Source organism: Colwellia sp. MB02u-6 (assembly GCF_014077095.1).
GTDB lineage: Bacteria > Pseudomonadota > Gammaproteobacteria > Enterobacterales > Alteromonadaceae > Cognaticolwellia.
The window spans coordinates 173,014-230,684 of record NZ_JACGVG010000037.1 but is presented as its reverse complement, the minus strand read 5'-3'; the positions used below and the strand labels follow the sequence as shown (position 1 = coordinate 230,684).

Below are 57,671 nucleotides of genomic sequence, written 5' to 3'. Positions count from 1 at the left end.
AAAGCCAATGTGACCAAACCGCCATTGATGATTTAGAGTGGGTGAAACAGTTTGTGGTTGCCATTCGTAATATTCGTGGTGAAATGGATATCACACCAAGTAAACCATTACCGGTACTACTCAAACATGTTAATGCTGATGACCAACGTCGCCTAAATGAAAATGAACAGTTTATCAGTGCCTTAGCAAAATTAGAGCGTATTACGTTATTGTCTGACGACGATAAAGGTCCCGCGTCTGCCACCGCCGTTGTTGGTGACTTATCAATATTAATACCTATGGCAGGGTTAATCGATAAAGACGCTGAATTAGCTCGCTTAGACAAAGCCATTGATAAATTATCAAAAGATGCAGACCGTGTTCGTGCTAAGTTAAACAATGAAAGTTTTGTTAGCAAAGCACCCGAAGCTGTGATCAATAAAGAAAAAGCAAAGTTAGCTGATGCTGAGTCTACTCTAGCCAAAATGGTGGACCAAAAAGCCCAAATAGCAGAAATTTAATCGCTGATTCAAAATAAAGCATAAAAGCCAGCCTCTTAGCTGGCTTTTTTTTATGCTAAAAAAGTAAAATAATCTTGGTTTTATTTAGAGATTCCTTAATTCTTATGTGTTAATATGTGCTCGCGTTGAGTTTTTGCGTTTCGGGATAAGGAGAGATCCATTGGTCAAAAGACCTATGATCGGCCTAGACGCTTTAATATGTGTTACTGGAAACCTTTCTCTATCTATATTTTAGATAGAGGGCATTTACTCCGTATATGGCCATTTTGGCTAAACTTTAATTTTTGACCTGCGAGAAATGTTGGTATGTCTGATACAGTAACTGGTAAAGTAAAATTTTTTAACGAATCTAAAGGATTTGGTTTCATCGAGCAAGAAAACGGCGCTGACGTTTTTGTTCATTTTAGTGCAATCTCTGGCGACGGTTTCCGTACATTGACTGATGGTCAATCGGTAACTTTCAGCGTAAAACAAGGCCAAAAAGGTCCTGAAGCTGAAAACGTAGTTGCATCTTAGTCTACAGTGCATAATAAGCTTTAGTATTAACTAGCGCTTAAATAAAAAACGAAACCTATGTTTCGTTTTTTTGTTTTTATCGTTTGAAAAACTTGATTAATACGACTTATAATCTGACGACCTCTAGCCCTTGAAATAAGTAAATGAACACTTATAAATGAGCATAGATAATCAATAGCAGATGGTTATTGTTCCAACCTAAACATAAGTCCCTACAGTTATGTAAGCAAGATACACGATTAATTCTTACATGGCCGTTACTCACTATCCATGACCTCAAAGATCACTTCACATCATAAGTAAACCCTTTCAGATGGATTTATCAGTAGCTAACCTGTGTTACTGAGAGCACAGCAACCCTAGTGTAGTTTAAGTAGTACAGCTGAGTAATACATCATGAAATGGGTGTAGCCAGTAGAAAAATGAAACCCATATTGACGAGGGAAAATTAATTGTTGGGATTGAGGATAACGCGAGAATGGACTACTTAAGCCACCTCAGAATAATCGATTATTTATTTCAATGGTGACTTAACCCTGAACTTAAATAAATGCCAAGAAGTAAATGACAACTACTTAAGTTCAATAGTTAAGTTCAATAGTTAAGTTAAACAGATAAAGCTACTTAAGCACAGATACCTAGCTCAGTAATAAATCACCCATATGATTCTAGCAAGATAAGACTTGTTATCTATATGCTTTAAAGCAGAGTATTTAATTAATATGTGGTTCTATTAATTCGAGCATAACGTCAATGTGTGCATCATCATCATTTAGTGCTGGAATATAATGATATTTTTCACCACCGGCATCAATAAATACGTCTTTGTTTTCGTGTACTAACTCTTCTAAAGTTTCTAAACAGTCTGCACTAAATGCTGGGCTAATAATCGCTACATGCTTATTTCCATCTTCAGCAAGTTTTGCCAAAGTTACATCTGTATAAGGTTTAAGCCACTCGGCTTTACCAAAACGCGATTGAAAGGTCATGACATAATCATCTTTACTTAAGCCCAGTTCTTCAACCACTAAACGGGTGGTTTTGTGGCTAAAACAATAATATGGGTCGCCTTGCTCTAAAAAATACTTTGGCATACCATGATAAGAGAAAACCAACTTATCAGGTTTACCATGTTCAGCTATATAATTATTTATACTAGCCGCTAATGCCTTAATGTATAAAGGTTTGTCATGGTAGCCACTTTGAAAATGGATACTGGGAATCCAGCGCCATTTTTTAATTTTATTGAACACCGCATCAAAAGTTGCCCCTATGGTTGGGCCCGCATATTGTGGATACAAAGGTAGGACAATAATATTGTTAACACCGTTTTTTTGAAAGTTTTCTAAAGCGTCACCAATAGATGGATTACCATAACGCATAGCAACATCAACCATTACATTATCACCATACTTTGCTGTTAGTACTTTCTCAACTTTAGCTTTTTGTTGCTTACCAATAACTAACAAAGGCGAACCTTCCTCAGTCCAAACTGTTTCATATAACTTAGCTGATTTTTTTGGCCGCACTCGAAGAATAATACCATGTAAAATCACAAACCAAATCAAGCGAGGAATTTCCACTACTCGTGGATCAGATAAAAATTCGCCCAAGTAACGCCTAAGTGCTCTTGGTGTTGGGCTATCAGGTGTGCCTAGATTAGTTAATAATACGCCCGTTTTTGTCGTGCAATCATGAATCTTTTTACTTTGGCCTGCATATCTTGACATAATTCTCTCTATAATATTTCGTTAATGGCGTTGAAAAAAGTGTCTGAATCAGGCTTTACACGGCTGTTAAAGTGCTTAATCGTTTTACCATCCGCGCTAACTAAATACTTATAAAAATTCCATTTAGGTGCAGTGGTTTTTTCCGCTAATTCCTTAAAAATAGGATGAGCATCACTACCATATACATGCACGGGCGATAGCATAGTAAAAGTTACGCCATAATTTACAAAACAGATGTCAGCTGTATCTTTTTCGTCATCTTCTTCTTGAAAAAAGTCATCTGAAGGAAAACCAATAACCACTAGGCCTTGCTCTTTGTATTCTTTATGCAGAGCTTCGAGCGCTGTAAATTGTGGAGTAAAACCACAATGACTAGCCGTATTGACAATTAACATTGCCTTACCCGCCGTTAACTGACAAAGATCAAGCAGTTCTTTAGCATGCAATTTTTTTTCACTGTGTTGCATAAATGCTAAACATTGTGATGAAGGGTCGATGTTAATGTTTTCAGTGATATCGACTTCGGCCTGCGCTTTAACGGTAAAGGTCGTTAAAGCAATGATGCTAATCAACAATAAATTTTTCATGAGCTTCCTTTTTAAGGCTATTTCTGCCGACATATTATCGTAATTATCTCAGCAAAGGAATTATCCGTGCTGTGATAATGTACTATATATTGTATTCGCCTTTATACGAATTGAATCAATGAATTGATCACTTATTAAAAATTAAATAGCCTTATTAACAAAGCTGTGCGGAAAACCTGTTACTAAGCTTTATTGAACGATATAGTAGCCTGCGATGTGTTTGCAGCGATTCAAGTAAAACCTGAAACACGAATTACAACCTAGTGGCATAAATCACAAACTAGTCGGTTTATAAGGTTAATATCACCTCGATAGTGACATGAAGCCATAGCTACACGTAACAATTAAGTGAAAAAGTTTGTCCAGATTACACAGCGAAAACACAGTACTTACACCGAATACCAATAGCTTACTGAGCGCTAGTAACTTAGCTTGTATACGTGGAGATCGCCTGTTGTTTGAAGCGCTTGATGTTAACATTGCCGCAGGCGATATTGTCCAAGTTGAAGGGCCAAATGGTGCTGGAAAAACCAGTTTATTGCGCATTCTTTCCGGTCTTTCTCAGCCCTATGAAGGTACGGTTTATTTTCAAAATAAAAGTATTACGCAACACCGTGAAACATTCCATCAAGATTTACTTTATTTAGGTCACTTACCCGGTGTTAAAGACGAGATGACAGCACAAGAAAATCTCAAGTTTAATCTGGCTTTACATGGCCTAAATAGTGACACAGCCGAAACAACATTAGCTGAAGTTAACTTACTTGGCTTTGAGGATGCGCTTGCTGCTCACTTAAGTGCAGGACAGCACCGTCGAATAGCTTTAGCCCGTTTATGGCAAAGCCAAGCTAAAATTTGGATTTTAGATGAGCCTTTCACCGCTATTGATAAGTTAGGTGTGGAAAAATTAGAACAATTATTTTTACAACATGCTGACAACGGTGGCTGTGTGATATTGACCACTCATCAAGATCTCTCATTACTCGCCGAGCGAGTAAAGAAAGTTACTTTAGCTTATCGTTTTTATTAGGGTCAACAGTTATGACACAACTTTCTTACCGCACGGCTTTTGGCTTAATTGTTAAAAGAGATCTGATGATCGCTTTTCGTCATCGTGACGACATTATTAATCCTTTATTGTTCTTTGTTATTGTCGTCACACTATTTCCGTTAGGTGTTGGTCCAGAAAGTACGACGTTATCACGCATTGCCCCAGGCATTATTTGGGTTGCGGCTTTACTCGCCACTTTGTTATCACTGGACAGATTATTTAAGTCTGATTACGCAGACGGGTCACTAGAACAAATGTTACTAAGTCCACAGCCAATATTTATATTAGTGCTAGCTAAAATTGTTGCACATTGGTTGCTTACTGGCTTACCATTAATACTGATCGCGCCACTACTCGCGGTCTTACTGCATTTAAATGAGCACAGTTATGGTGCGCTAATGCTAACACTATTACTGGGCACACCAGTATTGAGCTTGCTTGGTGCCATTGGTGTTGCTTTAACTGTTGGCATTAAAAAAGGGGGGGTATTACTCAGCTTGTTGGTACTACCGCTGTACATTCCCGTACTTATCTTTGCCACTAGCGCAATCGATACTGCGGCAATGAACTTACCTTATAACGGACAACTTGCTATAATCGCGGCAATATTTTTTGCCTCGTTAACCTTGGCCCCATTTGCTGTAAGTGCAGCGCTGAAAGTGAGTACAAATTAATATGATGTGGAAGTGGCTTCACCCTTACGCAAATCCTGAGATTAGCTATCATTTTGCTGGTAAAATATTACCCTGGTGCGCGCGCCTAGCCTTTATTTTTTTAGCTATTGGTATGACCTGGGCCTTACTATTTGCCCCTGCTGATTATCAACAAGGTGATACATTTAGAATATTCTATTTACATGTACCTGCGGCGATGTTGTCTATGGGGATATACTTAGGCATGGCTATTGCCGCATTATCTAGCTTAGTGTGGCAATTAAGGCTTGCTGATGCCACAGCTGCTGCCATGGCACCTATCGGCGCGACTTTTACTTTTATCGCCCTCATTACCGGTGCAGCCTGGGGCAAACCTATGTGGGGTACGTGGTGGATTTGGGATGCTCGACTGACTTCTGAGCTGATATTATTATTTTTATACTTGGGTGTTATCGCTTTACATAATGCTTTTGAAGATAAAAATTTAGCAGGCAAAGCAGCCGGTATTCTTGCCTTAGTGGGAGTGATTAATTTACCAATTATTAAATATTCTGTCGAGTGGTGGAACACCCTGCATCAAGGGGCAACCGTGAGTAAGCTAGGCCAACCTTCGATGACTGCAGATATGTTTTGGCCATTTTTGGTTTGTTTTATTGGTTTTTCTTTTTTAGTCGCAGCATTAATTTGCTTGCGTTTTCGCAGCGAAATACTCAATCGCAACAGTATGCGCCCTTGGGTACGTGAATTAGTTGCTAATGAGGTGAAAGCGCATGCAGTTTGATAGTTTCAGTGCTTTTATCGCTATGGGCGGCTATGGCTTTTATGTCTGGTTATCCTATGGTGTTAGCATTTTGGCTTTGGCCCTTTTAGTTTTTTCGAGTATCAATAATCATAAAAAAATTAAGCAGCAAATAGCTCAGCGTCAAAAACGTGAAAAAAAATTACGTCAAGCAACAGATCTACAAAACGCACAAACCCGTGCTGACATCAGTCATAAAACTTAAGAGGTACAGTATGAATCCCCGTCGTAAGAAGCGATTAACGATAGTCACGTCAATAATCATCGGCTTAGGCACTGTTGCTGGGCTTGTTTTGTACGCGTTAAGTCAAAATATTGATTTATTCTATAAGCCTTCTGAAATATATAATGGCAAACAAGATACCGGTCTTAAAGCTATTAACGGCCAACGCCTACGTATTGGTGGTTTAGTGGTGCCGGGCAGTGTGCATCGTAATAGCGAGAGCTTAAAAGTAAGCTTTAAACTTGCTGATATGAGAATGCCTATTAGCTTCTCTGAGACTGATCCAACCGTTACCGTAAGCTATGACGGTATTTTGCCTGACTTGTTTCGTGAAGGACAAGGGATTGTCGCTAATGGTATTTTAGTTAATGGTAATGTTATTGAAGCGAGCGAAGTATTAGCAAAGCATGATGAAAATTATATGCCTAGAGAGCTGCTTGACGATGTGGATGAAAAGCCAGTTAACTCCAGTTATAGCAAGAATCTATTAGAAACAACTTACTAACACGAAAAAACGCACAACGACAAAGAAAGCGAACTCACTTGGGGTTCGTTTTCTATTTTGGTAAATACTCTATTTCCCCTTAGCTACTTTCGCTACTGGCTTTCACTACTTGCTTTGCCAAGCATATCAGCCGTGTATATACCTAAACGATAAATTAAGCATTAGTCCTTAAAAACTAAAGTGAGTAGCCCTTAGTGAACATGGCAATACTCGATTTTAAATAGCGATTAATTTCTGCCTCAGATAGTTGTTTTTTGGTATTAAATTCCACACGCATCCAACATTCTCCTTTCACCATATTTAAAAACTGTAGTGCAGCAAATTTAGCTGCTGGAATAGCTAATTGTTGCTTGGTGTCGAAATCCGCCATCAGTATTGCCACATCATTAACAATACGTTCTGGACCTTCTTGATAAAATAGCTCTGACAACTGTGGGTATGATTTTGACTCATAAGCACAAATTTTATGAATGGCCAGTGCTTCCTTTGAAGTCAGCATAGCCAAAAAACGCTTCGCCAAAACAAATAAAATCTCTGCCGGCTCATCAGCGGTATCTAGGCCAATTTCAGTCATATGATATGAATCACACTTTTGCTTTATTGACGCGGCAAACAATTCATCTTTATTACCAAAATGGCTATATACAGTTTGTTTTGAAACTCCAGCATGTTGGGCAATTTCAGCCATGCTAGTTGAGCTATAGCCATCCTCAGTGAACAACATCGTCGCGGCGTCAAGAATTTGTTTTCTTTTACTTTCACTTTTACTTCGAATATTTGCCATACACCCCTAACACCCATATTAACTTTATACGTTAACTTTATACTAAGTTCACTAGCTCACGACTCAGTAATAAAAATTACATAAAACGCACACAGTTCGATTCACTATTGTAACAGTTTCATTAAGCTTGTGATCTTGTTAGACGCAAACCATCTCAAGATATTCATATCCGTGGCCGTTAAAAGCTATTGCGATATGACATAACATACCTCAAATTAGACTAGACAGTCTAGTTTCACTAAACTAGACTGTCTAGTCTAATTTGAGGTATGTTATGGGTTTAAGGTGTATTTCGTGTTTATAGATCAGCGTACTACAAGATTTTTTCGTGTTTATGGTTTAGTTTTTTGCTTCGCCTTACTAAGTGCTTGCTCTGAGCCTAGTCAAGCACCTAGTCAAGCACCTAGTCAAGCAACTCAGTCAATAACGGCACAAACAAAAAAACAAAGTGCTAATTACCACCAAAGCGCCGATATTCGCACCATATCACCCAGTATGTCTTACCACATTGAACGAGCCTATGTTGGCAAGGTGGTCAGTAAACAGCTCACGTCATTAAGTTTTGAATATGCCGGTAAGGTTGCTAAAGTTTATGTTGATAGTGGTGACCTTGTTAGTAAAGGCCAATTGCTAGCAGAATTTGATACTGAACTGCTCACCATTAAACACCAAGCAATAGTGGCAACCATAGAGCAGTTTCGTGCACAAGCAGAATTAAATCGTCTGAACTTATCTCGTATCAATAGCTTAAGTACTAAAGGTTACAGTTCTAAACAAGCAGTAGATGAGCTAAAAGCTGAAAAAAAAATCATCAATGCTGATATTTCCCGTCAACAAGCCAATATAGCCAGTATTGAGTATCAAATATCACACGCGAAACTCCATGCTCCTTTCGCGGCAGTGATCAGTAGCCGTATCGTCGCTGAAGGAGAAAACTTCAGCCCCAATCAAAACGCATTTGACCTGATCCAACAGGCTGATCACGAAGTATCTGTTGGCGTACCTGTTAAGGTAGCCAGCCAATTAGTTATAGGGCAAACGCTCTCTGTTACCTTAAATAAACAAACGCTCACCGGACAAATATTAGCTATTGGTAAACAGGTGCATCAGGTTAGCCGCACCATTGAACTGCGCCTTGGCCTTAAGCAAACACTAACTTTTTATAATGGCCAGCTGGCACAAGTCAATATTGAACAACGTGTTGAACAAGCTGGTTTCTGGCTACCTTTGTCGGCTTTAACTGATGGTGTTCGTGGCCAATGGAATATTTATCAAGTCACGGCAACAGCCAATAATTTATTGACCATATCAGCGACTACCGTTGAGGTGAAATACACCACTATAGATGCCGCTTATATTACGGGTTTACCCTTAGTGATACACGAAGTCATTGCTAGCGGTGTGCATCGCTATGTGCCAAGACAAATAGTGAAGCGGGCCAGCGAAGCTATTAAGCAGGTGGCTAGTACAGGACAAATTTTATGATACCTTCATTTGTCAAAAATGGTCGTTTGATGTCGTTGATGATCACGCTGTTAGTAGTGGCGGGTTTAGGGGCCATAAGCAATTTACCACGTACCGAAGATCCAAGAATAACCAATAGAATCGCTAGCGTTATTACGCAATTACCCGGTGCTAGTGCTGAGCGAGTTGAAGTACTGATTAGCGAGAAAATAGAACAAAGCCTGAGAAAACTACCAGAAATAAATCTCCTCACGTCAAATTCTCGTGCGGGTATTTCAATTGTCCAAGTCCAATTACAAGATGAAATTACCAATCCCAAACCTATATGGTCACGGGTTAGAGATTTACTGAACGATCTCAGCCCGAGCTTGCCAAACGGCACACTAACGCCGGTACTAGAGGACGACAGAGGTTATGCTTACACGCAAATAATTGCCCTAAATTGGCAAGGTAGTGAGCCCCCCAATATTGCTATTTTAGGACGCTATGCTAATGAATTACAAAATCAGCTAAAACTGGTTCATGGTACAGATTTAGTCAGTATATTTGGCCAAGGTTCAGAGGAAGTACTGGTCGAGATAGACCCCGTTATTAGCAGCCAATTAAACCTTTCAATCAATGATATTTCAGAAAAAATTCTTAATGCCGATGCTAAAGTATCAGCAGGAAAACTCACCAACGCATTTAATCAGATGCAAATAGAGTTGGTTGGTGCATTACAAGATACCAACCGAATCAGTAATATCTCAATAAAAGCTGATGATAATGGCAACTTAGTACGCTTGGGAGACATTGCTGATATTCGAAAAACAGTCAATTACCCGCCAAGCGAAATAGCCATGGTGAATAATCAACAAGCGGTAGTTGTTGCTACCCGCATGTTGCCAAACTTGCGTATCGACCAATGGAGTGCATCGGTGCAAAAAGCGTTAACCACATTTACACAAACGCTACCTAATAATGTCACTTTGGAGGTGATATTTGATCAAAGTAGCTATACCGAAGCACGTTTAAGCGACTTAGTGGGCAATATCGCATTAGGATTTACCATTATTGCCGCAGTATTACTGATTACTTTAGGCTGGCAAGCCGCTTTGATTGTAACCTTATCGCTGCCATTAACCGTGTTGTTTACCTTATCCGTGATGAATTTTTATGGTCTCCCCATACACCAGATGTCGGTGACGGGTTTAGTCGTTGCTTTGGGTATTATGGTCGACAATGCCATTGTGATGGCTGATACAGTAAAAACCAATATCGAAAAGGGCCAACGTAGGCTTGACGCGATTGCCAATGCAGTCAATCACTTATGGTTACCTTTGCTGGGTTCAACGTTAACCACCATTTTAGCCTTTATGCCGATTGTACTTATGCCAGGTCCTGCCGGTGAGTTTGTAGGCGGTATTGCGCTCAGTGTTATATTTTCTTTAGTGGGCTCTTATATTATATCTCATACCATTGTTGCTGGCTTAGCAGGTCGTTTTATTAGCCGACACAGGCATAAAAACTCGACTCGTTGGTATCAAAGTGGGATTAGGTTACCGGCATTAAATCGTGGCTTTTTGCGCTTGCTTAACTGGTCACTACTACACAGAAAACTAGTAATCATCTTGGTAGTTTGTTTACCTTTATTAGGTTTTATTGCCGCTAAACAGCTGCAAGAGCAATTTTTCCCCTCCTCAGATCGTGATATGTTTCAGGTTGAACTTTTTTTACCCGCACAAAGCAGCATAATCAATACCGAGCGGGTTAGTAAGGTGCTCACTAACTACCTTGAAGCACTCGATGGTATTGAATCGGTGCGCTGGTTTATCGGTAAAAATGCGCCTTCTTTTTACTATAATTTAATACCAACCAAAGATGGTGCGCAGTATTACGGCCAAGGCATGGTAACCGCAACAAATTTTGCAGCGGCAAATCGTTTAATTCCCCAAATTCAACACACACTTGATGATATGTTGCCCGAGGCGCAAATATTAGTCAGAAAACTTGAACAAGGCCCGCCCTTTAACGCACCGGTAGAATTGCGTGTCTTTGGCCCAAATCTTGACCGCTTAAAAACAATTGGCGATGATATTCGCGCTTTTATGGCAGCGACCCAAGACATTACCCATAGCCGTTCAACACTACAACCTGGCACACCAAAAGTTTGGGTTAATATTGACGAAGCAAAAGCTAACTTAGCTGGTTTATCGTTAGTGCAGGTCGCCAAGCAACTTAATACCACACTGTCAGGCCAAACCAACGGATCTGTTATTGAGGCAACAGAATCAATTCCTGTCAGGGTTAGAATTGGTAACGAACAACGAGATGACTTAGCGGCATTAGCCAACATCAACATTATTAATCCAAACTCAAAGCAGTCAATTGCCTTAACTGCCATCGCAGATCTAGAGATTAAACCCAGTCGCGGCGCCATTCCGCATCGCAATGGCGTACGAGTGAATGTTATTGAGGGCTATATTCGTGCAGGCGTTTTACCGTCCATCGTACTTACCCGAATTAAAGAAAGTATGGCTAAGGCTGACTACAAATTGCCTAATGGTTATCAAATAGAATTTGGCGGTGAATCGGCAGAGCGCAATAAAGCGGTAGGTAAACTCATGGCCAGTGTTGGCTTGATATTAACCCTGCTACTCACGGTTGTGGTGCTGTCGTTTAATTCTTTTAGACTCAGTGCGATTATATTTTTATCCGCATTTCAATCCATTGGCTTAGGCTTACTGAGCGTGTATATTTTCGATTATCCCTTTGGCTTTACCGTCATCATTGCTTTATTAGGTTTAATGGGACTGGCTATTAATGCGGCTATTGTTATCATAGCTGAATTAAAAATGGATGAGAAAGCGATACAAGGTGACCGTAAAGCTATTATTCGCTGCGTACAAAGTTGCGCCCGTCATATTAGTTCAACGACCATTACTACTGTTGGTGGCTTTCTGCCGTTAATTCTTGCAGGTGGCGGCTTCTGGCCACCTTTTGCTGTCGCGGTTGCCGGTGGTACAGTGTTAACCACACTGTTATCCTTTATCTTTGTCCCAGCCGCGTTTTCACTATTAAGTCAACGTAATGCCTTTGAATTAACAAAACAAACTGTGTTAACTTAATGAGCTCTGATCAAATGCACTGTACAAAATGGCTCGCGCTATCGTTAATAAAGCCTTGTTGGCGATAAACATCAGTGATAAAAAAACGCAAAGTGTCACACTTTGCGTTTTTTGTTAATCAGGACTAAAATCGTTTTTAATATTCTTTATGCGCTCTTGATGCCGATGATTCGCCTTGTGTGTGGCAACTAAAAACACAGCAACAATCGCAATTAATAGTGCTAGAATTTCAGGCCGTAATAAAGCATTTAACCATTCCATTGGATAACCTTTTTGTCGTGAGTTACTTATTTCTACTTGTTGATCGTTCCTTGCTTATTCTTCGAAGTAGGTACCCCAACCATCATAGTCAACCTTACATTTTTTTGCTAATTCAAACATCGTTTTTGTTTCATCAAAAATAATATCAAAGTCTAAAGCTTGTTCGGTCACAATATCGAAAGCAAAAACTTTCTCTCCGTTTTCTAATTCGGCCTCTTCTGGCTCTTCAATTTCAAAGCCGCTTTTAAATGCAGTAATCGCCGCTTTTTCTAGAATATCAAAATCTCCACTGGAAAAATGATGTTCAATTGTATGGTGAACTTCTTCATTTGTACCATCTTCAACTAGTGTAGCGATCAATTGTTCGGTATGTTCTTGCCATTGTTGCAATGCTTCATCAATCATCATTTTATCTCACTTGTTTGCTTATCTGGCGAATTTTGCTCATCTACTTGTGGTAGTTTATGGCCTGTTTCAATATTCAATTGTTCGATTTTCACTAGCATATCGCTGCGGGTTTTATTAGTGATGTTGCGAATTTTATCTTTATCTTCACTAGACAAATATACCGGCGGTAAAAATTCAACAATCATTTTACCGTTATCCCAACGATTTAAGTCTATGGTTTTATGACTGTTGCTTGCACAAACAGGAATGATCGGTACATTAGCTTTTGCCGCCGTGCGAAATGCGCCTGATTTAAAAGGTAATAAACCACGGCCATAACTGCGTGTGCCTTCTGGAAATAACCAAACAGACAACTTTTTTTCACGAATTTTTCTAGCGGTAGTATCGATAGTATTCATGGCTTTATTTTTATTTTTTCTATCAATTAAAATATTACCCGTTAGCCAATACATTTGACCAAAAAAGGGGATCCATTTTAAACTTTTCTTGCCAACACTAACCGTTCCGGGTTGAACCGCACTACTGACGGTGAAAATATCATAGCTATTTTGATGATTACAAATATAGACCACAGGGCCGATATTTTTTGTCGACTCAGGTATTCTAACCTCAACCTCTAAACCTAAAATTTTTGCAACTTTGCCAAGATAATTAGCCGTATGATGAACATTGTCGCGATGAAATGGCCTAATCAAACAGAATAAAATTGAACAAACACAGATGATAACTAAAGCAAAAGTCATCAATATGACACGAATAACTGCTAACAAAAGACATTCCTATAAAATTTACCAGGCGTGATTATACCTGTAATTAATAAAATAGCTAAACCTACCACTAATTGTTATCGCTAAGCGACATTAAGATACTTAACACTGAACAGATTCAGTAGAATTTAGTCGCTGCAGTTTATGTAAACTGGATTAACGAGCAACCTGAATTTCACGATATTTCTTATAAAGTAATTTTAAGTAGTCATATTCAAATGCTGAACCCGAGCCGTAGTAGCGAAAAGGTAATCTGGCTCTAGCATCAATACTGTTCAGTAGTGAAAGATAAAGTTCCTCTTTAGATTTCATCCCCAGTTCATCCATAACTTCTTGATCTGCTAAGCCATCAAAGACAAGACCGCTGGCATCACGCAGTGACGAGGGTCCCAACAGAGGTAAAACGAGATATGGTCCGGCCTTCACGCCCCAAAACCCTAGTGTTTGACCAAAGTCTTCATCTTGCACGGCTAAACCCATGGGTGTTGCAACGTCGATTAACCCTACTAAACCTAAAGTTGTATTAACAGCGAAACGACCTAATGTTTCGCCAGCCACTGATAATTTAAACTGCAATAACGAATTGATAAACGTTGATATTTCAGCCAGGTTATTAAAAAAATTACTCAGCCCAGTTTCAACAACATCAGGGGTGATTTGCTTATAGCGCGTCACTATGGGTAATAAAACGTATTCATCGGCTTTAGCATTAAAATAATACATACGGCGATTAAACCCCTCCCAAGGGTCAGTATAAGCACTCATCACACCAAGTTCTGCCAGATTATCTGGTATCGCAATGATCGGTGTTATCGCCGTATTCTCTAATTTTGGCTGTGAAGAGCAGGCTAATAATAAAAAACACAAGGCAATAAGGAATAACCTAGAACACTTATTTGCAAGCATTGGCATTAATTTAGCCCTCATTGAAACGTAGTCTGTAGATGCTGAACAAAACTGAGTCTATCGAGGTTGCCACAGTGTCCACCACGAGGAAAAATTTTCGCCCTATCAGTAAAAATGCTCTGCAAATACTCCACCTCGCCGGCCTGTAAAATAATATCGTCTTGATTGGTGACCAAATAAATTTTATCTGATGCGGTTAAATAATCTTCAATGGCATGTAGGCTGTAACGTTCGATCAAATCAGCTTTGGTGATGCTGGCATCTTCACGCTGAGCTCTGGGTAACATGGCACGGTCAAAATAATTACCAAAGGTGATATCACTGGCACGTTGCATTGAATGCGTTAAACTCTCAAGTTTGCTTATCCTGTGGTTTTTATAGGTGATTGCGCCCGTATTAAAACTAACATCGATGGCAAATATCATATCTGATGACGATATTCTAAACGAGGCGCCAATTAATAATTTTAATTCGGCTTCAGTTAAGGCAACATTTTTAAATAAACTAAATATTGAGCCTTGATCAAATTTTGAAGACCGTTGTGCTGAGTAAGCAATGGAAAAGCGGGAAAAAATATCATCCAACATAGCAACCGCCGCTGGTCGATTGTCACCTAGATCAAAATAGTTGTCTAAAATACTGACTGAGTTATATAAACTAACCGGTGGATTGATCAGCAGCACTTTTTCAAAATTAAACGCCTGTTTCTCTTCATCAAGCAGCGCTATAAATGCTGAATGCGCACCACCTAAGCTGTAACCAGTAAGAGAAAATGACAATGCCTCTACTGCGTCTTGAGCTTGAACTTGTGCCCAAACTAAATTCATCACCTGATATAAATATTCTGCGTCATGCGCTAAATCACCCGGCATGTATTGGGTGTTAGGTGAGTTAACAATAAAATTAGCAAAGGTTGGCGATGACAATGAGATAACATGATAACCCTGCTGAAAAAAACTTTTTTGCAGACTGAGCATTTTCACACTATCGTAGCTCGCTCCCGTACCAGCAATAATAAAAATTAATGGTGCACTCACCTCTTGCTTTATTAACGAGTATTTCATTTTTTTGTTAAACCAAAATACCTCAGAAATTTCATTTAACGGTTTAATCGTTATACTTTTATTAATAATTTCTAATGACTCTGGTAGCTTAGCAGCCGCTTCTTGGCAGAAGCCGGTAACGGTTGCTTGATAGGACGAATAGGCTAAATCGCATACTGGTTTACTAACCACAACTTCATCTTGTTTACTGCTACATGCTGCTAGCATTATAATGAGTAGTACACTCAAAATACGCACTGGTTTCTCCCTAATCCTGTGTGTTTAAAAATTTGATACCTATAATAAACCTACTCATGCCAATCAGTTTCTAAGTGGCAGCTAACATAATGAATAGGCTATAAAGTCAAACATTCGCTGTGACGTGTTTTATAATTTTATCAATGAAATTTTCAGTGAAATTGTGCAGACTGATCAATAGTTAATTCTCTCACTAAATATCTTATATTATAAATATCACAACTAGTTGTAAAGTCGTTCATCGTCTCAAATTACTGATGCTAATTTGAACTACTGATGGTTCATCTCAGCCATCAAAAATAAAAAACCAATTCAAAGTTATTGAATTGGTTTTTTCATCAGGTATTTAATGGCTAGTAAAGCGGGTCTTTAAAAAAGTTCTTCAGCTATGTCAAACATCGCACTTTGGCCTGATTTTGCTGAGGCGATCAACGACTGAGTACGGGGTAATAATCGGGCAAAGTAGTAACGAGCAGTGCGTACTTTACTTTCATGAAAAGTTTTATCATCGCTAGCAGCCAGTGAAACTTCTGCCATTCTAGCCCAAACATAAGCCATCGCCGTATAACCAAAGACGTGTAAATAGTCATTGGCCGCACAACCCAGTTCTTCTGGCGAAGTCTGTGCTGCGGTTAACAAATATTGCGTTAATTCTTCAAGTTCATCTGTGGCCTTAGCCAAAGGTTGAGTAAACTCTTGCATAGCATCAACTTTATCCGCTTGCATATAGTCACGTACTTCTTCAAGAAAGACTGCCACAAATTTGCCTTTACTACCGGCCACTTTACGGGCTAACAAATCCATAGCTTGAATACCGTTAGTGCCTTCATAAATTTGTGCAATACGGGTATCTCGCACTAACTGCTCTTGTCCCCATTCTCTAACGTAACCATGACCTCCAAAAACTTGTTGACCAGCAACGGTATTTTCAAAGCCAAGATCAGTAAAAAACGCTTTAGCAATTGGGGTCATTATAGCAACAAGTTGATCCGCTTTAACTTGCGCTTCACCCGTACCATAAGTCGCAATGTCTAATTGCATAGCCGTATAAGTTGATAAGGCCCGTGAACCTTCATTTAACGCCTTCATGTTTAACAACATGCGACGAACATCACCATGTACTAATAACGAATCAGCTTGGGCATCAGGTGACTTAACACCAGATAAAGAACGCCCTTGAATTCTATCTTTGGCATATTCTAAAGCATTTTGATACGAGCGTTCTGCTGCACCTAAACCTTGGATACCTACACCAACTCGTTCAAAGTTCATCATAGTAAACATGCAGGCTAAGCCTTTATTGAGCTCACCAACTAAATAACCTTTAGCACCATCAAAATTCATCACACAAGTAGCTGAAGCATGAATACCCATTTTATGTTCGATAGAACCACAGCTTACATTGTTTTGTTCACCGATCGACTCATCATCATTAACATTGAATTTTGGTACCAAGAATAATGAAATTCCACGAGGTCCAGCGGGAGCATCCGGTAATTTAGCTAACACTAAATGGATAATATTCTCCGTCAGATCATGCTCACCGGCGGTAATAAATATTTTTGTCCCTGACACTAAATAACTGTCATCAGCTTGTGGCACAGCTTTCGTTCTGATCATACCTAGATCAGTACCGGCATGGGCTTCAGTTAAGCACATGCTTGCACACCAGTCGCCAGCATAAATGCGCGTTAAATAACGACTTTTTAATGCTTCACTACCGTGCTTTGCTAATGACAGGCCAGCGCCAGCGGTTAAACCTGGGTAAAGTGAAAATGAAATATCAGCCGAACATAACATTTCTTCATGAAATGCGGTCAACATTTTAGGCATGCCCATACCGCCAAAGTCAGGGTCTCCACCTAATGAGGTCCAGCCACCTTCAGCATAGGTTTTAAACGCTGCTTTATAGCCGGGTGCTGTGGTGACTTTACCCGCATCGAAACTAACCCCAACTTCATCACCATTACGCGACAAGGGTGCTATTTCTTGCTCTGCAATTTTGGCACAACCTTCCAAAATTGCTTCGGCGGTATCTCGGTCAACCCGATCAGCTAATGCCGGTAATGACTGCCACAATTTATCAGCATTAAATACGTCATATAACAAAAAATTCATATCTTTTAAAGGTACTTGATAGTCAGCCATCACATTCTCCAAACAGGTAATTTAAACGATTAATTAAAACACTCGTTTGAATATATAGCAAAGACAGTAAAAGTAAAAGTAAAATGATTAATTCGCCAGTCATTAAAAATTAACCTCAGACCGTTTTCATTGATTAGAGTAACGACTTTATAGCTAGTAAAAATAAATAAATACCAAGTATTTATTTAATAACCTCTTGTTATAATTATTAAATAAAAAACAAAACAGTGGCTTATTTTAACCAGCAAAAATGCTCACAAAGTTAATCAAATTGGTATAAGCTTGAGGTGGTGATATTTAACGATAAAGGTGAGTGGTGAGATTTTTTGGGGCAGTGGTTATTTTAATATTATGCTTTGCGACTATGACGTCGGCCAAGCAACTTGATTTTAATAAAACAACAACCGATGAGCATGTGCAATTTAACTACCAATGGCTAGACCAAGCTCGGCAACCACAATCGTTGAGTTTTGCTATTGATAAAATGGCTTTATTTGATCGCTTTAGAAACTTTAAAAGTTATAAAGCCAACCACGCTAGAAAATACGTTAATCAGCAGATGAAAAAACAACTAACACAACAGCCTATCACTGATGTCAAAGTTACATTTTTAGGTCGTGGTAATAATGTACAAATGGAACTAAAAAGTGAAAATAAAACAGCGCTTGACCAAGCGTATCTAAGCATAGCGCAACTTGAAAAAGACTTTATGAATGAGCATTTAACCCGTAACTATTATACTCAATTTGTTGCTTATGATAACAGCTTAGCCATTAAGCCCGATCATGTTCGCTTCGCACAAGAGTCATTTACTGATCTTTCCGTACTAAAAAGCCTTATTTTAGAACGTGTTGGTGAGGAAAATGTCAGAAAGGTTAGTAATTATGTGCTTGGATTTATCCAAAACATTCCTTATGCAACGTTAGAATCTAGGGTCACATCAACTGGCGCGGGATTTAATCCGCCGCTGCAAATACTTTGGCAAAACCAAGGTGATTGTGACAGTAAAGTAACCCTAACTGCTGCTATTTTTAGAGCGCTAATGCCACGTATAAAAATGATGTTGGTTTTTATCGATAATCATGCCCTAATCGCGATAAATATTCCAAGCGAAGGTGATGAGCTAACCATCACTATCGATGGCCTAGACTACATTTTAGCTGAGCCCACTGGCCCAGCAATGATGCGTATTGGAGAAGTATCAGCAAGTGCTGAGTTTGCCATACGCAATGGCCGCTATTATGCCGAAGCTTTTTTTGCCAACCCTAGTACTTAGTATAAACGCAATTAATTGGATGTTTTGACGAGTTGCGACAAAATACTATCGCGCAATCCCTTTAGGCTAATAGGCTTAGCAATATGCAAATTCATACCCACCGCTAAGCATTGCCGCTTGTCTTCTTCATGGGCATGAGCTGTCATGGCGATAATAGGTAAGCGGTTATATTGTGGTTTAGCGCGAATATGCTTAGTGGCGGTTAATCCGTCCATGATGGGCATTTGAATGTCCATCAAAACAATATCAATATTTTCCAGTGGTAATTTGTCTAACGCCTCTTGACCATTTTGTGCAACAGTCACTTGCGCCTGCATGGACTGCAATAATTTAACCGCCACCAATTGATTAACCAGATTGTCTTCAACCAACAATACTTTCAATCCAGCTAGACTGCCTGCTTTTGGTTGTAAAGCATCAAGATCATGACGGTTAGTCGTCATCTGATTATCCTTTATGGCGTCATTTGATGAGAGCCGACAAAGCTCCTTGGCCAACTTAGTAATAACGTTTCGGTATAATGGCATTTCAAGCAACAAGTAGTTAATACTATTGTGGTTTAATTGCTCAAGTAGCTTAGCTGAAATAACACTGGCTATTGGCTGACATAACGCCAGTACGGCGACCTCTTGTTTTATTATATCTAATTCACTTTTCAACAAATGTTGCGGATACTTGCTACTGTCGATAAGTAATATTTTATGGGTTTTAGTATTAGCTGTTTTTAGCGCTGAAAAACTTGAAATATCTACCACAGCTTGCCCAATATCAGTAAAATTTTCTCGTAATTTTTCAGGTATATTTACCGCTAAATTCAGCACAGTACTGGTCGAAAGTTGCGGTCGAAACTTAGTTAAGCAACGTTCAGAGTAACGGGTATCGCAAGCCAGCATATGGGGTGTATTCATAGGTAAAGCTAAGGTAAATTCAGCGCCTTGGCCTAAGGCACTGTCAATGGTGATTTTTCCACCCAGTAAATGCGCAATATGTTGGCATATTGATAACCCTAACCCTGTGCCACCATAAACTCGGGTCATCGACTCATCTGCTTGTTTAAATGCTTCAAATAAGCCAGTTTGTTTTGATTTCTCTATACCAATGCCGGTATCTTTCACCGTAAATAACACGGCGATATTTTTTGTTTCAGCCAGTGTGTTAATGGGAGAAGATAATGAGACGCTAAGAGCGACGTTGCCTCGCTCAGTAAATTTAATAGCATTATTAAGTAAATTACTCAGCACTTGCACTAAACGCATAGTGTCAGTATGAATGGCTAATGGCACTTGGCTATCAATGGAAACACTTAAACTTAAATCTTTGCCAACTAGTGCTCCAATATTAAGATTAAGTGCTTGCGATACAATACTTTCCAGCCCAGTCAGTTCTTTATGTACAGACATATTTCCTGACTCTACCTTGGCCAAATCAAGCAATTCGTTCACTAAATAAAGCAAAGTATTTGAAGCGGTTTGAGCATTACCTAAATATTGCTCCTGAGCCTTATTTAAACGCGTTTGCTGTAATAGAAAAAACATCCCTTGCATGGCATTTATTGGCGTACGAATTTCGTGACTCATATTCGCCAAAAATTGACTTTTAATTTGATTGGCTTCTTCAGCTTGATTTTTCGCACGCTGCAGGGCTTGGTTAATCTTAAATTGCTCACTCACATTACGAATTAAAATAATACTGCCAAGTAATTCATTAAACTCACCATAAAACGGCGCTTGATAAATTTCATAGGTATTATGCCCAGTCGACACAGTTTGATTATGCGCCAAAAATGCATGACCTCGCTGACTTTGACTAATACTCTGCGCCACTTTTTTGCTGATATCCGCCGCAATAAAATCAATCATTTGGCCACCTAAAATATCAACTTCTTTTCGTAAGACCCGTTGTTCAACTGCCTGATTACAACCAATTAAAACGCCTTGTTGATCGTTAAATAAAATATAGTCTGGAATCGCATCCATCACTGAGCGTAACAGCGCATAGTCACGCTGATGTTGCTCACTTTTATGTAATAACGCTTGAGTTTTTTCTTTTACCCTCAAATCTAGCTCAATGTTTTGATCCGTTAAACGCTGCATTAAACTGCGATTTTGGCCAAATAAATCTTCGACAATGTTAAACCAGTGGCGCCAACCAGCAGAGGGTTTTATTTTACCGGGATCGCCCGCTGAACAATATTCAACATGCCTGATGAATTTTTCAGCGGGCCCAATAAATAAGCGATAGGTAACGTAATAGAACACAACTAATAAACTTAAAAAACCAAAACAAAGACTGACTAGTATCGACAAAAAACGCTGATTAATCGTAGTATAAAAATTTCCTTTACGATGATACTCTAATAAAACCCAGTCATTAATAACCAACTTCTGCTGCTGAACAATCCAATCACCAACTTCAGCACTTGGCAAAATATTGAGTAACGATTGATAACTGAACTGGTCTAATGGCGACGGTGCAGTGCCACTAAAAGCGGTTTGTGCATTTAGCGGAATATTGCTGTTATTTTTATGCAACAAAACATGACTTTGCGTATTAACAATAATATAGCCGTGATCAACTTCGGTTACCTCGGGCAAATAGTTATATAAGCCCGAGGTATTCATATTAATGAGCACCGCCCCTTTCATCTCATGGTCTAAATATACCCCCATACCTAGCATGGTATTTAAACCTTTACCCGCCGAGTCAACATCAGGCCGCGCCCAAAGCTTTTCATCCTCGTGCTTTGAAGCTTTTATCTTCAGCATTAACTCATTACTTAAGCTTTGATTATTGTATTGCCAGATACTTCTAGGTAACCAAGGATATAAATTAACAAAGCCTTGCATTGAAATGTAATACAGCCAGTTAGCTTCTTTGATTGACTTTTTTGCAGTAAAAAATGCCGGCGTTAAAGCATTGGCCATAGTTAACTCATGCAGCAACGATTGATTAAAAGTGTCAATACGACCAACGCCGGTAATATTACCGCTCATAATATGATTATTAGTGCTTAAATTTTGTCGGTTTTTATCAAGGTAAAAGTAATCACCTTCTTGTCGCAAAGACGGCGTCTTACTGGATAATTCTGCCGGAAAACGTAAATAATATTCGGCTAAATCGCGTATACCCGTGAGGGTTTCTACTGTATCGGTCAGTTTATGATTAAGCTGCGCACTATATTCACTCAGTTTAGCTAATCTATAGTCTCGATAATCTTCGCGGGCAAGATTATAATTAAAAGAGATAATAATAAAAGTCAACAGCATAAGACTGGAAAAAATCACAATGACTAATGTATTGTAGTTGTGGAAAAGTTGCTCTTTTGAATTTTCTGCTAACACTAACAAGTCCTAATAATGATATAAAGGCAAGTGCGCTAAAATTTAGCTCATCAGAAGATTACCTTTAACCTAATAACCTAATAACCTAATAACCTAATATTAAATCAAACTACCGACTGAGGACAGCACTGAAAAGGTTAACCGTGATATTGTAAAAAATGGATAACATCACCGTAGCACTAAATCTTCATAGATTTTCTTCCGCAAATGACGCTAAACGACTACGAACAACGCCATTTAAATTGATGTTACTGCTACCTGGAAAGTTTTTAAAACGCTCAACAATGTAAGTCAAACCGGATGTTACTGCAGTTAAATAGTTACTATCTATTTGTGCTAAGTTGCCTGAACACACTATTTTTGTACCTTCACCACAACGGGTAATAATGGTTTTCAATTGTGAAGCTGTAAGGTTTTGACATTCATCAAGTAGCACCAGCGTATTTTGAATACTGCGACCACGCATAAAATTGACAGACTTAAACTGAATGTTCGCTTTATCAATAATATAGTTAAGACTAGCATTCATATTTTCATCTTGTTTGTGCAACACTTCTAACGAGTCGGTGATTGCTGCTAACCAAGGTGCCATTTTTTCTTCTTCAGTACCCGGTAAAAAACCAATTGATTCTGCGATTTCAGGGGTGCTACGGGTGACAATGATTTTATCATAAAGCCCGCGTTCAATCACTTGTTCTAGCGCGGTTGCCAAGGCAAGTAAAGTTTTACCACAGCCAGCTGGGCCAGTAAGAATGACTAGATCAATCGTTGGATCAAGCAAGGCATCCATTGCCATACCCTGATAGATATTTTTTGGATGAATACCCCACGCTTGTTTTGCCATTAAACGTTCACGACTCAAATCGGTTATCGCTAAGTTTTCATCGTCAAACCCGGTAACTTTGCCCGCAAAGTGATCGCCTTCGTCAATCAGGTATTCATTAATATAGCCATTAGGCAGTAAATCACGCTTGATATAGTGCGTGGTATTACGCCCCTCTGTTTCACTTTCACAGTCATGGACCTGTTGCCAGAAATCACCCGGAAATTGATGATAACCTTTGGTTAAAAACTTAATATCATCGATGAGTTGATCCGTACGGTAATCTTCAACAAAAGCAAGTCCAGCGCCTTTTGCCTTTAAGCGCATGTTAATATCTTTGGTGACTAGCACCACTTTATTATCTGGGTTTTTAGCTTGTAAATAAATCGCACTACTAATAATACGATTGTCATTTTCATTAAAAGACAATTTCACCTGACTCTCGTCTAAGGCATAATCGTTGAAAATAGATAAACAGCCACTGGGGTGTAGGTCATCGTTTTGCGGCAATTTAACGCCAGCTAGCACTTGTTCTGGTGTGGCATTAACCAAGGTATCTTCAAGCGCTCTGATCGCTACTCGCGCATCACGACTGACGTCTTTGTGGCGGTCTTTGATAGAATCTAACTCTTCTAGTACCGTCATCGGCACCAACACATCATGTTCTTTAAAAGAGAGGAAAGCGAAGGGTTCGTGTAATAAGATATTGGTGTCTAAGACATAAATAATTTTATTTGCTGTCATATGAAATTCCTCTCACAAGTTGAAGGCTGCACAGTATTGTTGCTTAAAACTGCTGCTAGAAACCACAAAAGTTGATAATTCATCTAACGAAAAAAATGTCATTACTTGTTCTTTTACCATAGCGTTACCATCATAAAAAGCTGTCATAAAAAGCCACTATAAAAATAATTCTATTCAAAGCTTTGCTCTTAAGCTTATAGCCACTTTGACAGCTTACTTCCCCGCAAGCAAGCGGCTTGTTGCGGGTTAAGTGCTAAGTCATAGTAATCATTATGGGAATAAAAAAGCTCTATTACTAAAACAAAACTCAATTCTATAAATTTAAAACAAAAAAAGTCTCCTTTTAAGGATTTATTTAATGATCACTTCTATGATTAACGGTACTATAGCGCCCTTTTTTTGGCGTGCATTTTTTGCGCGAGTTATTGAGTTGGAGTTTTTTTCTATGTCATTTTACCCTGGACAACGCTGGATTAGTGATAGTGAGTCAGATCAAGGACTAGGTACGGTTACCGCTGTCGAAGGTCGTTTTGTTACTATCGTGTTTACGGCGACAGGGGATGCAAGACAATACGCCATAGATAATGCCCCTCTAACGCGAGTAATTTTTAATACGGGCGATAGTATTCCAAGCCATGAAGGCTGGTCACTTAATGTCGAGTCTTCTCAAGAAGACAAAAACTTACTAACTTATTTTGGTACTCGACAAGACACAGGTGAAGCCTGCTCGTTAAAAGAAATGATGATTGATCATTTCATTAAATTCAATAAACCTCATGACCGTCTGCTGAACGGCCAAATTGATCGCCTAGATTGGTTTCGCTTACGCAAAGATTGCTTACAGCATCAATTTAGCCAACAACAATCTGATTTAACTGGCCTTAGCGGTGGCCGTGTGAGCCTCATCCCACACCAATTATATATTGCTGAAGAAGTCGGTAGTCGTTTTGCACCACGCGTTTTATTAGCCGATGAAGTAGGGTTAGGTAAAACCATCGAAGCGGGTTTAATTATTCATCAACAGTTGGTCACAGGGCGCGCTAAACGTGTGCTGATCATAGTACCAGAGTCATTGATGCATCAATGGTTGGTTGAAATGTTACGCCGATTTAATTTGTCATTTAGTATTTTTGATGAAAGTCGCTGTGAAGAAATCACCGCTAACAGCGAAGATGAAAATCCCTTCAGCTCTGAACAACTGGTGCTGGTCAACCTGGGTTTTATTACCAAAAACCCTCGTTGGTATGAAGCTATTATGGATGAAGAATGGGACTTGATGGTGGTTGATGAGGCTCACCATTTAAACTGGCAGCAAGATAATGTCAGCATTGAATACCAATGTATTGAACAGTTAGCGCAAACTATTCCTGGGGTTTTATTGTTAACAGCAACACCCGACCAATTAGGCCATGAAGGTCACTTTGCCCGTCTGCGTTTACTGGATCCTGATCGATTTTTCGACTATCAAACATTCACCGAAGAAGAGCTGCATTATACCGAAGTCGCCAATGCCGCCAACACTTTGGTTACCGATGAGCCATTAGCGACTGAACAAATAACCACCTTGACCAACTTATTGCACGAAGCTGACGTTAGCGCACATATTGCAGCGATAAATCACCAAGAAGAAGCCACTAAAAAAAATGCTCGCCAGCACATTCTTGACCAGCTTTTAGATCGTCATGGCACTGGCCGTATATTATTTCGTAATAGTCGCAACACCATTAAAGGTTTTCCAGGTCGTGAATTACATGCCACGCCACTGGTGATGCCAGAAGGCTATCAAGACTCGATCAATGAACTATTATTGTCGGGCACGACTGAAGATTTAAAGTCGCAAGCACAAGCAAAGCTATTATTTACTCCCGAAATATTGTTCAGCTTAGATAGTCATGAAGACTGGGTTGATATTGACCCACGCGTTGACTATTTAATCGCACTATTACAGTCATTGAAAAAAGAAAAGGTGGTGGTGATTTGTGCACATGCACAAACAGCAATCGACTTGGAAAACGCCTTACGGGTTAAAGAAGGTATGCGTGCGGCAGTATTTCATCAAGGCTTAAGTATTTTTGAACGCGATCGTGCGGCCGCTTATTTTGCTCAAGATGAAGATAGCGCCCAAGTGCTACTGTGTTCTGAAATTGGTAGTGAAGGACGTAACTTCCAATTTGCTCATCATTTAGTGTTATTTGATTTACCGCGTAACCCTGATTTACTTGAACAACGTATCGGGCGTTTAGACCGTATCGGTCAAACAGAAACTATTCGTATACATGTACCATATTTTGAAGAGTCAGCGCAGAGCTTACTGTTTAATTGGTATACACAAGCGTTGAACGCCTTTGAACATACCTGCATTACCGGTCACTCGGTGTTTAAAGCCTTTGGTGACAGCTTATTTGAGCTTGCGCTTAGTGCCAGCTGGGACTCTAGTGAAGCACAACGCTTGATTGAGCAAAGCCATGAACAGCATCTGACCATCAAACAAGATTTAGAAACCGGTCGTGATAAACTGCTTGAGTTACATTCTTCTGGCCAAGGTAAAGCGCATGCTTTAGTGAAGAAAATAGCACAACTAGATCAACAAATTCATTTGCCACAATTTATGTTTCAGCTCCTAGACGTTTTTGGTATTCAACAAGATGATAAAGCAGATAACGCCATTGCCCTGCAACCTTCTGAACATATGTTATGTGCCAACTTTCCGTGTTTACCTGAAGACGGCACCACCATTACCTTTAATCGTGACACCGCTTTAGCGGTTGAAAATTATCAGCTGATTACTTGGGATCATCCTATGGTGCGCGGCGCGATGGAACTTGTACTCTGTGATGAAATTGGTAACGCTAGTATTGGTGTATTGAAAAACCCAGCACTACCTACTGGCACATTTTTCTTAGAGTGCATATTTACCTTAGCAGCTATCGCACCGAGCAATTTACAACTAGGGCGTTATTTACCCACTACGCCTATTCGTATATTAGTTGACAAAAATGGCAATAACCTCGCTGATAAAGTTAGCGAAACCGTATTAGATCAACAATTATCGCCCGTTAAAAAGCAAGTGGCATTACAGTTAGTTAAGGCACTTAGAAGCCAAGTAACTCCGCTAGTCGCCAAAGCAGAAGACCATGCCGAGCAGCAAGTTGATTTGATTCAACAAAAAGCGCTGAAAACTATGCACGCAGCGATGGATGAAGAGCATCAACGCTTAACCGCGTTAAAAGCGATCAACCCAAGTGTGCGTCAGCAAGAAATTGACTTTATTCTTATGCAAAAAAAGGCCTTGGCTGAATATATTGAAAAAGCCAAAATTCAATTTGAAGCGGTGCGTTTAATTGTGGTCAGCAACTAAGTTATTACAGACTAGAAGTTAAACACTTAAAAGCTATTAAAAAAGACCATCAGGCTGTGCATATTGTGTCGCCTGATGGCTGGCTTACCACGGTTTAAAATACAATGTTCAAAAATACAAGCATTTAAAAGGAAAACAATAAAATGGCTGCTAACCCTGACTTTATTTATCAGCCTCAAATGCGCCCCTACCTTGATATTATTTATCACGACAATGATATTGTGGTCGTCAATAAATCCAGCGGTTTATTGACCGTATCTGGCCGTTTACCTGAGCATCAAGACTGTTTAGAAAGTAGAGTACACAAAGTATTGCCCACGGCGACCATTGTGCATCGATTAGACATGGCGACATCAGGCATTATGGTTATGGCACTTAATAAACCTGCGCATGTGGCTATTAGTCGCCAGTTTGAAAAACGCTTAACGCAAAAAAGCTATATCGCTCGGGTCTTTGGTAAGATTGAAAAAGCCCAAGGCTCTGTTGAGCACCCCCTAATGGGTGATTGGCCTAATAGACCAAAACAAAAAATAGATCATCAACAAGGTAAGGCGGCATTAACTCATTATAAGGTATTAAGTCATCGCCAAAATATTGATGGTCAAACTAGCACCTTAGTTGAGCTGACACCCATAACAGGACGCTCTCACCAGTTGCGCGTGCATATGCTGTCGCTTGGTCATCCAATACTCGGTGATCGACTTTATGCCCACGAGCAAGCATTGGCTATGAGTAGCCGTTTACAATTGCATGCCCAAATGCTACAAATAAGCCACCCAGTGACAGCGCAAACCTTAACATTTTCAAAAGCCTGTCCGTTTGATTAATACCAAGAGCGGCGATAGTAAATTAAAGAAAGCCCCACTAGTGTCGATAATATCACTAGAGCCGGTTTTGTCGCTCTTAATGATCAGTTATTGATGATCAGTTACTGATACTAAATGTGCAGTTATTGCTCAGTCACTCGTTTGAGGAAGTTTGCTTTTTATGCGCTTAAACATACGCCCATTATTTTTGTATATCGCGTTAACGGCCTTAAGTCTATTAGTTAACAGCGCGCACTCATTGGCAATGGAGACTGCTCCGCCTGCAAAGCAAACTGATAACACGAGCTCAGCGGCACCAAAAAGTACTGAAGCTGACATTAACAATGAAACTGAAGCTAGCACTGCGCCAACAAAGTCCAAAGAAAATAACCAGCCCAATAAAGTAATCATCAACGCACCTGTTGATGCTTTTGAACAGCAGCAGCAAGATATTAAACACTACTTAGCGCAAGAAAAAATAATGCCATTACTTGTTGGCCCTGACCGCTACCTTACAGTCATTAACGAACACACCACGGCAATTAATAAAGGCGTGATGGTGTTAATTCCTGATTGGCAACAAAGCATAGCAACACCTAATGCGCTCAATCAGCTAAGTAACAATATGCCACAACATGGCTGGACCACCATTACCTTGCATCCCCCGCATAAACCGCAAAGTTACCCTTCACAAGCCTTAACAGCGCAAGAGCGTAGCACTGAAGATATTGAGACCTTAACAAACTATGAGAAAAAATTTGCTGATGTTATGCAAGCAGTCATTACAAAAGCGAAAAGCTACCCAGGCGTCATTATTGTGGTAGTAGAAGGCAATCATAGCGCCGTATTACTGAATATCTATCAACAAGCATTGGTGGCCGCACCCAGTGCTTTAGTGATGCTCAGTAGTTATATGCCGACCTTGCCCGAAAACGATCAAATTGCTCAACAACTAGCGCTAACTGATTATCCTATACTCGATTTATATTTGCAGCGCGATCACCATTTAGTTCTGGCAAGCGCAAAAATGAGAAAAGATTTTGCCCAAAGAGCCATGAAAATATATTACCGACAAAGACAATTAAGTAATCAAGCTACGGGTTACTATCCAAAGCAAACCTTAACCAAAGCTATTATCAGTTGGCTTAGTGCGATGGGTTGGTAATTAGAAGAGGCTATCAGTTTGAAGTGATAAGCTGTCAGTAAAAATAAACGCCAACGGCATGTTGGTATTGTCTGACAGCTTTAAACTTAGAACTAAAAAACTCTTAACTCGGCGTTGTTTCACCCCCCCTTTCTGGCCATTTTCTAAAGAGATTAGCGATATCTTCTTTAATCAAATAAAGCGCTGGGATCAAAAACAGTGTGATCACAGTCGCAAAAACAATACCAAAACCTAATGAAATCGCCATCGGTATAATAAACTGGGCTTGTAAGCTTTGTTCAAAATATAACGGGAATACACCAAAAAACGTGGTCAGTGAAGTGAGTAATATCGCCCTAAAGCGTTGAGTACCCGCTTGACTAACAATGTCGAACATTCGCATACCCGAGCCTTTCGCTTTATTGATAAAGTCGACCATGATTAAACTGTCGTTAACAACAACGCCTGTTAAAGCAATAAAGCCAAACATCGACATCATGTTGATCGTACGACCCAGCAACCAATGGCCGATAATGGCACCGATAATACCAAAAGGGATCACCGACATAATCACCAAGGGTTGGCTATATGATTTAGTTGGAATAGCGATTAAACCATAAATCAAAAACATCGCACCAATGGCGGCAAAGCCGAGTTGAGATAAAAAATCAGCTTGATCTTTACTCGCCCCTTCAACACCATATTTCACACTGGGATAGTCCGCTAAAATTTCAGGAATAAAATCCTCATTCATTTCACTGACCACTTTTCTGGATTCAACCTTATCGCTGTCAATATCAGCTGAAATGGTGATTGAACGCTTCTGGTTAATCCGCGTAATAGTGGAAAAACCTTGGCCTATTTCAATATCAGCCACTTGATAAAATGGCACTTTTTCACCTTGAGGGGTTCTAATCCACATATCTTCTAGATCAGATACCGATAAACGGCTAGCTTCAGGATAACGCACCATGACTTTCAACTCATCACGGCCACGTTGAATACGCTGTGCTTCATCCCCGTAAAATGCTTGCCTGACTTGTTTGGCTAAATTCGATAAGGTTAAGCCCAGTACTTCTGCTTCTGACTTGATACTAAGTTTAATTTCTTGGCTGCCCCGGCTAAAAGAATGTCGTACATCGTAAACACCATCATAACTATTCAGTTGCGCCTGAATAGCCTCAGCTGCCGCTTCAAGTTCAGTGTCATTTTGACCGGTTAGCTGAAATTCAATCGCGGCACCGCCACCAGCATTAGTGCCAGCAAAAAAGCGTAACTCTTTAGCGCCTGGAATTTCACCAATTTCATCACGCCAAAGTTTCTCTATTTGATAAGCGTCGAGCTCACGTTGATCGGGTTTGACTAATTCTAACAATACATTGGCAGCGGTATTACCGTTAGTGAAGATCATTTTATGCTTAATAAAACTGACGCCATTATACTTATTTTGTTTCGCGATGGTCTTAACGGCTTTCTCTACTTGTGTTATCGCTTTATTACGTTGATGCGCAGGAGAGCCGTCCACCATAATAAGATTACCTTGAATAAAGTCGCTTGGAATATTAGGGAACACTTCTAATTTAACAAACGCTCCGGTAATAAGGCTAATTGACAAGATTAAAATCGCCACAAATATTGCCATGGTGTTGTAGCGGGCAATTAAGGCCTTTTCAAGAAAAGGCTGGTAAATAGTATGAATAAAACTTTCAAGCTTTTCCTTGAAACGCATTTGAAAACGCTCAAGAAAATTTGAATTTTCAGCGCTTAATGGGACATATTTCATGTGTGCTAAATGGGCTGGCAATATCCACTTTGATTCAATCAGTGAAAATATTAAGCAAAAACTCACCACAATAGAAATAGAACGGAAAAAGGCGGCGAAAGTGGCATCAATAAACAATAACGGTGTAAATGCCGCTATGGTGGTTAGCACACCGAAAGTTGCGGGCATGGCTACGCGCATGGTACCGCGAATAATATTATCCCGAGAATGGCCATATTTCTCAATTTCGGCATAAGCACTTTCACCAATCACAATGGCGTCATCTACCACAATACCCAGTACCATGATAAAGGCGAATAAGCTCAGCATGTTAATTGATACCGACCATTCACCTAATAATGGCATCATTAACAAGGCACCAAAAAAGCTAATGGGAATGCCTAACATCACCCAAAAAGCGATTTTTATTCTTAAAAACAGCGCTAACACAATAAAGACTAAAAATGCCCCAATCAACATGTTGTCAATCATCATGTCTAAGCGCTCAGACAGATAATATGAGCTATCTCCCCAAACGGTTAATCTCGCACCTTTAGGTAATTGCTGATTTTTTTCATCAACGTAGCCTCGCACCTGGGCAGCAATCTCTAAATCATTTTGGTCACCGGTTGACTGCACCATAATGCTTGAAGTGTTTTCATCATCAAAAGTGGCAAAGTCTGCTTGCTCAACAAAGCCATCGTTAATGTTAGCAATGTCTGAAAGTACTAATCGCGTACCATCAACATCGGTACGCAACACTAAGTCGCCATACTCATGTCCTGTGTAGGCTTGGCCTTCTGTGCGCAGCAAGATATCACCACCGCGCGCCTTAATCGTGCCACCGGGCATGTCTAACGATGAACGACGCACCGCCTGAGTAATGTCGTCAAAGGTCAGTTGGTACTGTTGTAGTTTTTCTTCAGACACTTCAATACTAATTTCATAGTCACGGTTACCAACAATTTCAGCGCTGTTCACACTGGGTAATGCCATGATTTCATCACGAATATTTTGCGCCGTTACTTGTCGCGCGCGTCGCTCCATTGAGCCACTAACCGACAACCACATCACCTGACCTTTAAACTCTCGTTTAGTGACTATCGGTTTTTCAGCTTGCTCGGGGAAGGTGGTAATGGCGTCAACTTGCATTTGCACTTCATCAAGCTTTTCTGACATGGAATAGCCAGATTGCAATTCAATAGTGACAATCCCCACACCTTCTCTAGCCGTCGCTGTAATACGCTTTATACCTTCAATATCTTCTAATGCTTCTTCAACTTTTAAAATGACTGATTGTTCAACTTCTTCTGGTGCTGCACCTAAATGAGGCACCATGACCTGAATACTATTAGCGTTAAACTCAGGAAACATTTTTTTATTAATACCCTGATAAGAAAAGTAGCCTGCCACTAGAATAAACACCATCAACAGATTAGCCGCGACACTATTGTGAGCAAACCAAGCAATAATACCTGTGTGTTTTTCGTCGTTGTGGGCTTGAGTCAACTCGCTCATTCGTCGTCACCTTGCACTTTGGTAACGCTATCTGCGCTTGTAGCTTTTGATGTACCTTTAAGCTCTCCTAAGACACGTAGCACCATGCCCTCGACAGGAGCTTGCATCTGAGTGGTGACCAATCGAAAGCCGATGCCAAAGGTATCATGGCTATAAACATAAGTAGCATCGTTGCGTAATATATTAATTTCTTGAATATGCAGTCTATTGTCTTTGTCTACTAAGTAAACTCGATTGGCGCCATGTAAGGCATCACGGGGAATAGTGACAATATCTTTAACTTCTTTGCCTGAAATGTTGGCATTAACAAAGCTACCAATCCGCAACTCTTGGTGTTTACTCGATGATAAAACACTATAGGGGTCATCAATTTGAGCAATCACATAATGCACCCGACTTCGACTATCCACTTCGCCTTCATAACGCGTTAAGTTTGACGCCCAACGATGCTCAATGCCATTGACTTTAGTGTAAATATCAACACTTGAGCGACTGCTTTGCTTGGCATTAATTTTTGGTAAGTTCAAAAAGCCGACATCACGCGGCTTGATAGGTAACCTAACTTCAGCATAATCAACCGCAAATATGGTTGTTAAGGCCGAGCCCATAGAGACATATTGACCTATATCTACTTGTTTTTCTTTTACTATGGCATCATAAGGTATGATTATTTTAGTACGCGCCAGCTTGACTTCTGCACCAATAACATTGGCTTTTGCTGCTTTGATATCAGCTTTCGCTTTTTGTAATTGCGGTAAGCGTAAAGCAAGTACTGGGGCTTCAGACAAAGCTCTTCCAGTTAACAACCATTGCTCTTCTGCCTGATCTTTTTTCGCTTGCTCTTCAATCAACATCGCTTTAGCGGCATCTAATTGCGACTGTGCTTGCAATAATGCCACTTGGTAATTAATGTCATCAATACTCAATAACACTTCACCTTGAGTAAAAAAGCCACCGATATTAAACTTCTCGTTGACGAAGGTTATTTGTCCAGAAACCTCTGAAATTAGCTGAGTTTGAGTACTAGGTAAAACACTACCTTGGCTGGCAATAACAAAACCAACATCTTGTCTGGCAATATTTTTAACTTCCACCAATGGCGCTTTGATAATGACAGGTTTTTTCGCCGGTTTAGGTGACAAGACGGTAAAAATAATTAAGCCGATAACAGCGACTAAAATGATAGTGATGGGGGTTAATACGAAGCGAAGTGGGATCATGCGTCGGTTTTTTTTGGGGTTATTTTCAAGCGCAGAGTTCATCATCAATTCTCAATTAAAGCTTAATAAAGACTATGCCAAGTTAGTTGATATCTTTATTATTACTATTTTAATAAGATAGTAATAATAATAACTTAGCCTGATAAGTCAACCAGGCTATAAGCGATAACTATTTATTAAGAAACTTTGCCCAAGACAATAATATTTCCCGAAAATCTTCACGGCCACAAGATGATGAGTCATGTTGATCAAAATCAATGTCTTCTTCCATCAGATCTTCTGGTAACACTTCGACCCCATCCATACTGGCATTGGTTTGCACTGTGACATCGCCGCGATTAAAAACCACGGTATATTCACTACCAGTTATAGTGATTTCTAATTTTTTCTCTTGTTCAATGTCGGCCATGGCAGATAATAAATTTGCCAACTTTACCGAGTCAGCACCCACTTCAACCTCTAACCAGGGTCCGATAACTTCATGCTCAAGTGAAAACTTAGCCATGGCGCCACCGGTTATTGGATCGTTTATAAATTGATATTCCATACATACCTCATTTTGAAAAATCTTTGGGCAAGCCCTATTTATACCAAACGGATTATATCACTGGCTACTTAGCAAGAATAATTAAAGCCAATCTAATATTAAGACGGATAATTGTTACTTTGCGCCAGCAGCAGTACTTTAAGTTAGGCTTAAAAACACTGTAGCTATTAGCGAAGTAGTCACTATATTTTATTAATAGCTACATCTTAACTTTACGATGTTTAGCGAATTACTGTCACAGCTTAATTGTAGCAAAATCATAGTTTTTAACACGAGATTACCCACACTTGTTTACTATTTTTTATCGTCACATTAAAAATGGCCATTCAACCAGTCTCACTGAGTATAATTAGTACAGATGAGTGCTATAGATGGCTATGTCTCGTTGGTAAAGCCACCATGAGCTAAAACCTATGTTCTAGCAATGGTATTTTTCTCATCTATGGTTCAATCTGATATACACCTAGCTACTATATTAGTAACCAGTAACTCGGGTAAATTACCATTGAACTTAAATTACGTTGCAACGTCTATAAATTACCAGTTTATTTATCTCATATTTATATTGTTGTGCAAAAAGGAACTTTCACTGCCGTTTTATTATCTCTAATTGTGCATAGCCTAATACTTTTTGTTATGTTTTTAACGCCGTCGGGCAAACAAAAAATAGTAAAATCACCATTGAAGAATGCGCCAATAAAAAGCTTTATCTATTATGCGCCCAAATTAGATAAAACCGAGCTAAAGGCCATTAAAAAAAGCACTAGAAAAAAAATACTCATTGAAGACCTTCCTGCGGCCAAAAAAGACCATAAAAGTGCGAAAAAGAAACATGTATCAAAACCTAAAAATACAGAAAAACTTATTGATACAACACTCGAAAAAACCTTTAAAGATATAATAAGCAAGGTAATCGAATTACCTAAAGTGCAACCTAAAACTTCACCAACAAAGCCTTTATCAGAGCCAACAAGAAGAAAGCTAGATAGTTTCATGCAATTACAAAGGCTGCACAATCAACTTAATCAAAATTCAGTATCCAATACCAACAATCCTTATCAAAGCTATCAACCACCTTCTATCTTTAATACCAACGTAAAGACGGTACCTCATTCAATACCGTTAAAAGATGAAGAACAAACACGTAAAAAAAACACTAAAAATATCGCTGCAGGTATAACAATTACCAAGGGTGACGACGGCAGATGCTCGATAACTCAGGATTTGAGCGCCTACGGCTTAAACGAAGGCTCATCAATACAATTTTTTAGCTGTGGGGAGTCAAAATTTGATAAAAGCTTTCTCGAGCATATGAAAAAAGTCAAAGTTAAACTAGATAAAAACTAGATAAACTAAGGGTTAAGCTAGATAGATAACAAGCTAGACAATTAGACTCTCTAATGAGTAATACAATTGCTGTGCTTTTTTATTCAGCTAACAACGAATAATAACTGATAATAACGCCAACATAACCAATATAACTATATCGTCTATTAACTATAGCCGTGGTGAATAATGCTTATTTAATCTAATGATTCGTAGTCAGCATAAAATCAGGTAAACTAGGGGGTATAATTTGTCCTGCTAATAACAATGATTAACAAATGTTATTAGCAATAATATCGCTAAAGAAGAGAGAATTTAATGAGCCTGTATCTAGAATATATAGCAGAGATTGAAAATCGTAAAAACGAATTAGCACTAGCACCTAAGCCAATTGATGGTGCTGAGTTATTAGCTGAAATTATCGAACAAATTAAAGATCAAGATAATGAGCACAGAGCTGATTCACTTAATTTCTTTATCTATAATACCTTGCCAGGTACCACAAGTGCTGCGGGTGAAAAAGCCAAGTTCTTAAAAGAAATCATTCTAGGTGAGTCTGTTGTTGCTGAAATCTCAGTACCCTTTGCTTTTGAATTACTTTCTCACATGAAAGGTGGTCCTTCAGTAGAAGTGCTACTTAGTTTAGCATTTTCTGACGACTTATCAGTGGCACAACCTGCAGCAGAAGTATTAAAAACCCAAGTGTTTTTATATGAAGCAGATACGGCTCGTCTTGAAGAAGCATTTAAAGCCAATAATGCCATTGCTAAAGACATTCTTGAAAGCTATGCACAAGCTGAGTTTTTTACAAAGTTACCAGAAATAGCAGAAAAAATTGACCTAGTGACTTATATCGCTGGTGAAGGTGATATTTCAACAGATTTATTATCTCCTGGCCATCAGGCTCACTCTCGTGCTGACCGTGAATTGCACGGCCAATGCATGAGCACTCCAGAAGCTCAAGAAGAAATCAAAGCATTACAAGTTAAGTATCCTAACGCGAAAGTGATGTTAATTGCTGAAAAAGGCACTATGGGTGTTGGTTCATCTCGTATGTCGGGTGTTAACAACGTGGCACTGTTGGCAGGTAAACAAGGCAGTCCATACGTACCTTTTATTAATATTGCCCCTGTGGTTGCTGGTACTAATGGTATTTCTCCCATTTTCTTAACGACAGTAGATGTTACTGGCGGCATTGGTCTTGATCTTAAAAACTGGGTTAAGAAAGTCGATGCAAGCGGCAAAGCGGTTGTTGACGAAAATGGCGATTCTGTACTAGAACAAGCTTACTCAGTAGCGACCGGAACGGTATTAACTATCGATACTAAAGCGATGAAGCTATACAACGGCGACAAAGAGCTTGTTGATGTATCTTCAGCTTTTACACCGCAGAAAGTAGAATTTATGAAAGCAGGCGGTTCTTACGCAGTTGTCTTTGGTAAAAAACTTCAAACTTTCGCCGCTGAAACCTTAGGTATTACAGCGCCAGCAGTTTTTGCACTTGCCAAAGAAATGTCAATCGAAGGTCAAGGCTTAACGGCAGTTGAAAAAATATTCAATAGAAACTCGGTCGGTGTAACCTCTAAAAATGCCTTACATGCAGGCTCTGATGTTCGTGTTAAAGTCAATATTGTGGGTTCTCAAGACACAACAGGCCCAATGACATGCCAAGAACTAGAAGCAATGGCAGCGTCAACTATTTCTCCAATCGTAGACGGTGCTTACCAATCAGGTTGTCACACGGCGTCTGTTTGGGATAGTAAAGCAAAAGCTAATATTCCTAAGCTGATGAGCTTTATGAATGCTTTTGGCCTTATCACTGCGCGTGACCCGAAAGGTCAATACCATGCAATGACTGACGTTATTCACAAAGTGTTAAATGATATCACGGTTGATGACCGCGCCATTATCATTGGCGGTGACTCACATACGCGTATGTCAAAAGGTGTAGCCTTCGGTGCCGACTCAGGTACTGTTGCACTGGCACTTGCTACAGGTGAAGCGTCTATGCCAATCCCTGAGTCAGTAAAAGTGACTTTTAAAGGTCACATGAAAAAATACATGGATTTCCGTGACGTTGTGCATTCAACGCAAGCGCAAATGCTTAAGCAATTTGGCGACAACGTTTTCCAAGGTCGTGTTATTGAAGTGCATATTGGTACTTTATTAGCTGACCAAGCTTTTACCTTTACCGATTGGACTGCAGAAATGAAAGCAAAAGCTTCAATCTGTATTTCTCAAGATGACACCTTAATTGGTTCACTTGAATTAGCGAAAAAACGCATCCAAATCATGATCGACAAAGGTATGGAAAATGCTGCGAAAACCCTTAACGGTTTAATCGCTTTAGCTGACCAACGTATTGCCGGCATTAAGTCAGGCGAAACACCGGCATTAACACCAGATGAAAATGCTAAATACTACGCCGAAGTAGTTGTTGATTTAGACCTGATTGACGAGCCTATGATTGCCGATCCAGATGTAAATAACGACGACGTGTCTAAGCGTTACACGCATGACGTTATTCGCCCTGTTTCATTCTACAAGGATAAAACGGTTGATTTAGCTTTTGTTGGTTCTTGTATGGTCCATAAAGGTGATATGCAAATTATCGCGCAAATGTTCCGTAATATTGAAAATCAAAATGGCAAAATTGAATTCAAAGTCCCCTTAGTTATCGCACCACCAACATACAACATTGTTGACGAGCTTAAAGCGGAAGGTGATTGGGAAATACTACAGAAGTATTCTGGCTTCGAATTTGACGATGCTGTGCCTAAAAATACCGCCCGTACTAAGTATGCAAATATTATGTACTTAGAACGTCCTGGTTGTAACTTATGTATGGGTAACCAAGAGAAAGCTGAACCTGGTGATACCGTTATTGCAACGTCAACACGTTTGTTCCAAGGTCGTGTTGTAGCCGATACCACTGAGAAGAAAGGTGAGTCATTATTAGGCTCTACGCCGTTAGTTGTACTTTCGTCTATGCTGGGTCGTTTCCCTACCTTGACAGAATACAAAAGCGCTGTAGACGGTATTAACCTAACAGACTTTGCTCCACCGCTTGAAGCATTAACAACGCCAGTACCCGTTGCCGTTAACATTGCTGATCCTAGCTAGGCTCATAACTTTTAAGAGCTGAAAGCAAATAGCTAAAAAAGATTAAGCAAAAGGGCTACTTTACCATGCGATAAAGTAGCCCTTTTTTATACCTATTAGGTAATTATTACTTGCTAATATCCATATCATTAATTATCTGCTCTACTTTATAGGACGCGAGAACAACCCAATATAAGCTATTTATTTACTAACAAGTTGCTTTAATTAGTAAATAAATAACGCAGTAGCCAGTTGTTTTAATCCGGTAAAATGATCCTAAAATTAGTGAGATTGGTAACACTATATTATAAAGCAGGACATTCAATATTGGCTGATAAAGACGGCATGATCATATTAGGAAATGACAATTTATCATCAAAGCGCTCAACACCTTCTAACACTTCAATTTTAAAACCATAACTTTTGCATAGTCGTAATGATTGTCGCATAAGAAAAGTGGCTAATTTACTAAATTCTGTACTTTGTTTTGTGATGACTTGTAGGTGGTATTTACCATTTTTTAAATCGGTTTGTTTAAATTGTACTTGATGGTCAAAGTCCCACTGAGAGGCGCCGTTAGGGGTACTAGTATTGTTCGCACATGCCGTTAACAAAAGAGCTAACAATAGGCACATTGAATTTTTTATCATCTAAATCTCCTTATAAATAAAAATTAATTTTGGCACCCGCCGTTATACCTGTTCTACTTAAAATGTAGGCTGTGTACTTTAAAGTGAAAACATTATAAGTATAATTACAGATAAAGCCTATGGCTATAGCCAAAATAAAAGCACAAAAAAGCCAGCAGTGTTGCTGGCTTTTCAATTAATGAACTTAACCGTTAAGTTAAAGCTTACATTAATTAATTATTTTTTCTTTTTCACTGCTTTCGCGTTTGGTAAATCAGTGATTGAACCTTCAAAAATCTCTGCCGCTAGGCCGATTGATTCATTTAAGGTTGGGTGAGCATGAATAGTTAAACCAACATCTTCAGCATCTGCGCCCATTTCAATCGCTAAACAAATTTCGCCTAGCATTTCACCGGCGTTGATACCGACAATAGCACCACCTAAAACACGGCCAGTTTCTTTGTCGAAAATCATCTTAGTTTTACCTTCAGTACGCGCAGAAGCAATAGCACGACCAGAAGCAGCCCAAGGGAAGTTAGACACTTCAACATTTAAACCTTGCTCTTTTGCTTCACGTTCTGTTACGCCAGCCCAAGCCATTTCTGGGTCGGTATAAGCTACTGATGGAATGCAACGCGGTTCAAAAGTATGTTTCTTACCTGAAATAACTTCAGCAGCGCAATGACCTTCATGGACCGCTTTATGCGCAAGCATAGGTTGGCCAATAACATCACCAATAGCGAAAATATGAGCAACGTTAGTACGTAACTCATTAGTTACGTCGATAAAGCCACGTTCATCAACATTAACACCCGCTTTATCTGCAGCAACTAAGTGACCGTTTGGCTTACGGCCAACAGCCATTAAAATTTTGTCATAACGTACTTGTTCTTTTGGAGCATTTTTACCTTCAAAAGTAACATACAAGCCGTCATCTTTCGCATCAACGGCAACCACTTTGGTTGACAACATGATGTTGAATTTTTTACTGTTAAACTTAGTGTAAGCTTGAACAATATCTTTATCAGCAGCTGGAACTAACTGGTCAGCAAACTCTACTACTGAAACATTTGAACCTAACGCTCTATAAACTGTACCCATTTCTAGGCCAATAATGCCACCACCAAGTACTAACATTTCGCCGGGTATTTCTTTCAGCTCTAAAGCACCAGTTGAGTCGATAACACGTGGGTCTTCAGTCGGTACGAAAGGTAAATTAACCACTGATGAACCGGCGGCAATAATCGCATTATCAAAAGTGATCGTCGTTTTACCATCAGCGCCTTCTACTTCAACGGTTTTATCTGAAGTAAATTTACCATAACCAAATACCGTTTTAACTTTACGTGCTTTAGCCATACCACCTAAACCACCGGTTAATTGACCAACAACACTTTCTTTCCAGCCACGAATTTTGTCTAAATCAATTTTAGGTGCACCAAAAGTAACGCCATGAGATGCCATTGCTGCTGCATCATCAATAACTTTAGCTACGTGTAAAAGTGCTTTTGATGGGATACAACCCACATTCAAACACACGCCACCAAGCGTTTCACGGTTTTCAACTATCACTACGTCTAAACCTAAATCTGCTGCACGAAATGCTGCTGAATAGCCGCCAGGACCTGCACCTAAAACTACTACTTGAGTTTTAATCTCGTTACTCATGCTAACCTCAAAAATTGTTGTGTTTATTGCTGGTGTTGCCAGCCTATATTCGTCGAGTTTTTATTAACAGTATTAGCCATCAATATTTTCAACATATCACTCTATTGTACTTGTTTGCGATCTTACTTAAAGCGCACAAAGATCGCCATCTTTAAATCAGTAAATATTAGCAAAAAGTGGCTAAAGTGAAAATTAATTACTTTAGCCACTTCATCTTATCCCACTGACTTATTCAGGCAACTTATAAAATAAGTTTTCTGATGTCACTCATTACGCCCGCTAGGTGTACAGTAAACCGCGCCGCTAACGCGCCGTCAATTACACGATGGTCGTAAGACATAGACAAGGGCAGCATTAACTTAGGCTCAAAGTCTTTACCATTCCACTTAGGTTTCATTTCTGATTTAGAAACACCTAAAATCGCTACTTCTGGCGCGTTAACAATTGGCGTAAATGCTGTACCACCAATTCCGCCAAGGCTTGAAATAGTAAAACAACCGCCCTGCATATCATTTGCTTTTAGCTTGCCGTCACGTGCTTTCATGCTGATTTCAAGTAACTCACGTGACAACTGGTGAATACCTTTCTGATCAACGTCACGTACAACGGGTACAACCAAGCCATTAGGTGTATCAACTGCCACACCAATGTGAATATACTTTTTAAGGATCAAACTTTCACCATCAGCACTCAAACTAGAGTTAAATACCGGGAAAGTACGCAATGCATCTGCCGCCGCTTTTAAAATAAACACCAGTGGCGTAATTTTAAAACCCAGCTTTTGCTTTTCACAAATAACATTTTGCTCTTTGCGGAACGCTTCAACATTCGTGATATCGGCTTCATCAAATTGGGTCACATGTGGAATAGTGACCCAGTTACGATGTAAAAATGGTCCAGATATTTTCTGAATACGTGTTAGTGCTTTCGTTTCAACTTCACCAAACTTCGAGAAATCAATTTGTTTCGCGCTAACAACTTGTAAACCACCTTCTCCAGCCGCGACTGAGCTACCCGCATTTGCTTTTGGACGAGACAATTCATACTTAACATATGACTGCACATCTTCTTTTAAAATACGGTTTTTACGGCCAGTACCTTTAACTAATGATAAATCGACACCAAATTCACGCCCTAAACGACGAATTGAAGGTGAAGTATAAATAGCACCCGCATTGGTTAGACCCACTTGTGGATGATGCGGCACTGGCGCTGGCTTTTTAGCCACCGGTGCTGCTACAGGTGCAGCCACTGGAGCTGCTACTGGCTCTGCTACAGGCTCATCAACGTCAACAGGTGCTCCCGATGCACCCGATGACGTTTCAAGTTTAATAACAATAGAGCCTTGCTTAACTTTATCACCGGTATTAATGAAGATTTCTTTTACCGTCCCGGCATGCGGTGACGGTACATCCATAGTCGCTTTATCAGTTTCTAAGGTGATCAAGCCATCTTCAGCTTCAATAACATCACCAACAGCCACCAAGACTTCAATAACGTCAACTTCACCATCTTCACCAATATCAGGTACTAGGATGTCAATCACTTCACTACTGGCAGACGCAACAGGCGTTTTTTCTGGTGTTGGTTCGGCTGCAGGTGCTGCTGCTTTTACTGCTTTAACTTCTGGTTCAGCTGCAACTTCTGCTGGCGCTGCAGTCGATTCTGCTGCAGTACCTTTCATCTCGCCAATAACATCGCCTTCTTTGATCTTATCGCCAACTTTAACTGAGAGGGCAACAAGCTCACCAGCAAACGGAGCTGGAATATCCATTGAGGCTTTATCTGTTTCAACCGTAATAATACCTTCGTCAGCCTCTAAACTATCGCCAACCGCAAAGCATATTTCGATAACTTCTACTTCATCGCCACCGACATCTGGGACTAGAATTTTTTCAATATCAGACATTTGTTAATTCCTTATCTAGTCTTAATTACGCGTAAAGCGGATTAAGTTTGTCAGCGTTAATATTAAAGCGTTTAATCGCTTCACTCACCACGGCGTGTTTAATATCACCACGGTTAGCCAGTTCATAAAGCGCAGCAACAACAATGTAGTTTTGATCCACTTCAAAATGTTGGCGCAAGTTAGCACGGCTGTCACTACGACCAAAACCGTCGGTACCTAGAACACGATACTCAGTATTGATATAAGCGCGGACTTGATCAGAATAGTTTTTAACATAATCTGTTGCAGCAATTGCTGGGCCTTTATCGCTAGTAATCACCTTAGAAATATAAGCTGTTTGTTGCTTACTTTCTGGGTGTAGCATATTCCAGCGCGTTACTTCTTGGCCTTCACGGGCTAATTCATTAAACGAAGTCACTGAATAAACGTCACTTGACACACCATAGTCTGCTGACAAAATTTGTGCGGCTTGACGCACTTTTTGTAAAATAGTACCTGAGCCCATCAATTGCACATTCGCTTTAGCTTTTTTAGCTTCAACGCGTTCAAGTTGGTAAATACCTTTAATGATTTCATCTTCAACCGTCTTGTTTTCTGGCATAGCCGGATGTTGATAGTTTTCATTCATCAGTGTTAAGTAGAAGAAAATATTTTCATTTTCTTCATACATACGACGTAAGCCTTCACGCACAATAACGGCAATTTCGTAACCGTAAGTTGGGTCGTAAGTCACACAGTTAGGAATTAAACCCGCTTGCACGTGTGAATGACCGTCTTGATGTTGTAAACCTTCGCCATTAAGCGTAGTTCTACCGGCAGTAGCACCTAATAAGAAACCACGCGTTTGGCTATCAGCTGCAGCCCATGCTAAGTCACCAACACGTTGGAAACCAAACATTGAGTAGTAAATGTAGAATGGAATAGTGGTCGCGTTACACGTTGAATAAGAAGTACCTGAAGCAACCCAAGACGCCATAGCACCTAGCTCGTTAATCCCTTCTTGTAACACTTGGCCTTTCTTGTCTTCACGGTAATAAGCGACTTGGTCAGCATCTTGTGGCACATATTTTTGACCTTCACTAGCATAAATACCCACTTGGCGGAATAAACCTTCCATACCAAAAGTACGCGCTTCGTCAGGAATAATAGGCACAATACGCTTACCGATTTTCTTGTCTTTTAATAAGCTGTTAAGTACCCGAACAAAAGTCATGGTTGAAGATACTTCACGTTCACCTGAGCCTTTTAAAATCGGCTCAAATATTTTTAATGCGGGAATATCAAGTGACTCTTCAGCTTGCTGACGACGTGCAGGTAATGAACCGCCTAAGGCTTCACGGCGTGCTTTCATGTACTGAAATTCTTCACTTTCTTCTGGGAACTTGAAGAAAGGTAAATCAGCAATATTTTCATCACTAACTGGAATATTGAAACGATTACGGTAATGCTTAAGCGAATCAACGTCCATTTTCTTCACGTTATGAGCAATATTTAAGGCTTCACCTGAAGCACCTAAACCAAAACCTTTCACCGTTTTAGCTAAAATAACAGTTGGGCGACCTTTAGTGTTTAGGGCTTTTTTATAAGCCGCATAAACTTTCACTGGATCATGACCACCGCGGTTTAAACGGTAAATATCTTCATCTGACATATTCGCCACTAGTGCAGCAGTTTCAGGGTACTTATTGAAGAAGTTTTCGCGGGTGTATTTACCCCCTTTGGCCTTACAGTTTTGGTATTCACCGTCAACAGTTTCACTCATTAACTGTAATAATTTACCTGAAGTGTCACGGGCAATTAACGCATCCCAGTAAGAACCCCAAATAACTTTTACCACTTCCCAGCCTGCGCCGCGAAATGTGCCTTCAAGCTCTTGAATAATTTTACCGTTACCACGAACAGGGCCATCTAAGCGCTGTAAGTTACAGTTAATAATAAAAGTTAAATTATCTAAACCTTCACGTGTCGCTAAACCGATAGCTCCTAGTGATTCAGGCTCATCTGTTTCGCCGTCACCTAGGAAACAATAAACGCGTTGGCCTGAACAGTCTTTAATACCGCGGTCAGTTAAATATTTAAGAAAGCGTGCGGTATAAATAGCTTGTAGTGGACCTAAGCCCATTGAAACCGTCGGAAACTGCCAAAAGTCTGGCATTAAATGCGGATGAGGATATGACGATAACCCTTTGCCATCACACTCTTGACGGAAATTATTCATTTGCTCTTCAGTTAGTCGTCCTTCCATAAAAGCACGAGCATAAATACCTGGAGAGATATGACCTTGGGCAAAAATAAAGTCGCCACCATCTTTTTCAGAAGCGGCTTTAAAGAAATGGTTAAAGCCAACATCATATAACATCGCAGAAGACGCAAAGCTGCCAATATGGCCACCCAGGTCTAAATCTTTTTTAGAAGCACGTAATACCAAGACTAACGCATTCCAACGAATAGCGGCACGAATACGTGACTCTATGGTTTGATCAGCCGGCATATGCGGCTCTAACCCTGGAGAAATGGTGTTTACATAAGCCGTTGTGGCGTCAAACGGTAAATGTGTACCGCTACGACGTGCTCTATCGATTAACTTTTCAAGTAGAAAATGAGCGCGTTCCGGCCCTTCATTTTCTAACACAGACTCCATTGATTCTAACCATTCTTGGGTTTCCATTGAATCAATATCTAGATTTGGGAGCTCAGACATAATTACTTAGTCTCCAGTTGTTGTTTGTTAAGTAAATTTAGTGGTTTAAAGATAGCTGTTATTAAACAGATAACTTTAATTCGTATTAATTTTTTATCACACCTGTACTGGTAAAGTAATGCATCATGCACTTGGCAAGCATTTATTTTTTAATTGCTGACAGCTTTCGGTCGTTTTATTCTGCGTATTGAGCGTTCCATACGACTATTTTCCTGCGACATTTTTAATAGCACCTCTTCAATGAAGGCTAAATGGCGATGGCTAGCTCCCCAAGCAATTTGGGGCTTGCCACTGACAATCGCACTCATTAAACGTGTACGATAATCAGATATTTGGCTAAACACGTCAGGTCGCTTAGCCAGTATAGTTAAATTCTTCTCAATGTTGTCAATCAACAATGGCGCCATACTCTGAGCTAAATGCAAAATAACCGCATTGTGGCTTGCGGCGCATATAGCGATGTAAAAACCAAAAACCGCTTCGGCTTCAAGCCGATAATTGTCATCCAATTGGGCGGTGCCAATACTGTCATGTTTGCGCTGAATTTCTTCAAAATCAGTTTGAGTACCACGCATCGCGGCATAATAGGCTGACATACCTTCAATACCATGGCGAAACTCTAATAAATCAAATTGCGACTCTTTATTGTTCGCCATAAGGGCAAATAATGGGTCTGACAGTCCACTCAAAATTTTATCACTAACATAAGTACCGCCACCTTGACGACGGGTGACTAAATTTTTTGCTTCTAACTTTTGCATGGCTTCACGTAACGAAGGGCGAGAAACATCAAACTGTTTAGCCAGTTCTCGCTCTGCCGGTAATTTTTCGCCCGGCTTCACACTACCTTCTAGGATCATAGTCTCAAGCTGAGCCAAAATAATATCTGACAACTTAGCTTGCTTTACCGGCTTTTTAATACTCGGAATCGACATGTAAAATCCTTAATTACTGCGCTATTACGTATCTAAATCCACTGGCTTTATTTTCAAATACCGTGGTCAATTGGTCTTACCAATTTGATAATTTCGAATATAATGTAACAAATACCTATAGCATTGTAAATACTATGGGTAATTTTTAATCAATCACCCTACTTAAGCATTTTCGTGATATCAGTGTAAAAGCGTGAGTAAACACTTTAGTGTCAATTAATTAAACTCAATTGACACTAAGTCAGGTTATTCACCATAACTCTATACAAACAAACCACAAACACAGTAAATAGGTTATCTTTTATACTGAACTACTATTGAGCTACGGCTAAAGTAACAAATGCTTTATAGATAAAATAAGTGATTTCGATTTCACTTCGTAAAAATGAAAATTATAAATATAATAGGTAGTTTTAAGCGGTCAGCTATCAGTAACAAGAGTGTAGCTTATAGGTAGACGATTAAACTTGGCTTTGGTTTTAAGCTGGCAGCTGAGCACTGACAGCTTAAAACGTCTCTTTCTTTTGTTTTCTTTGGTTTAAAACTAAGAAATAATGCCCGTTAAGGTTAATACAGCTATTACCGCTAGAAACAGTAACAAGGTACGTTTGGCTAATTTTACCAATAAACAAGGCTCTGCAGTAAAATCATCTGCGTCAACCATAAAGTCTTCCGACATTTGAGCCACACTGACTAAGACTTGGCTTGGCGTTTTTTCAAATTCAAATAAGTTATCTATCCAAGCCGGCATGGCTTTTGAGAAATGACCAACAAACATATAACCAAAAGCAACCAACCTAACTGGTAGCCAATCAAGCCAAAACAATAATTGTTGCGTTGCTTTATCACCGTCATCACCATCGTCAATAACCAGTTCTTCGCTATTGTCATCCTCAACATCCGCAGCAGAGCTTTGCGCGTTAGCACTTTCATTTACCGTAGTTAATAAGCGATAAAACAATGCACCTGCGGCACCGAATAAAACGAAAAACAGCATAACCGCGATAAAGTAGCGATAATTTAACCAAACCATTGTTTGGCCAAAGCCCATGTTAACGATGTTTTTGTCTTGTTGCAGTTGCAAGTGATGTAACTCACAACTGGTTAATTCGCCCTTAAAAGCTGATTGTAAATAGCTTTTATAGACCTCGCGAGTTTTCATGCAACCAAAGCAAACAATCAATATTAAGGTTGAGGCAATTAAATACAGTAAAGCGTTATCCACTTGTGCCAATAAAAAATGACAACCTAGTACAGGAATAAAAATGACTGCATAGCTTACCAGTGCAGAACGTCGATAATTTGCTAGCAACTTAGTCTGCTTTATTACCGCCATATATCGTTGGTACAAGGTATTAAATTGCCAAGCACTTGACGACAAGTAGCGCTCAGCAACTAGTGCAATTAACAAACTAATTAAGCTCATATTTAATTATCCTATGTTGTTAAAAAAATTTTGGCTCTTCAGCTACGTTTTAGCTATCAGCCTTAAGCTACCAATTACTCCAAACTAAAAGCGACCTTTTAGCTGCAAGTCTTAAGCTGTCAGCTATCAGTACGCCCAACTTATAGCTAGTGTTTGTTTTTACTGACCGCTTGATACTGACAGCTTTTTTATTAATAATGCTCTAAAACTCGGCCAATTAAACGCGGCACCAGGGTCTGTTTTACGTCCCGGCGCAATGTCACTATGACCAACAATATTATTTTCTAAGCCTGCATAAATGCCGATTAAGCTATGACTCACGCGGCTAAGCTGCTGATATTGTACTTCAGTATAAGGAATATCATCAGTCCCTTCTAGCTCGATACCGATTGAAAAGTCATTACATTTTTCTCGACCTTGATAACACGACAGGCCGGCGTGCCAAGCTTTATTGTTAAACGAAACATATTGCACAATATTGCCGTCACGCTGAATAAGGCAATGCGCGGATACACGTAGGCGGTATATACTTTCAAAGTAAGGATCTATGCTTGGGTCTAAATTACCCAGAAAAAAATTAGTGATATGGTCAGTGCCAAATTGCCCCGGTGGCAATGAAATATTGTGCACCACCAATAAACTCACCGCTTCATTTTCGGCTCTAGGCTCAAAGTGGCTCGACGGTTGAATTTCAACGCCACTGAGCCAGCCCTTTTTAATGATCAGTTCAGCGCTATTTTTTCGATCATTTGGCAAAGATGACATACAATAATTTACCGGTTGTTTATCCTGGTACTATTACATAGTAAAGTGGACAACAGAACAAGATATACCAAACAGATTAACTTAAGAGTTGGACATAAATGACTAAAAATGACACAACAGCAAATTTTGGCAAAGGTTTTGTCTGGGTAGCTTGGGTTATTGGCATCGCCTTATTGGTTTTTATTTTTCAAGACTTATTAGACGGACAATATAATCCCAATCAAGATCCTAAGCTGTCAATGCAAGCCAATGGTAAAGCCGCCGTGACCTTAGCACAAAACCGCCAAGGGCATTATGTAACAAACGGTGCCATTAATGGCCGCCAGGTTACCTTTTTACTTGATACTGGCGCCACACAAGTGTCAATTCCAGCCCATATTGCAGAAGGCCTAGCCCTGCAAGCGCAAGGACAACAACGTGTACAAACCGCGAATGGCATTATTACCGTCTTTAGCACCCAAATAGACGAGTTACGTATAGGTAATATCTATTTGTATGATATAGCAGCAAATATTAACCCCAGCATGGCGGCTGATGAAATTCTCTTGGGCATGAGCGCGCTAAAAAGAGTAGAATTTAGCCAAACCGGAAAACAACTAATTTTACGAGAGCAGCTTTAAATGTTACCAGCCTCATTATTACACGACATCAGCAAAACCGTTACCTGGGCATTATGTGAAGACCTAGGCGTTAATACCTACCAAGAACTCGCCACTAGCTGTGATATAACTGCCGAACTTATTCCGTTAGAAAACCAAGCGGTAGCTAACATTATTAGTCGCGATGCCTGTGTTATATGCGGCCTGGCCTGGGTAAATGAAGTGTTTAAACAACTTGATAACATTTATCACACCACCACCAAAATCACTTGGTTTGTTAACGATGGCGAAAGCGTAAAAGCCAATACCACCTTATTTGAGTTAACCGGTAATGCGCGTATTTTATTGACCGGTGAGCGCACCGCCTTAAATTTTTTACAAAGCCTTTCAGGTACCGCAACTGTTACTAGCCAGTTTGTTAAACACTTGGCAGGCACCACCACTAAGCTCCTTGATACCCGTAAAACTTTACCTGGCCTGCGCAGCGCACAAAAATACGCCGTCACTTGCGGTGGTGGGGTCAATCATAGAATAGGCTTGTTTGATGCCTTCTTAATTAAAGAAAATCACATTGCCGCTTGTGGTGGTATTGAAAAAGCCATCAAAACAGCACGCATCAACCATAGTGATAAAACAGTTGAAGTGGAAGTTGAGAACATTGAAGAGCTAACGCAAGCATTAAATGCCGGTAGCGATATCATTATGTTAGATAACTTTAGCCCCCAAATGATTGAACAAGCGGTGCAATTAACCACAGACATATCGGCCGGTAAAACCAAGCTAGAAGTGTCGGGCAATATGACACTGGCAACATTAACAGATCATGCAAAATCAGGTGTCGACTTTATCTCGGTAGGGGCATTAACCAAACACGTACAAGCGGTTGATCTGTCAATGCGCTTTTGCTAAAACAAAAATAAAGTAAAGTTGTCAGCGCTCAGTTTAAAACTAAAGCCAAGTTAGTCGCTAGTAAAGACAGTTAAGCGCTAATAACTGAAAGCTGATAGCTTAAAACTTTTAAATAGCTTAAAAATCAGTCATAGCGCCTTAAAAACAAATATATTAAAAAAATATTAACAATTATTTTACATTTGATCTTTTTTACCGCAATATTAAATTAGCTAATATAATCATATATGGAGTTAATAATGAAGAGATTAAATACCATCAAAAAAGCACAAGGTTTTACCCTAATTGAATTAATGATCGTGGTTGCGATCATCGGTATTTTAGCCGCGGTAGCATTACCGGCTTATCAAGATTATACAAAAAAAGCGAAATTTGCCGAAGTAGTTTCTATGGTTGGAGCAGCAAGAACAGCTGTTGAGTTATGCTACCAAACCGAAGGCGCGCTAACCAAATGTGCTGCTGGCTATCGCGGTATACCAGCCGCTGTAAGTAAGGGTACTTATGATAACTTAGATACTATGAGCATTGCAGCCGGTGTTATTACTGCAACATCAACAGCGGCTACTGATAGTGTTAACTTAATTGCGACGCCTGTAGCAAATGCCGCAGGTACACTTGTCTGGACCAGTACATCTACGGTGACAGGCCATAGCTGTTTAACTAAAGGCTGGTGTAAGTAGTACAACTCTTAATTTACAAAAGCTCCTACTGGAGCTTTTTTTTATTTTATAACAGTTGTTTTTTGTTTTCCTTAACTAAACAGTTACACTGTAACTGTTGATATTTAATGAGTTTTAGAGATTTATGAAAGGACTGCATCAACAATCTAGCCTACTCTCTGCGCTATCTAAGCATAACGTTGTCCCGACTGAAAAAGCAGAGAAAATTAGTGCTGACTTTATTCGGCAGAATAAGCCTTTTTTGCGCTATTTAGTTGAAGACAAAGAAATTAATGCTAAAGATATTGCGAGCACCCTGTCGCGTAGTTTTGGTTGTCCATTAATCGACTTAGAACATTTTGATACCTCGCTAATTCCTGAGGGTATACGTAACGAGAAACTGATCCGTAAACACAACGCCCTACCGTTATATTTACGTGGCAAAGTGTTATTTGTTGCCATGTCTGATCCGACTAATCTTGATGCCCTAGAAGAAATTCAGTTTAATACCGGCTATGCGACCGAGTTAGTGATTGCCAACGAAACCGCGTTAAGCCATTGTATTGAAAAACTATTGGAAGCCGACAGCGATGCGCTTGGTATTTCTGATATCGACGCGAAAGCATTAGCTGGCATTGATGTTCAAGAAGAGCGAAAGCAAGAAGAAAATATTGGCCTTGGCGATAAAGAAGATGCGCCCATTGTGGTCTATATCAATAAAATACTGCTCGACGCTATTCGTAAAGGTGCGTCAGATTTACATTTTGAACCTTATGAAAAGTCTTACCGTATTCGTTTTCGTATTGACGGTATTTTAAACGAGGTGGCTAGGCCTCCAGTAGCACTAGCCGCGCGCATGGCCGCACGTTTAAAGGTGATGTCAAAATTAGATATTGCTGAACGTCGTGTGCCACAAGATGGCCGTATTAAATTAGCCTTATCTAAAAAGAAGTCGATTGATTTTCGAGTCAGTACCCTGCCCACCATGTGGGGCGAAAAAGTGGTTATGCGTATTCTTGACTCGTCAAGTGCCATGTTAGGCATAGACATGCTGGGCTATGCGCCCAAGCAAAAGCAAATTTACATGGACGCCTTAGCACAACCACAAGGTATGATATTAGTCACTGGGCCAACCGGCTCAGGTAAAACGGTTTCACTTTATACCGGCTTAAATATTTTAAATACCGAAGAGCGAAATATCTCTACCGCCGAAGATCCTGTTGAAATTAACCTTGAAGGCGTTAACCAAGTACAAATTAATACCCGCGCCGGCTTAACCTTTCCCAGTGCATTACGTTCATTTTTACGCCAAGATCCCGACATTGTCATGGTTGGTGAAATTCGTGACTTAGAAACCGCAGAAATTGCCATTAAAGCCGCACAAACTGGCCACTTAGTCTTATCAACATTACATACTAATTCAGCCGCAGAAACCTTAACCCGTTTATTAAATATGGGCGTGCCGTCATACAACGTTGCCAGTTCAGTCACCATTATTATCGCTCAGCGATTGGCCCGACGATTATGTACCCGATGCAAAGCAGAAGAACACGTACCCAAAAGTGAACTGCTTGCGCAAGGTTTTTTACCTGAGCAAGTTAGCGAGATAAAATTATTTAAACCTATGGGGTGCGATTTTTGCACCAGCGGCTATAAAGGTCGAGTGGGTATTTATGAAGTGATAAAAATTAGTGACATTACCGCAAACTTAATTATGAACGGCGCTAACTCCTTAGATATTGCTGCCCAATGCCAACGTGAAGGCTACAATAATTTACGTCAGTCAGGGCTAGAAAAAGCCGCTTTAGGGGTCACCAGTTTAGAAGAAGTTAATCGGGTGACCAACGCTTAAGCACTCTACTGCCAGAGCACTTAACATTATATGCCACTGGTTGATTAAAAATGGTCAGCGTTCTTTATTGTCCCTTAGCCAATAAATGCTGTTCGCTAACCTGCGATCTCTGGCTAAAAATTGCCAAATGTAAATAATAGCGATAAGCTCAATGTAACAATAAAGATAACAATAATAAAAATTAACCTAGCACTATGACTAGCAATAAGCTTAATCATAACCAGACAATAATTAGACAATAACTAGAAAATAACTAGACAATAAAAAAATTAGGTTAAGCCCATGACTGTTTCTTCAACAGTAAAAGTAAAAAACAGAAAAAGTAAAGTTAAAGCGCTTGATGTTTATAAATGGCAAGGGCTAAACCGCAAAGGTAAAAAAATCAATGGTGAGCTTAATGCCACCAGCATCTTAGAGCTTAAAGCCCAGCTGCGTAAGCAAGGTATAACCCCGGGTAAAGTCAGCAAAAAAGCTAAACCTTTATTTGGTCTGGGCGGCGATAAAAAAATCATGCCGGTTGATATAGCGGTACTTACTCGCCAAGTTGCCACCATGTTATCGGCTGGCGTTCCCTTAGTGCAAACCATTGAAATGATCGGCTCTGGCCACAACAATGCTAATATGCAAAAATTACTCGCTACTATCGGTCTCAAATTACAATCGGGTATCCCGCTGTCTGAGTGCTTGCGTGAGCACCCAAAATATTTTGATGACTTATATTGTGATTTAGTTAACTCAGGTGAACAATCGGGTTCACTTGAAACTATCTATGGACGTATTGCGACCTATAAAGAAAAAGCAGAAGCACTAAAAGCAAAAATCAAAAAAGCCATGACTTATCCTATTTCTGTTTTAGTTATCGCCTTTATTGTGACCTCAGTTTTATTGATTTTTGTCGTGCCGGTATTCCAAGACATTTTCGCTAGTTTTGGTGCAGAGCTACCCGGTTTTACTTTACTGGTTATTGCGATATCAGAATTTATGCAGGCCTATTGGTATTTTGGCCTTGCTGGGCTATTTATTGGCAGTTACTTTTTTAAAAAAGCCCATACCAATAGTCTGACTTTTCGCAATAGCATTGATAGAAAAATATTAAAAATCCCTGTTATTGGTAACGTGCTAAAAAAAGCAGCCGTGGCTCGTTATGCCAGAACCTTATCAACCACCTTTGCCGCTGGTGTACCTTTACCCGATGCGTTAGAGTCTGCTGCTGGGGCCTCAGGTAATGCGGTATTTCGTGAGGCTATTTTAGAGATTCGCGCTGAAGTAACCTCAGGTATGCAAATGAACTTAGCCATGCGCAATTGTGCTATTTTTCCTGATATGGTGGTGCAAATGGTCGCCATTGGTGAGGAGTCTGGCTCAGTTGACGATATGCTGGCAAAAGTGGCTACAGTTTATGAGCAAGAAGTTGACAATGCGGTGGACAATTTAACCACACTGCTTGAGCCAATGATTATGGCGGTGCTAGGTGTGGTTATCGGGGGCTTAATTATTGCCATGTATTTACCTATTTTTCAAATTGGTATGGTGGTATAAGTTACCTTAAAATACTGGCCATATGCATTGACTTAATAGGATAAAATTAAAGCGATGCTTGTCATCGTTTTTTTGTTCACTTGGCATTATTTAATCAAAGCCATTAATATAAATCACCTACATTTTGAGGCCTATTCTTTTGACTGACTTTATTACACTAATGACCAACTCACCCGCATTTTTCTATAGTGTTGTCATCGTTTTTTCTTTACTGATAGGGAGCTTTTTAAATGTGGTTATTTATCGCCTACCTAAAATACTAGAACAAGGTTGGAAAAGCGAATGTCGTGAGTTTTTAGCTGATGAACTCGCTAAACCCGTCAAGCCTGTAGAAGCGATTATTACCTTGTCAACGCCAAGCTCTAGCTGCCCGTCTTGCCAACATAAAATTCGTTTTTACGAAAACATTCCTGTCATAAGTTGGTTATGTTTACGCGGTAAATGCAGTCAATGTCAGGAAAAAATAGCGCTGCGTTATCCGTTAGTTGAATTAACCACTGTACTATTAAGTCTGGTTATTGCGGCCAATTATGGTGTTAGCTTTACCACCCTCATGCTATTAGTATTAACTTGGGGCTTAATTTGTTTAACCTTAATTGATTTTGATCACATGCTATTACCTGATCAAATAACGCTGCCATTAATATGGCTAGGGCTATTGGTTAACATTAATGGCAGTATTGTGCCATTAAACGAGGCGGTTATTGGCGCGGTTGCCGGTTACTTGAGCTTGTTTAGTATATTTTGGTTATTTAAGTTAATGACCGGCAAAGAAGGTATGGGTCATGGTGATTTTAAATTGGTGGCGCTTTTTGGTGCTTGGTTAGGCTGGCAATTATTACCCTTACTGATTTTAATGGCCTCAGCCGTTGGCGCTGTTATTGGTATTAGCCTAATGGTATTTAAAAATCACCAGCGAGAGCAAGTGATTCCCTTTGGCCCCTATTTAGCGGTTGCAGGTTGGATAACGCTACTCTGGGGTAATGGCATTTGGTCGTGGTATTTAAGTACATTGACTTAAAAAGCTTTCAAAGACAGAAAGAAAGCTGTCAGTAAACAAGCTTTCAGTAAAACAATCGCCTCTGGCAAGTTAGGTGAAACTGATAACTGACCGCGTCAAACTTAAAGCTTAAAAATCTGTTCTGTGCAAACGGCATAGACAGCTAACTTAAACACCGAACTTAGTGGAGTTATTTATGTCTGAATTTATTATAGGCTTAACCGGCGGCATTGGCAGTGGCAAAACCACCGTCAGTGATATTTTCGCCGAATTAAACATCGACATTATTGATGCCGATATTGCCGCCCGTATTGTTGTACAGCCCGGCAGTAAAGCACTATTAGCGATTAAAGCGCATTTTGGCGCTGACTATATTGATGATAAGGGTGAGCTTAACAGAACAAAACTGCGCAGCCGAATTTTTAGTCAGCCTCAAGATAAAGCTTGGTTAAATAATTTATTACACCCGTTAATTAGAGCAGAAATAGTCAACCAAATAGCGCAGGCCAAAAGCAGCTATTGCCTACTAGTGGCCCCCTTACTGCTAGAAAATAATCTACATAAAATGGTCAACCGGGTTTTAGTGGTTAATGTTGACGAAGCAAGCCAAGTTGAACGCACCTTAGCACGTGATCCAAGTTCAGCGGCAGAAATTAAGCAGATTATAGCGAGCCAAATGCCGAGTGAACAACGCCTCAGCTTTGCTGATGACATCATCAATAATCAGCATAAAAGTCTAGAAGACATTCGCGAACAGGTGATTATTTTAGCTCAAAAATACCAGTTATTATCTGCCAGCACTTTCCACCCTAGCCTTGATAAGTAAGCCTTTGGCCAGTGTTTTTGATAAAATAATTCGCCATTTTACCAAGCTGTGCGTACTATAAAGACATCACTCACTCATTTTCAAAAAAGTTTCTAATTAATGACCGCTATACTGTATGAACATCCGCTCAATGAGCGTATTCGTAATTATTTAAAACTTGAGCAATTATTTGTCCAAGCTTCAGATTGCTTACAATACAATATGGCCACTAGCCACAGTGTGTTTTTTAATGCTTTATTTGCCATTCTAGATACCCTTGATCGTAATGATATACGCGGTGACTTGATTAAAGACTTAGAAAAACTAGAACAAAATTTAGTGGTTTGGTCAAAAATCCCCAATATTGACAGCGCCGCCCTCGAAGATAACTTAAAACAAACGCTTGCCCTCTCCAGCCAATTAAAAGTCCCTAGCCCTAAGTGGTTGCAATTCAAAGAGGATAAATTTTTGATGGCGTTAAAGCAACGTTTCGCGATTCAGGGCGGCAGTTCACACTTTGATCTACCACAATTACAGTTTTGGGTAAGCCAACCAAGCACTGAAGTTGAAGCACAATGCCGCCATTGGCTGTCGCTACTGGCACAAATCAGTGCCGCTTTATCACTGGTGTTAAAATTTGTTCGTCAACGGACCCAGTTTAAGGAAATAACAACCGATAGTGGCTTTTACCAAGACAATGGCGAAGGATTAATATTATTACGTATTAAGATTGCGGATCATCTACCTTTTTATCCCACCATTAGTGGTAACCGTTTTCGCTACTCAATACGCTTTATGATGCCCTGCAATGAAAGCGGCCGTAAATACTCAAAACAAACAACCCACTTCCAGTTGGCTCGGTGTAAATAAACACAGTTAATAGTTGTTAGTGATTAGTTTTAAGCTATCAGTATCGACATAGTTGTTAGCTTTAAGCTGCTGAACTTCTAACTGAAAGCTTATGGTTCCCCCTAGCCGCTTAAGTAAATTTCTCTTATAATGACATAACAATTTTAAGTAGGTAGTAATTATTATGACACTAAAAGTAGCTTGTCCCACTTGTAAAAAAGAAGTCATTTGGCAAGAAGAAAGTCAATATCGTCCATTTTGTTGTAAACGTTGCCAGTTAATTGATATTGGTGATTGGGCTGACGAGAATCATAAAATTAGCCAACCCGTGCAAGGTGCTGTTGAGTTAAATGAAGAGATGCTCGATGCTTTAGAAGCGGAATTTTTACAACATAATAAATTCTTTGTTGAGCCTGAGTAAGACCCATTTGATTAATTAAGTCATCACCTTTTTCTGGTGTAAAGATGGCTAAATACCAGGTATAAAATTTAATAAAGTGTTATTTACCTTATAAATTCTATCACGCGATAGTTCTTCATTTTAACCATTAAAAAATACGCAGGTTATTAATCAACTTAGTAAAATATGACCTACTTAACATAAGCGCTGTTAATGTTAATGCTACCGCGATTGTTAGAGTGGAGCAGCGAAAAAATATTATTGATAATTTTTTAGCAGCTTTTCAATAATGGCTTGATTAGCCGCTGGAAAGTTTAAAGTAGCGAACTCTGCTAAGCTAAACCAACCT

The 57,671-nt window shown here is 39.7% G+C and carries 46 protein-coding genes (2 of these 46 only partly in view); 24 read left to right on the top strand and 22 right to left on the bottom strand.

The genetic code is table 11. The features are described from left to right. Nucleotides 1–500 carry the final stretch of a valine--tRNA ligase gene (locus tag H4J46_RS14915; RefSeq protein WP_182234229.1) on the top strand. 2,371 nt of this gene lie to the left of the window's left edge, so only the last 500 of its 2,871 coding nucleotides appear in the window; its start codon lies off the left edge, out of view; the stop codon is at nt 498–500. A gap of 306 nt (nt 501–806) precedes the next feature. Then, nucleotides 807–1,016 (top strand): cold-shock protein, encoded by a 210-nt coding sequence (locus tag H4J46_RS14910; RefSeq protein WP_146879877.1) that lies wholly within the window; start codon nt 807–809, stop codon nt 1,014–1,016. Nucleotides 1,017–1,729: 713 nt separating this feature from the next. On the opposite strand, the gene hemH is transcribed toward H4J46_RS14910, so the two are convergent. Further along, nucleotides 1,730–2,746 carry a ferrochelatase gene (gene hemH / locus H4J46_RS14905; RefSeq protein ID WP_182234228.1) on the bottom strand — a complete coding sequence of 339 codons (1,017 nt, stop codon included), beginning with the start codon at nt 2,744–2,746 and terminating at the stop codon, nt 1,730–1,732. 8 nt (nt 2,747–2,754) lie between these two features. Further along, on the bottom strand, nt 2,755–3,333 hold the full coding sequence (locus H4J46_RS14900; RefSeq protein ID WP_182234227.1) for a glutathione peroxidase: 579 nt from the start codon (nt 3,331–3,333) through the stop codon (nt 2,755–2,757). 358 nt (nt 3,334–3,691) lie between these two features. Between H4J46_RS14900 and ccmA the strand changes: the two genes are divergently transcribed. Genes ccmA through ccmE form a run of 5 tightly spaced genes read left to right on the top strand, consistent with a single transcriptional unit; the run spans nt 3,692 to nt 6,564 of the window. Then, entirely contained in the window at nt 3,692–4,363 is a 672-nt protein-coding gene (ccmA, locus tag H4J46_RS14895; protein ID WP_182234226.1) for a cytochrome c biogenesis heme-transporting ATPase CcmA, read from the top strand. Nucleotides 4,364–4,374: 11 nt separating this feature from the next. Then, nucleotides 4,375–5,058, top strand: coding sequence for a heme exporter protein CcmB (gene ccmB / locus H4J46_RS14890; protein WP_182234225.1), 684 nt, complete (start codon nt 4,375–4,377; stop codon nt 5,056–5,058). A 4-nt stretch (nt 5,059–5,062) separates the two neighbouring features. Then, the gene (locus tag H4J46_RS14885) at nt 5,063–5,818 is read left to right on the top strand and encodes a heme ABC transporter permease (protein WP_182234257.1); all 756 of its coding nucleotides are present in this window, start codon (nt 5,063–5,065) and stop codon (nt 5,816–5,818) included. Then, nucleotides 5,808–6,041: a heme exporter protein CcmD gene (gene ccmD / locus H4J46_RS14880; protein ID WP_182234224.1), complete on the top strand. Its 234-nt coding sequence runs from the start codon at nt 5,808–5,810 to the stop codon at nt 6,039–6,041. Before H4J46_RS14885 ends, ccmD begins: the two co-directional genes overlap by 11 nt. 10 nt (nt 6,042–6,051) lie before the next feature. After that, a complete protein-coding gene (ccmE, locus tag H4J46_RS14875; protein ID WP_182234223.1) occupies nt 6,052–6,564 on the top strand; it encodes a cytochrome c maturation protein CcmE in 513 nt (170 codons plus the stop codon). A 175-nt stretch (nt 6,565–6,739) separates the two neighbouring features. On the opposite strand, the gene H4J46_RS14870 is transcribed toward ccmE, so the two are convergent. Beyond that, a complete protein-coding gene (locus H4J46_RS14870; protein WP_182234222.1) occupies nt 6,740–7,348 on the bottom strand; it encodes a TetR/AcrR family transcriptional regulator in 609 nt (202 codons plus the stop codon). A 294-nt stretch (nt 7,349–7,642) separates the two neighbouring features. On the opposite strand from H4J46_RS14870, the gene H4J46_RS14865 reads away from it, so the two are divergent. Together H4J46_RS14865 and H4J46_RS14860 are read left to right on the top strand one after the other, a co-directional pair. Further along, nucleotides 7,643–8,833, top strand: coding sequence for an efflux RND transporter periplasmic adaptor subunit (locus H4J46_RS14865; protein ID WP_182234221.1), 1,191 nt, complete (start codon nt 7,643–7,645; stop codon nt 8,831–8,833). Next, nucleotides 8,830–11,919, top strand: coding sequence for an efflux RND transporter permease subunit (locus tag H4J46_RS14860; RefSeq protein WP_182234220.1), 3,090 nt, complete (start codon nt 8,830–8,832; stop codon nt 11,917–11,919). The genes H4J46_RS14865 and H4J46_RS14860 overlap by 4 nt, the downstream gene beginning before the upstream one ends. Nucleotides 11,920–12,033: 114 nt before the next feature. Here H4J46_RS14860 and H4J46_RS14855 read toward each other — a convergent pair whose 3' ends face one another. The 6 genes from H4J46_RS14855 to H4J46_RS14830 all read right to left on the bottom strand — a co-directional run bounded on the left by H4J46_RS14855 (nt 12,034) and on the right by H4J46_RS14830 (nt 17,710). Further along, nucleotides 12,034–12,180: a hypothetical protein gene (locus H4J46_RS14855; RefSeq protein ID WP_182234219.1), complete on the bottom strand. Its 147-nt coding sequence runs from the start codon at nt 12,178–12,180 to the stop codon at nt 12,034–12,036. A 54-nt stretch (nt 12,181–12,234) separates the two neighbouring features. After that, complete coding sequence (gene rraB / locus H4J46_RS14850) at nt 12,235–12,588, bottom strand: ribonuclease E inhibitor RraB (protein ID WP_259365890.1); 354 nt, start codon at nt 12,586–12,588, stop codon at nt 12,235–12,237. Next, entirely contained in the window at nt 12,585–13,358 is a 774-nt protein-coding gene (locus H4J46_RS14845) for a 1-acylglycerol-3-phosphate O-acyltransferase (RefSeq protein WP_182234218.1), read from the bottom strand. Before H4J46_RS14845 ends, rraB begins: the two co-directional genes overlap by 4 nt. 153 nt (nt 13,359–13,511) lie before the next feature. Beyond that, complete coding sequence (locus H4J46_RS14840; RefSeq protein WP_182234217.1) at nt 13,512–14,267, bottom strand: VacJ family lipoprotein; 756 nt, start codon at nt 14,265–14,267, stop codon at nt 13,512–13,514. 11 nt (nt 14,268–14,278) lie between these two features. Then, entirely contained in the window at nt 14,279–15,562 is a 1,284-nt protein-coding gene (locus H4J46_RS14835; protein WP_182234216.1) for an alpha/beta hydrolase, read from the bottom strand. A gap of 369 nt (nt 15,563–15,931) precedes the next feature. Next, the gene (locus H4J46_RS14830) at nt 15,932–17,710 is read right to left on the bottom strand and encodes an acyl-CoA dehydrogenase C-terminal domain-containing protein (protein WP_182234215.1); all 1,779 of its coding nucleotides are present in this window, start codon (nt 17,708–17,710) and stop codon (nt 15,932–15,934) included. A 316-nt stretch (nt 17,711–18,026) separates the two neighbouring features. Here H4J46_RS14830 and H4J46_RS14825 point away from each other — a divergent pair, with 316 nt between their 5' ends. Continuing rightward, nucleotides 18,027–18,986 (top strand): hypothetical protein, encoded by a 960-nt coding sequence (locus H4J46_RS14825; RefSeq protein WP_182234214.1) that lies wholly within the window; start codon nt 18,027–18,029, stop codon nt 18,984–18,986. A gap of 11 nt (nt 18,987–18,997) precedes the next feature. Here H4J46_RS14825 and H4J46_RS17580 read toward each other — a convergent pair whose 3' ends face one another. Both H4J46_RS17580 and H4J46_RS14815 read right to left on the bottom strand, forming a co-directional pair. After that, entirely contained in the window at nt 18,998–22,327 is a 3,330-nt protein-coding gene (locus tag H4J46_RS17580; RefSeq protein WP_182234213.1) for an ATP-binding protein, read from the bottom strand. 187 nt (nt 22,328–22,514) lie between these two features. Continuing rightward, a complete protein-coding gene (locus H4J46_RS14815) occupies nt 22,515–23,894 on the bottom strand; it encodes a PhoH family protein (RefSeq protein WP_182234212.1) in 1,380 nt (459 codons plus the stop codon). Between the two features lie 445 nt (nt 23,895–24,339). Here H4J46_RS14815 and rapA point away from each other — a divergent pair, with 445 nt between their 5' ends. From rapA to H4J46_RS14800, 3 genes are all read left to right on the top strand, one after another. Further along, nucleotides 24,340–27,252, top strand: a complete 2,913-nt coding sequence (gene rapA / locus H4J46_RS14810) for an RNA polymerase-associated protein RapA (protein WP_182234255.1) — start codon at nt 24,340–24,342, stop codon at nt 27,250–27,252. A 143-nt stretch (nt 27,253–27,395) separates the two neighbouring features. Next, a complete protein-coding gene (locus tag H4J46_RS14805) occupies nt 27,396–28,079 on the top strand; it encodes a pseudouridine synthase (protein WP_182234211.1) in 684 nt (227 codons plus the stop codon). Between the two features lie 160 nt (nt 28,080–28,239). Next, on the top strand, nt 28,240–29,223 hold the full coding sequence (locus tag H4J46_RS14800; RefSeq protein WP_182234210.1) for a DUF3530 family protein: 984 nt from the start codon (nt 28,240–28,242) through the stop codon (nt 29,221–29,223). Nucleotides 29,224–29,326: 103 nt separating this feature from the next. On the opposite strand, the gene H4J46_RS14795 is transcribed toward H4J46_RS14800, so the two are convergent. From H4J46_RS14795 to H4J46_RS14785, 3 genes are all read right to left on the bottom strand, one after another. Then, nucleotides 29,327–32,482: an efflux RND transporter permease subunit gene (locus H4J46_RS14795; protein WP_182234209.1), complete on the bottom strand. Its 3,156-nt coding sequence runs from the start codon at nt 32,480–32,482 to the stop codon at nt 29,327–29,329. Beyond that, nucleotides 32,479–33,747: an efflux RND transporter periplasmic adaptor subunit gene (locus tag H4J46_RS14790; RefSeq protein ID WP_182234208.1), complete on the bottom strand. Its 1,269-nt coding sequence runs from the start codon at nt 33,745–33,747 to the stop codon at nt 32,479–32,481. The genes H4J46_RS14795 and H4J46_RS14790 overlap by 4 nt, the downstream gene beginning before the upstream one ends. Nucleotides 33,748–33,871: 124 nt before the next feature. After that, nucleotides 33,872–34,249, bottom strand: a complete 378-nt coding sequence (locus H4J46_RS14785) for a YacL family protein (protein WP_182234207.1) — start codon at nt 34,247–34,249, stop codon at nt 33,872–33,874. Nucleotides 34,250–34,885: 636 nt separating this feature from the next. Here H4J46_RS14785 and H4J46_RS14780 point away from each other — a divergent pair. Together H4J46_RS14780 and H4J46_RS14775 are read left to right on the top strand one after the other, a co-directional pair. Then, entirely contained in the window at nt 34,886–35,596 is a 711-nt protein-coding gene (locus tag H4J46_RS14780) for a hypothetical protein (protein WP_182234206.1), read from the top strand. 297 nt (nt 35,597–35,893) lie between these two features. After that, nucleotides 35,894–38,698: a bifunctional aconitate hydratase 2/2-methylisocitrate dehydratase gene (locus H4J46_RS14775; RefSeq protein ID WP_182234205.1), complete on the top strand. Its 2,805-nt coding sequence runs from the start codon at nt 35,894–35,896 to the stop codon at nt 38,696–38,698. A 284-nt stretch (nt 38,699–38,982) separates the two neighbouring features. Here the strand turns inward: H4J46_RS14775 and H4J46_RS14770 are convergent, their stop codons facing one another. The 7 genes from H4J46_RS14770 to ampD all read right to left on the bottom strand — a co-directional run bounded on the left by H4J46_RS14770 (nt 38,983) and on the right by ampD (nt 48,710). Continuing rightward, nucleotides 38,983–39,327 (bottom strand): hypothetical protein, encoded by a 345-nt coding sequence (locus H4J46_RS14770; protein WP_182234204.1) that lies wholly within the window; start codon nt 39,325–39,327, stop codon nt 38,983–38,985. Nucleotides 39,328–39,543: 216 nt separating this feature from the next. Then, nucleotides 39,544–40,974, bottom strand: a complete 1,431-nt coding sequence (gene lpdA / locus H4J46_RS14765; RefSeq protein WP_182234203.1) for a dihydrolipoyl dehydrogenase — start codon at nt 40,972–40,974, stop codon at nt 39,544–39,546. Nucleotides 40,975–41,215: 241 nt separating this feature from the next. Then, nucleotides 41,216–42,883, bottom strand: coding sequence for a dihydrolipoyllysine-residue acetyltransferase (gene aceF, locus H4J46_RS14760; RefSeq protein WP_182234202.1), 1,668 nt, complete (start codon nt 42,881–42,883; stop codon nt 41,216–41,218). 25 nt (nt 42,884–42,908) lie between these two features. Then, nucleotides 42,909–45,584 carry a pyruvate dehydrogenase (acetyl-transferring), homodimeric type gene (gene aceE, locus H4J46_RS14755; protein WP_182234201.1) on the bottom strand — a complete coding sequence of 892 codons (2,676 nt, stop codon included), beginning with the start codon at nt 45,582–45,584 and terminating at the stop codon, nt 42,909–42,911. Nucleotides 45,585–45,733: 149 nt separating this feature from the next. Then, nucleotides 45,734–46,504 carry a pyruvate dehydrogenase complex transcriptional repressor PdhR gene (pdhR, locus tag H4J46_RS14750; protein WP_182234254.1) on the bottom strand — a complete coding sequence of 257 codons (771 nt, stop codon included), beginning with the start codon at nt 46,502–46,504 and terminating at the stop codon, nt 45,734–45,736. Nucleotides 46,505–47,063: 559 nt separating this feature from the next. Continuing rightward, nucleotides 47,064–47,945: a beta-lactamase regulator AmpE gene (gene ampE, locus H4J46_RS14745; RefSeq protein WP_182234200.1), complete on the bottom strand. Its 882-nt coding sequence runs from the start codon at nt 47,943–47,945 to the stop codon at nt 47,064–47,066. A gap of 159 nt (nt 47,946–48,104) precedes the next feature. Further along, entirely contained in the window at nt 48,105–48,710 is a 606-nt protein-coding gene (ampD, locus tag H4J46_RS14740; RefSeq protein ID WP_220463042.1) for a 1,6-anhydro-N-acetylmuramyl-L-alanine amidase AmpD, read from the bottom strand. Between the two features lie 98 nt (nt 48,711–48,808). Here ampD and H4J46_RS14735 point away from each other — a divergent pair, with 98 nt between their 5' ends. The 9 genes from H4J46_RS14735 (at nt 48,809) to yacG (ending at nt 57,343) form a co-directional block, all read left to right on the top strand. Further along, entirely contained in the window at nt 48,809–49,330 is a 522-nt protein-coding gene (locus tag H4J46_RS14735) for a TIGR02281 family clan AA aspartic protease (RefSeq protein ID WP_182234199.1), read from the top strand. After that, a complete protein-coding gene (gene nadC, locus H4J46_RS14730; protein ID WP_182234198.1) occupies nt 49,331–50,218 on the top strand; it encodes a carboxylating nicotinate-nucleotide diphosphorylase in 888 nt (295 codons plus the stop codon). 239 nt (nt 50,219–50,457) lie between these two features. Further along, a complete protein-coding gene (locus H4J46_RS17575; RefSeq protein ID WP_310650252.1) occupies nt 50,458–50,898 on the top strand; it encodes a prepilin-type N-terminal cleavage/methylation domain-containing protein in 441 nt (146 codons plus the stop codon). A gap of 124 nt (nt 50,899–51,022) precedes the next feature. Beyond that, a complete protein-coding gene (pilB, locus tag H4J46_RS14720) occupies nt 51,023–52,729 on the top strand; it encodes a type IV-A pilus assembly ATPase PilB (protein ID WP_182234197.1) in 1,707 nt (568 codons plus the stop codon). A 282-nt stretch (nt 52,730–53,011) separates the two neighbouring features. Beyond that, a complete protein-coding gene (locus tag H4J46_RS14715; RefSeq protein ID WP_182234196.1) occupies nt 53,012–54,268 on the top strand; it encodes a type II secretion system F family protein in 1,257 nt (418 codons plus the stop codon). A gap of 139 nt (nt 54,269–54,407) precedes the next feature. Further along, complete coding sequence (locus H4J46_RS14710) at nt 54,408–55,289, top strand: prepilin peptidase (RefSeq protein WP_404851800.1); 882 nt, start codon at nt 54,408–54,410, stop codon at nt 55,287–55,289. A 175-nt stretch (nt 55,290–55,464) separates the two neighbouring features. Then, entirely contained in the window at nt 55,465–56,094 is a 630-nt protein-coding gene (coaE, locus tag H4J46_RS14705) for a dephospho-CoA kinase (protein ID WP_182234195.1), read from the top strand. A 99-nt stretch (nt 56,095–56,193) separates the two neighbouring features. Then, nucleotides 56,194–56,943: a cell division protein ZapD gene (gene zapD, locus H4J46_RS14700; RefSeq protein WP_182234194.1), complete on the top strand. Its 750-nt coding sequence runs from the start codon at nt 56,194–56,196 to the stop codon at nt 56,941–56,943. A 163-nt stretch (nt 56,944–57,106) separates the two neighbouring features. Then, complete coding sequence (yacG, locus tag H4J46_RS14695) at nt 57,107–57,343, top strand: DNA gyrase inhibitor YacG (RefSeq protein WP_182136586.1); 237 nt, start codon at nt 57,107–57,109, stop codon at nt 57,341–57,343. Between the two features lie 237 nt (nt 57,344–57,580). On the opposite strand, the gene mutT is transcribed toward yacG, so the two are convergent. Continuing rightward, on the bottom strand, nt 57,581–57,671 hold the final stretch of the coding sequence (gene mutT, locus H4J46_RS14690; protein WP_182234193.1) for an 8-oxo-dGTP diphosphatase MutT. Its footprint extends 305 nt past the window's final position; the window shows 91 of its 396 coding nt (coding positions 306–396); its start codon lies beyond the right edge, outside the window; its stop codon occupies nt 57,581–57,583.

Bases quoted from the DNA above. Each gene is read 5' to 3' on its own strand.
- H4J46_RS14910 (WP_146879877.1), top strand. From the start codon at position 807: ATGTCTGATACAGTAACTGGTAAAGTAAAATTTTTTAACGAATCTAAA.
- hemH (WP_182234228.1), bottom strand. From the start codon at position 2,746: ATGTCAAGATATGCAGGCCAAAGTAAAAAGATTCATGATTGCACGACA.
- H4J46_RS14900 (WP_182234227.1), bottom strand. From the start codon at position 3,333: ATGAAAAATTTATTGTTGATTAGCATCATTGCTTTAACGACCTTTACC.
- ccmB (WP_182234225.1), top strand. From the start codon at position 4,375: ATGACACAACTTTCTTACCGCACGGCTTTTGGCTTAATTGTTAAAAGA.
- H4J46_RS14885 (WP_182234257.1), top strand. From the start codon at position 5,063: ATGTGGAAGTGGCTTCACCCTTACGCAAATCCTGAGATTAGCTATCAT.
- ccmD (WP_182234224.1), top strand. From the start codon at position 5,808: ATGCAGTTTGATAGTTTCAGTGCTTTTATCGCTATGGGCGGCTATGGC.
- ccmE (WP_182234223.1), top strand. From the start codon at position 6,052: ATGAATCCCCGTCGTAAGAAGCGATTAACGATAGTCACGTCAATAATC.
- H4J46_RS14870 (WP_182234222.1), bottom strand. From the start codon at position 7,348: ATGGCAAATATTCGAAGTAAAAGTGAAAGTAAAAGAAAACAAATTCTT.
- H4J46_RS14860 (WP_182234220.1), top strand. From the start codon at position 8,830: ATGATACCTTCATTTGTCAAAAATGGTCGTTTGATGTCGTTGATGATC.
- H4J46_RS14855 (WP_182234219.1), bottom strand. From the start codon at position 12,180: ATGGAATGGTTAAATGCTTTATTACGGCCTGAAATTCTAGCACTATTA.
- rraB (WP_259365890.1), bottom strand. From the start codon at position 12,588: ATGATGATTGATGAAGCATTGCAACAATGGCAAGAACATACCGAACAA.
- H4J46_RS14840 (WP_182234217.1), bottom strand. From the start codon at position 14,267: ATGCCAATGCTTGCAAATAAGTGTTCTAGGTTATTCCTTATTGCCTTG.
- H4J46_RS14830 (WP_182234215.1), bottom strand. From the start codon at position 17,710: ATGGCTGACTATCAAGTACCTTTAAAAGATATGAATTTTTTGTTATAT.
- H4J46_RS14815 (WP_182234212.1), bottom strand. From the start codon at position 23,894: ATGACAGCAAATAAAATTATTTATGTCTTAGACACCAATATCTTATTA.
- rapA (WP_182234255.1), top strand. From the start codon at position 24,340: ATGTCATTTTACCCTGGACAACGCTGGATTAGTGATAGTGAGTCAGAT.
- H4J46_RS14805 (WP_182234211.1), top strand. From the start codon at position 27,396: ATGGCTGCTAACCCTGACTTTATTTATCAGCCTCAAATGCGCCCCTAC.
- H4J46_RS14800 (WP_182234210.1), top strand. From the start codon at position 28,240: ATGCGCTTAAACATACGCCCATTATTTTTGTATATCGCGTTAACGGCC.
- H4J46_RS14795 (WP_182234209.1), bottom strand. From the start codon at position 32,482: ATGAGCGAGTTGACTCAAGCCCACAACGACGAAAAACACACAGGTATT.
- H4J46_RS14790 (WP_182234208.1), bottom strand. From the start codon at position 33,747: ATGATGAACTCTGCGCTTGAAAATAACCCCAAAAAAAACCGACGCATG.
- H4J46_RS14785 (WP_182234207.1), bottom strand. From the start codon at position 34,249: ATGGAATATCAATTTATAAACGATCCAATAACCGGTGGCGCCATGGCT.
- H4J46_RS14780 (WP_182234206.1), top strand. From the start codon at position 34,886: ATGTTTTTAACGCCGTCGGGCAAACAAAAAATAGTAAAATCACCATTG.
- H4J46_RS14775 (WP_182234205.1), top strand. From the start codon at position 35,894: ATGAGCCTGTATCTAGAATATATAGCAGAGATTGAAAATCGTAAAAAC.
- H4J46_RS14770 (WP_182234204.1), bottom strand. From the start codon at position 39,327: ATGATAAAAAATTCAATGTGCCTATTGTTAGCTCTTTTGTTAACGGCA.
- lpdA (WP_182234203.1), bottom strand. From the start codon at position 40,974: ATGAGTAACGAGATTAAAACTCAAGTAGTAGTTTTAGGTGCAGGTCCT.
- aceF (WP_182234202.1), bottom strand. From the start codon at position 42,883: ATGTCTGATATTGAAAAAATTCTAGTCCCAGATGTCGGTGGCGATGAA.
- aceE (WP_182234201.1), bottom strand. From the start codon at position 45,584: ATGTCTGAGCTCCCAAATCTAGATATTGATTCAATGGAAACCCAAGAA.
- ampE (WP_182234200.1), bottom strand. From the start codon at position 47,945: ATGAGCTTAATTAGTTTGTTAATTGCACTAGTTGCTGAGCGCTACTTG.
- ampD (WP_220463042.1), bottom strand. From the start codon at position 48,710: ATGTCATCTTTGCCAAATGATCGAAAAAATAGCGCTGAACTGATCATT.
- H4J46_RS14735 (WP_182234199.1), top strand. From the start codon at position 48,809: ATGACTAAAAATGACACAACAGCAAATTTTGGCAAAGGTTTTGTCTGG.
- nadC (WP_182234198.1), top strand. From the start codon at position 49,331: ATGTTACCAGCCTCATTATTACACGACATCAGCAAAACCGTTACCTGG.
- H4J46_RS17575 (WP_310650252.1), top strand. From the start codon at position 50,458: ATGAAGAGATTAAATACCATCAAAAAAGCACAAGGTTTTACCCTAATT.
- pilB (WP_182234197.1), top strand. From the start codon at position 51,023: ATGAAAGGACTGCATCAACAATCTAGCCTACTCTCTGCGCTATCTAAG.
- H4J46_RS14715 (WP_182234196.1), top strand. From the start codon at position 53,012: ATGACTGTTTCTTCAACAGTAAAAGTAAAAAACAGAAAAAGTAAAGTT.
- coaE (WP_182234195.1), top strand. From the start codon at position 55,465: ATGTCTGAATTTATTATAGGCTTAACCGGCGGCATTGGCAGTGGCAAA.
- zapD (WP_182234194.1), top strand. From the start codon at position 56,194: ATGACCGCTATACTGTATGAACATCCGCTCAATGAGCGTATTCGTAAT.
- yacG (WP_182136586.1), top strand. From the start codon at position 57,107: ATGACACTAAAAGTAGCTTGTCCCACTTGTAAAAAAGAAGTCATTTGG.